55 protein-coding genes (2 of these 55 running past the window's edge) are annotated in these 57,259 nt (G+C 65.1%); 36 read left to right on the top strand and 19 right to left on the bottom strand.

Features of this window, described 5'->3' with window-relative positions; translation table 11 throughout:
• The 7 genes in view from WDO72_06415 to WDO72_06385 are tightly spaced (at most 57 nt apart) and all read left to right on the top strand, a layout consistent with a single transcriptional unit that may run on beyond the window.
• On the top strand, positions 1-736 hold the 3' portion of the coding sequence (locus WDO72_06415; protein MEJ0085295.1) for a glycoside hydrolase family 2 TIM barrel-domain containing protein. It extends 566 nt beyond the left edge of the window; 736 of the gene's 1,302 nt are visible here — the last part of the coding sequence; its start codon lies beyond the left edge, outside the window; its stop codon occupies positions 734-736.
• A 57-nt stretch (positions 737-793) separates the two neighbouring features.
• Entirely contained in the window at positions 794-3,163 is a 2,370-nt protein-coding gene (locus WDO72_06410) for a TonB-dependent receptor (protein MEJ0085294.1), read from the top strand.
• Positions 3,160-4,455 carry an extracellular solute-binding protein gene (locus tag WDO72_06405; GenBank protein ID MEJ0085293.1) on the top strand — a complete coding sequence of 432 codons (1,296 nt, stop codon included), beginning with the start codon at positions 3,160-3,162 and terminating at the stop codon, positions 4,453-4,455. The genes WDO72_06410 and WDO72_06405 overlap by 4 nt, the downstream gene beginning before the upstream one ends.
• Before the next feature lie 5 nt (positions 4,456-4,460).
• Entirely contained in the window at positions 4,461-5,375 is a 915-nt protein-coding gene (locus WDO72_06400; protein ID MEJ0085292.1) for a sugar ABC transporter permease, read from the top strand.
• On the top strand, positions 5,368-6,198 hold the full coding sequence (locus tag WDO72_06395) for a carbohydrate ABC transporter permease (protein ID MEJ0085291.1): 831 nt from the start codon (positions 5,368-5,370) through the stop codon (positions 6,196-6,198). Before WDO72_06400 ends, WDO72_06395 begins: the two co-directional genes overlap by 8 nt.
• A 2-nt stretch (positions 6,199-6,200) precedes the next feature.
• Positions 6,201-7,292 carry an ABC transporter ATP-binding protein gene (locus tag WDO72_06390; GenBank protein ID MEJ0085290.1) on the top strand — a complete coding sequence of 364 codons (1,092 nt, stop codon included), beginning with the start codon at positions 6,201-6,203 and terminating at the stop codon, positions 7,290-7,292.
• Positions 7,289-8,791, top strand: coding sequence for a M81 family metallopeptidase (locus tag WDO72_06385; GenBank protein ID MEJ0085289.1), 1,503 nt, complete (start codon positions 7,289-7,291; stop codon positions 8,789-8,791). The genes WDO72_06390 and WDO72_06385 overlap by 4 nt, the downstream gene beginning before the upstream one ends.
• Here the strand turns inward: WDO72_06385 and WDO72_06380 are convergent.
• From WDO72_06380 to WDO72_06335, 10 genes are all read right to left on the bottom strand, one after another.
• On the bottom strand, positions 8,760-9,275 hold the full coding sequence (locus WDO72_06380; protein ID MEJ0085288.1) for an SRPBCC family protein: 516 nt from the start codon (positions 9,273-9,275) through the stop codon (positions 8,760-8,762). The genes WDO72_06385 and WDO72_06380 overlap by 32 nt on opposite strands.
• Complete coding sequence (locus WDO72_06375; protein ID MEJ0085287.1) at positions 9,253-9,618, bottom strand: metalloregulator ArsR/SmtB family transcription factor; 366 nt, start codon at positions 9,616-9,618, stop codon at positions 9,253-9,255. Before WDO72_06375 ends, WDO72_06380 begins: the two co-directional genes overlap by 23 nt.
• A 91-nt stretch (positions 9,619-9,709) precedes the next feature.
• Entirely contained in the window at positions 9,710-11,614 is a 1,905-nt protein-coding gene (locus WDO72_06370; protein MEJ0085286.1) for a Mur ligase family protein, read from the bottom strand.
• 2 nt (positions 11,615-11,616) lie between these two features.
• Complete coding sequence (gene cphA / locus WDO72_06365; GenBank protein MEJ0085285.1) at positions 11,617-14,409, bottom strand: cyanophycin synthetase; 2,793 nt, start codon at positions 14,407-14,409, stop codon at positions 11,617-11,619.
• A gap of 44 nt (positions 14,410-14,453) precedes the next feature.
• Complete coding sequence (locus WDO72_06360; protein MEJ0085284.1) at positions 14,454-15,293, bottom strand: cyanophycinase; 840 nt, start codon at positions 15,291-15,293, stop codon at positions 14,454-14,456.
• Between the two features lie 41 nt (positions 15,294-15,334).
• Positions 15,335-16,504 carry a beta-aspartyl-peptidase gene (iadA, locus tag WDO72_06355; GenBank protein ID MEJ0085283.1) on the bottom strand — a complete coding sequence of 390 codons (1,170 nt, stop codon included), beginning with the start codon at positions 16,502-16,504 and terminating at the stop codon, positions 15,335-15,337.
• A 53-nt stretch (positions 16,505-16,557) separates the two neighbouring features.
• Entirely contained in the window at positions 16,558-17,871 is a 1,314-nt protein-coding gene (locus WDO72_06350) for a Crp/Fnr family transcriptional regulator (GenBank protein MEJ0085282.1), read from the bottom strand.
• Complete coding sequence (locus WDO72_06345) at positions 17,868-18,197, bottom strand: circadian clock KaiB family protein (GenBank protein MEJ0085281.1); 330 nt, start codon at positions 18,195-18,197, stop codon at positions 17,868-17,870. Before WDO72_06345 ends, WDO72_06350 begins: the two co-directional genes overlap by 4 nt.
• Entirely contained in the window at positions 18,187-20,007 is a 1,821-nt protein-coding gene (gene kaiC / locus WDO72_06340; GenBank protein MEJ0085280.1) for a circadian clock protein KaiC, read from the bottom strand. The genes WDO72_06345 and kaiC overlap by 11 nt, the downstream gene beginning before the upstream one ends.
• Before the next feature lie 140 nt (positions 20,008-20,147).
• Positions 20,148-20,876 carry a Crp/Fnr family transcriptional regulator gene (locus WDO72_06335; GenBank protein ID MEJ0085279.1) on the bottom strand — a complete coding sequence of 243 codons (729 nt, stop codon included), beginning with the start codon at positions 20,874-20,876 and terminating at the stop codon, positions 20,148-20,150.
• Between the two features lie 267 nt (positions 20,877-21,143).
• Between WDO72_06335 and WDO72_06330 the strand changes: the two genes are divergently transcribed.
• Positions 21,144-21,911 carry a HAMP domain-containing sensor histidine kinase gene (locus WDO72_06330; GenBank protein MEJ0085278.1) on the top strand — a complete coding sequence of 256 codons (768 nt, stop codon included), beginning with the start codon at positions 21,144-21,146 and terminating at the stop codon, positions 21,909-21,911.
• Here the strand turns inward: WDO72_06330 and WDO72_06325 are convergent.
• Complete coding sequence (locus WDO72_06325) at positions 21,850-22,584, bottom strand: Crp/Fnr family transcriptional regulator (protein ID MEJ0085277.1); 735 nt, start codon at positions 22,582-22,584, stop codon at positions 21,850-21,852. The genes WDO72_06330 and WDO72_06325 overlap by 62 nt on opposite strands.
• A gap of 197 nt (positions 22,585-22,781) precedes the next feature.
• Between WDO72_06325 and WDO72_06320 the strand changes: the two genes are divergently transcribed.
• From WDO72_06320 to WDO72_06295, 6 genes are all read left to right on the top strand, one after another.
• On the top strand, positions 22,782-23,612 hold the full coding sequence (locus tag WDO72_06320; protein ID MEJ0085276.1) for a HAMP domain-containing sensor histidine kinase: 831 nt from the start codon (positions 22,782-22,784) through the stop codon (positions 23,610-23,612).
• Positions 23,613-23,875: 263 nt separating this feature from the next.
• A complete protein-coding gene (locus WDO72_06315) occupies positions 23,876-25,834 on the top strand; it encodes an ice-binding family protein (GenBank protein MEJ0085275.1) in 1,959 nt (652 codons plus the stop codon).
• Between the two features lie 36 nt (positions 25,835-25,870).
• Positions 25,871-27,349, top strand: a complete 1,479-nt coding sequence (locus tag WDO72_06310; GenBank protein ID MEJ0085274.1) for an OmpA family protein — start codon at positions 25,871-25,873, stop codon at positions 27,347-27,349.
• Between the two features lie 206 nt (positions 27,350-27,555).
• Positions 27,556-29,184, top strand: coding sequence for a PAS domain S-box protein (locus WDO72_06305; protein MEJ0085273.1), 1,629 nt, complete (start codon positions 27,556-27,558; stop codon positions 29,182-29,184).
• Positions 29,185-29,210: 26 nt separating this feature from the next.
• Positions 29,211-29,633 (top strand): response regulator, encoded by a 423-nt coding sequence (locus WDO72_06300; GenBank protein ID MEJ0085272.1) that lies wholly within the window; start codon positions 29,211-29,213, stop codon positions 29,631-29,633.
• Positions 29,634-29,714: 81 nt separating this feature from the next.
• Positions 29,715-30,413 carry a response regulator gene (locus WDO72_06295; protein MEJ0085271.1) on the top strand — a complete coding sequence of 233 codons (699 nt, stop codon included), beginning with the start codon at positions 29,715-29,717 and terminating at the stop codon, positions 30,411-30,413.
• 229 nt (positions 30,414-30,642) lie between these two features.
• Here the strand turns inward: WDO72_06295 and WDO72_06290 are convergent, their stop codons facing one another.
• The 3 genes from WDO72_06290 to WDO72_06280 are packed head-to-tail and all read right to left on the bottom strand — an operon-like array spanning position 30,643 to position 32,016.
• A complete protein-coding gene (locus tag WDO72_06290) occupies positions 30,643-31,023 on the bottom strand; it encodes a hypothetical protein (protein MEJ0085270.1) in 381 nt (126 codons plus the stop codon).
• Positions 31,023-31,346 (bottom strand): heavy-metal-associated domain-containing protein, encoded by a 324-nt coding sequence (locus WDO72_06285; GenBank protein MEJ0085269.1) that lies wholly within the window; start codon positions 31,344-31,346, stop codon positions 31,023-31,025. The genes WDO72_06290 and WDO72_06285 overlap by 1 nt, the downstream gene beginning before the upstream one ends.
• Positions 31,347-31,362: 16 nt before the next feature.
• Entirely contained in the window at positions 31,363-32,016 is a 654-nt protein-coding gene (locus WDO72_06280; protein ID MEJ0085268.1) for a hypothetical protein, read from the bottom strand.
• Between WDO72_06280 and WDO72_06275 the strand changes: the two genes are divergently transcribed.
• Positions 32,015-32,407 carry a hypothetical protein gene (locus WDO72_06275; protein ID MEJ0085267.1) on the top strand — a complete coding sequence of 131 codons (393 nt, stop codon included), beginning with the start codon at positions 32,015-32,017 and terminating at the stop codon, positions 32,405-32,407. The genes WDO72_06280 and WDO72_06275 overlap by 2 nt on opposite strands.
• Before the next feature lie 84 nt (positions 32,408-32,491).
• On the opposite strand, the gene WDO72_06270 is transcribed toward WDO72_06275, so the two are convergent.
• Complete coding sequence (locus tag WDO72_06270) at positions 32,492-33,382, bottom strand: LysR family transcriptional regulator (GenBank protein ID MEJ0085266.1); 891 nt, start codon at positions 33,380-33,382, stop codon at positions 32,492-32,494.
• Between the two features lie 102 nt (positions 33,383-33,484).
• Here WDO72_06270 and WDO72_06265 point away from each other — a divergent pair, with 102 nt between their 5' ends.
• The 3 genes from WDO72_06265 (at position 33,485) to WDO72_06255 (ending at position 35,519) form a co-directional block, all read left to right on the top strand.
• Entirely contained in the window at positions 33,485-34,372 is an 888-nt protein-coding gene (locus WDO72_06265) for a pirin family protein (GenBank protein ID MEJ0085265.1), read from the top strand.
• 70 nt (positions 34,373-34,442) lie between these two features.
• Entirely contained in the window at positions 34,443-34,847 is a 405-nt protein-coding gene (locus tag WDO72_06260; protein ID MEJ0085264.1) for a DoxX family protein, read from the top strand.
• A gap of 21 nt (positions 34,848-34,868) precedes the next feature.
• A complete protein-coding gene (locus tag WDO72_06255; protein ID MEJ0085263.1) occupies positions 34,869-35,519 on the top strand; it encodes a hydrolase in 651 nt (216 codons plus the stop codon).
• A gap of 117 nt (positions 35,520-35,636) precedes the next feature.
• Here the strand turns inward: WDO72_06255 and WDO72_06250 are convergent, their stop codons facing one another.
• Positions 35,637-36,386, bottom strand: coding sequence for an alpha/beta hydrolase (locus WDO72_06250; GenBank protein MEJ0085262.1), 750 nt, complete (start codon positions 36,384-36,386; stop codon positions 35,637-35,639).
• 486 nt (positions 36,387-36,872) lie between these two features.
• Between WDO72_06250 and WDO72_06245 the strand changes: the two genes are divergently transcribed.
• Complete coding sequence (locus WDO72_06245) at positions 36,873-37,424, top strand: DNA starvation/stationary phase protection protein (GenBank protein MEJ0085261.1); 552 nt, start codon at positions 36,873-36,875, stop codon at positions 37,422-37,424.
• A 68-nt stretch (positions 37,425-37,492) separates the two neighbouring features.
• Here WDO72_06245 and WDO72_06240 read toward each other — a convergent pair whose 3' ends face one another.
• A complete protein-coding gene (locus WDO72_06240; GenBank protein ID MEJ0085260.1) occupies positions 37,493-38,317 on the bottom strand; it encodes an alpha/beta hydrolase in 825 nt (274 codons plus the stop codon).
• A 366-nt stretch (positions 38,318-38,683) separates the two neighbouring features.
• Here WDO72_06240 and WDO72_06235 point away from each other — a divergent pair, with 366 nt between their 5' ends.
• The 12 genes from WDO72_06235 (at position 38,684) to WDO72_06180 (ending at position 48,730) form a co-directional block, all read left to right on the top strand.
• Positions 38,684-39,421, top strand: coding sequence for a hypothetical protein (locus tag WDO72_06235; protein MEJ0085259.1), 738 nt, complete (start codon positions 38,684-38,686; stop codon positions 39,419-39,421).
• A gap of 93 nt (positions 39,422-39,514) precedes the next feature.
• On the top strand, positions 39,515-40,222 hold the full coding sequence (locus WDO72_06230; GenBank protein ID MEJ0085258.1) for a DUF6515 family protein: 708 nt from the start codon (positions 39,515-39,517) through the stop codon (positions 40,220-40,222).
• Positions 40,223-40,556: 334 nt separating this feature from the next.
• Positions 40,557-41,324, top strand: a complete 768-nt coding sequence (locus WDO72_06225; GenBank protein ID MEJ0085257.1) for an alpha/beta hydrolase — start codon at positions 40,557-40,559, stop codon at positions 41,322-41,324.
• Complete coding sequence (gene mdcA / locus WDO72_06220) at positions 41,321-42,973, top strand: malonate decarboxylase subunit alpha (protein MEJ0085256.1); 1,653 nt, start codon at positions 41,321-41,323, stop codon at positions 42,971-42,973. The genes WDO72_06225 and mdcA overlap by 4 nt, the downstream gene beginning before the upstream one ends.
• A gap of 12 nt (positions 42,974-42,985) precedes the next feature.
• Complete coding sequence (gene mdcC / locus WDO72_06215) at positions 42,986-43,300, top strand: malonate decarboxylase acyl carrier protein (protein MEJ0085255.1); 315 nt, start codon at positions 42,986-42,988, stop codon at positions 43,298-43,300.
• The gene (locus WDO72_06210; GenBank protein MEJ0085254.1) at positions 43,297-44,217 is read left to right on the top strand and encodes a biotin-independent malonate decarboxylase subunit beta; all 921 of its coding nucleotides are present in this window, start codon (positions 43,297-43,299) and stop codon (positions 44,215-44,217) included. The genes mdcC and WDO72_06210 overlap by 4 nt, the downstream gene beginning before the upstream one ends.
• Before the next feature lie 21 nt (positions 44,218-44,238).
• Entirely contained in the window at positions 44,239-44,961 is a 723-nt protein-coding gene (locus WDO72_06205) for a biotin-independent malonate decarboxylase subunit gamma (GenBank protein MEJ0085253.1), read from the top strand.
• The gene (gene mdcG, locus WDO72_06200; protein ID MEJ0085252.1) at positions 44,936-45,613 is read left to right on the top strand and encodes a malonate decarboxylase holo-[acyl-carrier-protein] synthase; all 678 of its coding nucleotides are present in this window, start codon (positions 44,936-44,938) and stop codon (positions 45,611-45,613) included. The genes WDO72_06205 and mdcG overlap by 26 nt, the downstream gene beginning before the upstream one ends.
• Positions 45,610-46,494, top strand: a complete 885-nt coding sequence (gene mdcB, locus WDO72_06195; GenBank protein ID MEJ0085251.1) for a triphosphoribosyl-dephospho-CoA synthase MdcB — start codon at positions 45,610-45,612, stop codon at positions 46,492-46,494. The genes mdcG and mdcB overlap by 4 nt, the downstream gene beginning before the upstream one ends.
• On the top strand, positions 46,491-47,438 hold the full coding sequence (locus tag WDO72_06190; protein ID MEJ0085250.1) for an AEC family transporter: 948 nt from the start codon (positions 46,491-46,493) through the stop codon (positions 47,436-47,438). The genes mdcB and WDO72_06190 overlap by 4 nt, the downstream gene beginning before the upstream one ends.
• Before the next feature lie 9 nt (positions 47,439-47,447).
• On the top strand, positions 47,448-48,386 hold the full coding sequence (locus tag WDO72_06185; GenBank protein ID MEJ0085249.1) for an acyltransferase domain-containing protein: 939 nt from the start codon (positions 47,448-47,450) through the stop codon (positions 48,384-48,386).
• Between the two features lie 182 nt (positions 48,387-48,568).
• Positions 48,569-48,730, top strand: a complete 162-nt coding sequence (locus WDO72_06180) for a hypothetical protein (protein MEJ0085248.1) — start codon at positions 48,569-48,571, stop codon at positions 48,728-48,730.
• 37 nt (positions 48,731-48,767) lie between these two features.
• Here WDO72_06180 and WDO72_06175 read toward each other — a convergent pair whose 3' ends face one another.
• Both WDO72_06175 and WDO72_06170 read right to left on the bottom strand, forming a co-directional pair.
• Positions 48,768-49,157, bottom strand: a complete 390-nt coding sequence (locus tag WDO72_06175) for a UrcA family protein (GenBank protein ID MEJ0085247.1) — start codon at positions 49,155-49,157, stop codon at positions 48,768-48,770.
• A gap of 22 nt (positions 49,158-49,179) precedes the next feature.
• Positions 49,180-49,776 carry a hypothetical protein gene (locus tag WDO72_06170; GenBank protein MEJ0085246.1) on the bottom strand — a complete coding sequence of 199 codons (597 nt, stop codon included), beginning with the start codon at positions 49,774-49,776 and terminating at the stop codon, positions 49,180-49,182.
• Between the two features lie 177 nt (positions 49,777-49,953).
• On the opposite strand from WDO72_06170, the gene WDO72_06165 reads away from it, so the two are divergent.
• The 5 genes from WDO72_06165 to mprF form a co-directional block, all read left to right on the top strand.
• Complete coding sequence (locus WDO72_06165; GenBank protein MEJ0085245.1) at positions 49,954-51,159, top strand: efflux RND transporter periplasmic adaptor subunit; 1,206 nt, start codon at positions 49,954-49,956, stop codon at positions 51,157-51,159.
• Positions 51,160-51,163: 4 nt separating this feature from the next.
• Complete coding sequence (locus WDO72_06160; protein ID MEJ0085244.1) at positions 51,164-54,316, top strand: efflux RND transporter permease subunit; 3,153 nt, start codon at positions 51,164-51,166, stop codon at positions 54,314-54,316.
• Positions 54,316-55,770 (top strand): efflux transporter outer membrane subunit, encoded by a 1,455-nt coding sequence (locus tag WDO72_06155; protein ID MEJ0085243.1) that lies wholly within the window; start codon positions 54,316-54,318, stop codon positions 55,768-55,770. Before WDO72_06160 ends, WDO72_06155 begins: the two co-directional genes overlap by 1 nt.
• A gap of 126 nt (positions 55,771-55,896) precedes the next feature.
• Positions 55,897-56,370: a hypothetical protein gene (locus WDO72_06150; GenBank protein MEJ0085242.1), complete on the top strand. Its 474-nt coding sequence runs from the start codon at positions 55,897-55,899 to the stop codon at positions 56,368-56,370.
• 28 nt (positions 56,371-56,398) lie between these two features.
• Positions 56,399-57,259, top strand: partial view of a bifunctional lysylphosphatidylglycerol flippase/synthetase MprF gene (gene mprF, locus WDO72_06145; protein MEJ0085241.1) — the 5' portion only. It continues 1,767 nt past the right edge of the window; only the first 861 of its 2,628 coding nucleotides appear in the window; it begins with the start codon at positions 56,399-56,401; its stop codon lies off the right edge, out of view.

The raw sequence follows: 57,259 nt of genomic DNA, 5'->3' as shown, positions 1-57,259 counted from the left end.
CTTCTGTCCCAGCATCGATGCGCTGGGCGTGAACTCGTACAGCTCCGTGTTTTCGTTGCCCGATCGCTTGAAAACTTGGGGCTGGACGAAGCCTTATGTCCTCACTGAATTCGGGCCGCCCGGTCCCTGGGGCCAGGTGCCGGTCACCGATTGGGGCGCGCCACTCGAACCCACCAGCACCGAGAAGGCGGAGTTCTATGCGCGCGCGTATCGCGAGGCGGTTGCGCCGCAGAAAAACTCACTCGGATCGTATGTGTACTTCTGGGGTATCGAGCCCGCCATCGTCGTGACGCACACCTGGTACGAGATGTTTCTCCCGGGCGGCGGCAACGAACGGCTCGGCGCGGTCGAGGCGATGACGCAAGCCTGGACGGCAAAGTCTCCGGCGAATCTCGCGCCGCGGCTGCTGGCGCTGCACTCGAGCGTCGCGCAGTCCACCGTCAGTCCCGACTCCTTGCAGTCCGCCTTCGTGGAAGCCCGCGATCCGGATGGCGATGAATTGCGCGCGCGCTGGGAAGTGCGCGCCGAGTCGAAGTCGCTGACAGGCGCCCCGCCCGCGGTGATACCCGACAGCATTCGTGACGGCGATGCGCAGGCGGTGACTTTCACGGCGCCGCGCGATCCCGGTGCGTATCGGCTGTTCGTGTATCTCTACGATGGCCATGGCAACGCCGCCACGGCGAACTTCCCGTTTCGTGTTTCACACAGTGAAACAGCGCGTGCTGGCAATCCATGAAACGTTCATCAACACTGAATTGGAGAACGTCGCGTTGCACTTCAGGGGTAGATCACAATGACAAAAGATACTCAGCGTCGAGCTCGGAATTCGGGAGCGCTGATCACCGCGTTCATGCTCGCCGCCACGCTCGCGCTGCCACGTGTGTACGCGGCCGATGACGCCCAAGGGCTGGACGAAATCGTCGTCACCGCGCAGAAGCGCAACGAACTCGCGAGCAAGGTGCCGATCAGCATCAGCGCCTACGACACCGCGACCATGGATCGCATGGGCGTGCGCGACCTCAAGGACATCATCGCCGCGACGCCCGGAGTCGAGTACAGCCTCGACACGGGCGCCCGGAAGATAGTCACCATCCGCGGCATGTTCTCGCGCGCGGGCTCCGCTTCCGCCGGCGTTTATATCGACGACATTCCGATCCAGCTGCGTATCGGAATCCTCGATCTCGTCGGCATCGGGCCGCCGAAGATTTTCGACATCGACCGGGTCGAGGTGCTGCGCGGTCCGCAGGGAACACTGTTCGGTGCCGGCGCGCAAAGTGGCGCCGTGCGTTTTGTCAGCGCGCAGCCCAGCCTCACGGAGAGCAGCGGCTATTCACGCGCCGACGTCGGCTCCACCGACGGCGGCGATCTGGGCTACGAAGCTGGCGTGTCGCTCGGCGGTCCGATCGTCGAGAACAAGGCGGGCTACCGCTTCAGCGCCTGGTATCGACGCGATGGCGGCTACATCGATCACGACAGCATCGTGCCGGGCGGCGCCAAGGAGAAGGATGCCAACCGCTCCGACAGCGTCGTGCTGCGCGGCGCGATGACATTCGCGCCGAACGAGTCGCTGCGCATCACGCCGTCCGTCATCTATCAGAAGGTCAAGATCGAGGACAGCGGCTTCTTCGATCCGAGCGGCTCGCGTCCGGGTGCCGGAGACTTCCGCAACCTGAATGCGCTGCTCACGCCGGTGGACGACAAGTTCTTCCTGCCTTCGCTCAAGATCGAGGCGGACCTCGGCGCCACCACATTGACCTCGCTGACCGGTTACATGCAGCGCGACGATGTCTACCAGCTCGATTTCACCCACTTCTGGCTCTGGCCGTGGTTCGAGGACGGGCTGCCGCCCATCGACGTGCCGCTAACTACCGAGTTCCTGCAACCGGTGGCGTACGAAAACCGGCAGCGAGTCTTCACGCAGGAAATCCGCCTGCAGTCCAATGATCCGGAGGCGAAGCTGCGGTGGACCGCCGGTGTCTACTACTCGCAGCTGAAGCAGGACGTGTACGAAGCCACGCCCAGCCCCGGGCTCGATGCCTCGCTCCAGCAGTATTGGGGATGCGGCCTCATCGACTGCCTGGGCGGGCCGTTGTTCGAAGATATCTACACCTTCGCGCGCTGGAACAACATGCGCGACCGGCAGCTCGCCGGCTTCGGCCAGATCGACTATCAACTGACCGACAAGTTCTCCGTGGTTGCCGGCGCGCGGTACTCGAAGTTGAAGAGCAGCTTCACCGACCGGCTCGAAGGCCAGGTCTCCTTCGTCGGTCCGCCCAGCAGCAGTGACGGAGAGCAGGAAGAATCCGTGTGGACGCCGAAGATCGGCATCAACTTCGAAGCGGATGACAACAACCTGTTCTACGCGAGTGCTTCCAAGGGCCATCGCATGGGCGGCGGCAATGCGGGCCAGATCCCGACGCCGGACTGCCTCGAGGCGCTCGATGAGCTGGGCGCGAATGGTACGCCGAGCTCGTACAAGTCGGATGTCATGTGGATGTATGAGGTCGGCTCCAAGAACCGGCTGTTCAACAACCGTCTCGCCATCGACGCGAGCATCTATCACGGCGACTGGTCCGGGGTTCAGCAGTACATCTATGTGCCCGCCTGCGTGTCCGGCTTCGTCGCCAATATCGGCGGCGCGAAGACCGAGGGCTTCGACCTGCTGGTCAATGCCAGCCTGACGAAAAATCTGCACCTCGGCCTGAACGTCGGCTACACCAATGCCGAGTCCACCAAGACCACGACGGGGCAGAACCCGGCCGTGCCCTTCATCTACAAGGGCGACCAGCTCTATATCTACAGCTACAAGTGGCTGTACGCCGCCTCGCTGGAATACGCATTCAAGATGGGCGAGAACGATGCGTATGTGCGGCTCGACGATCAGTACCACCCGAAGAACAACGGGCCCTACACCAACCTCGATCACCCGGGCGATATCGGTCAAACCACGGTCTTCCAGCCGAATCCGGGCTATAACATGCTCAACTTCCGGGCGGGACTCGGCATCGGTGGCATGGAGTGGTCCATTTACGTGAACAACGTCGGCAACGTCCATCCGTTCATGTATGACCTGTCGGCGCTGGGCGTCGGCGGCTCCGCGGTGGGATCCACTTTCACGGTGCGGCCGCGGACCATCGGCGCGGGCTGGATATACCGCTGGTGAGGGCAGGCCGTGCGTGGGTAGTTAGCCTGATCGTGGCGTTCGCTCTGGGAACGCCTCAGGCCAACGCGCGGCGCGCCTTCGATGGAATCACGCTCATTCACATGGTGCAGGCAGGCGCGGTAGACAGGCTTGCCGGGTACCGGCGTTTCGCACGGGAGTTCAAGGCCGAAACCGGCGGCGAGGTGCTGTTCGTCGAGACACCCTGGGAGCAGATGCAGGACCAGATGATGAGCGACTTCATCGGGCGCTCCGGCAGCTACGATGTATTCGATGTGGATGAGGCCTGGGACGGCAACATCCGCGCGTATCTGGAAGATCTGAATCCGTACATCCGCGGATCGCATTTCGATATCGGCGACTACCAGGGGCTCAACGGGCTGCTGGGGTTCAACCCCGCGACGGGCAGGCGCCATGGCATACCGCTGACCGGCCGCTCCATGGTGCTGTTTTATCGCGCCGACGCGCTGGAGAAGGCAGGCATCGCGCCGCCCCGCACATGGGAAGAGTTGATCGCAGCGGCCCGCGCCGTGAGCGCGGCGAGATTCCATGGATTCGTCGCGGCCGGCGTCAACGTGCAGCTTTCGAAATATTTCTTTGCCGCATTCAAGGAGCGCGCGGGGCAATCGCTGTTCACCGCGACCGGTGAGCCGCGGTTTGGCGGTTCCGAGGGGGCACAGGCGCTCGCACTCGTCGGCAAACTCTTCGATTACGCACCGGCCGGCGTGTTCGCCATGGATATCGCCGAGGCGGACCAGGTATTCCTGAATGGCGAAGCCGCCTTTCTGCTCGAGTGGCCTGACTACATCCAGCGCAATCTGGACGACCCGCGAAAGTCGCGCATCGCCGGCAAGTGGGCGGCGATGAAACCACCGGGTCCTGGTGGCTACGTGGGGTGGCACCTGGCCATGTCGGCGGGGTCGCGCAACAAACAAGCCGCCTGGGCGTGGATCGAGCGCATCACGCGTCGCGAGAGCGCCAGGGAGTTGATGCTCGAGCACGGGATCTATTCGACCCGTACCTCGGTGCTCGGCGATCCCACCGTCGCGGCGCAATTCCCAGGCATCGACGCCGTGAGCTCGGCCGCGGCCGCTTCGTTTCATCCGGGGTTTCTCGGCCACCCGAAAGGAATCCAGTGGTTCGTGCAGGCGGGGGCCATCTGGTCGAGCGCACTGACGAAGCAGGTCACGCCGGAACAGGCCGTGTCATCGGCGGCTGAGCTCTGGACGCGCCTGTTCAAGTCGCTGCCCGGCCCGCCACACTACGATTATTCGGACGTCGACGCCGGGTCATGAGCCGCATGGGGACATCGCCGTCCGCCTACCGCGACGATCGATTCACGGCGTACCTTTTTCTTTCGCCCTGCATCGTCGCGCTCTGCGTCGCCTATCTGTTTCCGCTGCTGTACTCGGCGTACATCAGTCTGTGCAGCTGGGACATCCGCACGCCGGATGCCGCCGTCGAGCTCCAGGGACTGGACAACTACGCGACCGTGCTCGCCGATGCCGAGTTCTGGTCTTCCGTCGGACGCTCGCTGGTTTTCACGTTCGTCGCTCTGCCTGCCGAACTGGTGTTGGGAACGCTGGTGGCACTGCTGCTGACGAACGAACGATTGAGCGGGCGCCTGTCCGGGATATCGCGAGTCGTGTTGCTCATTCCCTTGATGGTGCCGCCGGTGGTCACGGGAATTCTGTGGCGTCTGCTCTTCAACGTGCAGTACGGACCGGTGAATGCGTTGCTCGGGTTTTTCGGCCTCAATCCGCAGCCGTGGATTTCCTCGCCCGAGACTTCCATGGCGTCGGTGCTGGTCGTGGAGATCATGACGAATACTTCGGTCGTCGCCATGATCCTGATCGGCGGGTTGCTGTCGCTGCCGCAGGAGCCGCTTCGCGCGGCGCAAGTCGATGGCGCCTCGCCGCTGCGTTTGCTGGTGCAGATCAAGCTGCCGATGCTGGCGCACCTCTATCTGATCATCGGCATGATCCGCCTGATGGACCTGCTCAAGACCTTCGATTTCATCTACGCGATGACCTTCGGCGGCCCGGGCGCCAGCACGCAGACGCTGAATCTCTTCATCGTCCGGCTCGGGAGCCGGTTCCTCGAGTATCCGCAGGCGGCGGCGGCGTCCTGGATCTTCCTGCTCCTGATGCTGCCGCCGTCGATCTGGCTGCTGCTCAAGGCCGTTCCGCGCGGCAAGTCCTATCTGCATGATTAGGGCGCTGCGCACGCCCCTGCCGTATCTCGGCCTCGTGCTGCTCCTGCTGCTGCTCGTGTTCCCTATCTACTGGCTGATCCTGAGCTCGCTGAAGCACCAGGGAGACTTCTTCACGTCACCCGCGGTTTTCCTGCCTTCGGAGCTGACGCTGGACCACTACCGCGCGGTGGTCACCGATCCTTTCAATCGTCACTACCTCTTCAACACGGCGGTCGTCGCGATAGCGAGCACGATACTGGCGACGGTAATCGGCATGGCGACCGCCTACGTACTCGCCCGCATCCGGCTGCCGTTCCGGTTGAACCGCGTGCTGCTGGTCTGGATCCTGGTCAATCGGCTGTTTCCGCCGGTGAGCTTTGCGATTCCCTACTACCTGCTCATCCGCGAGCTCGGTCTGATCGATACGCGATTCGCCCTGGTGCTCTCGAATACGGCGGCCGCCATTCCCTTCGTGGTGTGGACGATGCTGGCCTATTTCCAGGATCTGCCGAAGGAGATCGAGCGCGCCGCGATGGTGGATGGCTGCACGCTGCTGCAGCGCTTCGTGCGCATCGTCATGCCGATGTCCGTGACCAGCATGGTCATCACCGGAATCTTCGTCTTCATCTACGCATGGAACGAGCTGCTGTATGCGCTCACGCTGACCGTGCTGAAGGCGCGCACGGTGCCCGTCGCGATTGCGGGCTACGTGGGCGACAACGCGCTCGCCTGGGGCCAGATGAGCGCATTCGGTGTCATTTCATTCCTGCCCGTCATGATTGCCGTGCTGCTGGTGCAGCGGCACATCGTGCGCGGGCTGACTTTCGGCGCGGTAAAGGCGTAAACATGGCAGGCATCCGCCTCGAAGCAATCAGCAAGACATTCGGCGCGCAGCAGGTCATCGAGACCGTTTCGCTGACCGTCGCGCCGCATGAATTCGTCACGCTGCTGGGGCCGAGCGGATGCGGCAAGAGCACACTCCTTAATATAGTGGCGGGGCTCGAGCGGCCCTCCTCGGGCCGGGTGTTCATCGGCGATCGCGATGTCACGGACCTGCACGTGCGCGAGCGCAACATCGCCATGGTGTTCCAGAGTTATGCGTTGTATCCGCACATGACCGTGGCCCAGAACCTGGCATTTCCGCTGCGCGTGCGGGGCGGATATTCGCGCGCGGAAATCGACCGGCGCGTGCGGGACGTGGCGGAGACCATCGAGCTCGGACAGCTCCTGCAGCGCAAGCCCGCCGAGTTGTCCGGCGGGCAGCGGCAACGCGTTGCGATCGGGCGGTCGATCATCCGTTCGCCCTCGGTCTGCCTGCTGGACGAACCGCTCTCCAACATCGACGCGGCCTTGCGCGTGAAGATGCGCGCGGAGCTGAAGCTGCTGTTCGCAAGACTGGGCACTACCATCCTCTTCGTCACGCACGACCAGGTCGAAGCGATGACGCTCAGCGACCGCATCGTCGTATTGCAGGACGGCAAGGTCCAGCAACAGGGCGCGCCGCTCGAGATCTACCGGCATCCGGCCAATGCCTTCGTGGCGCGCTTCATCGGCAGTCCGCAGATGAACCTCTTCGCGGGCGAGATCGGCCCGGGGCCGGCGGTGCGCGCCGGGTCCCTGGTGCTGCCGCTGTCGCACGTGCCCGGCGTGCGTTCCCCGCCGGCGACAGGCGCGGTGCAGCTCGGCCTGCGGCCCGAAGAAATCCAGCTGAAACCGTTCCAGAACTCCATCGCCGTACCCGCGACGGTGGAACTCGTGGAGCATCTCGGGCACGGCGCCATCGTTCACTACGCGCTCGAGCACTCGCAGAAGCTGGTGGGCCTCGAATCGCGGGATACCAGCGTCGGCGCCGGTTGGCGCGGGAACGTGCACGTCAACCTCGAAGGCATCAAACTATTCGACGCGCAGACCGGCGCGTCGCTGCTCGACCGCGCATGAGTCCCCGGATCGCGGTGGGCCTGCTAATGCAGGAGTCCAACTCGTTCTCCCCGTTGGCGACGACGGTGGAAACCTTCGAGCAATATTTCTTCCGGCGCGGCGACGAGGTGTTTTCGGCGCAGTTCGCGCCCATGCGCAACGAAATCCACGGATTCCTGTCCGTGCTGGAAGAGGCGGGCGCAACGCCGGTGCCACTGATCGCCGCGGGAGCCTACGCCGGAGGATCGCTCACCCGGGATGCCTTCGAATCACTCGTTGCGGAGCTGGAAGGCAGGCTCCGATCGGTCCTGCCGGTGGACGGATTGCTGCTGGCGTTGCATGGCGCGCTGATGGTCGAAGGCAGCCTGATCGGTGGCGACGCCGAGATCATTTCGCGGCTGCGTCGAATTCTGCCGCCGCAGGTGCCCATCGGCATCACGTTCGATCTGCATGCACACATCACCGCGCAGATGCTGCAGCCGAATTGCTTCCACATCGGTTATCGGAACTATCCGCACACGGATATCTACGAAACGGGGCAACGCGCCGCGCGCCTCATGCTCGATGTGCTGGCTGGAAAACGCCGGCCGGTGATGGCGCTGGCGAAGTGCCCGATGGTCGTGAGTGCCGCGTGCGCCCGCACCAGCGATGGCGCGTTGACGAGTGTGGTTGCGGCCGCCCGCCAGGCGGAGAGCGAAGGCAAGGTTTTGCACGCGTCGCTTTTTCCCGTGCAGCCGTGGATCGACGTGCCGGACTTGGGCTTCGCAGCGCTGGTCTGCACGGACGGCGACCGGGCGGCGGCGGATCTCGTCGCCAACGATCTGGCGCAGCGGGCCTGGAACCTGCGGGCGATGTTCGATCCGGACCTGACTACTCTCGAGGAGGCGATCCGGATCGGCCTAACTTCCGACGGCCTGACAGTCGTCAGCGACTCCGGCGACACGCCGAGCGGCGGAGCTGCCGCGGACAGCGCCGCGGTGTTGCGCGCGCTGCTGGCGGCAGGCGCGGATCGCGGCGAACGTCTGGTATATCTGACTCTGTGCGATGCGCCCGCCGCACTGGGCGCTCACGCGGCCGGCGTGGGTGCCAGGATCACGCTCGGACTCGGGCACAGGCACTCCACGCGCGATGGCACACCGGTCACGATTACCGCGACCGTCGAACACGTGTCGGACGGTGACTATCTAATGCAGGACCAGCCCATGCAAATCAGCATGGGCAAAACCGCGGTGCTCGCGCTCGGCGCGATCCGGATTCTGGTGCGCAGCCTGCCGTCCTTCGAATGGGATGTGGCGATGTACCTGTCGCAGGGCCTGGAGCTGGCGGCCGCGAGCCTGGTGTTCGTGAAGTCGCCGGGCGGATTCCGTCATTCGTATGGTCCGTGGGCCGCGCGCATCCTCGTTGCCGATACGCCGGGGCCCACGACGGCCAACATGAAAAAGATTCCCTTCACCCGGGTCACGCGGCCGCTGTATCCGCTGGATGACTTCACGACTTTCCCGCGCTCGCGCCCAGAGTAACCAGCAGCTCGTCCAGCTGCCCGAACGTTTCTCCCATCGCATCCGTCGCGCCGGTGCCGGCGGCGTCGAGAGCTTCCTTCGAGGGATAAAGCTCGCTCATGACCAGCAACGTCTTCCCGTCTTTTTCCGCGAAGGTCACCGTCGTGACGGAACCCTCGTCACTTTCCTCGTTGGTCCAGACCAGGCGCGATTGCGGCACTACTTCCTTGTAGGTGCCGAAAAACGCCGCCTGTGAGTCCCCGTGTGCGAACACCAGACGGTATTTGCCCCCGACACGAACATCCATTTCGCAGGAAAGCAGCGACATTCCCATCGACTTCGGCACCCACCACTGCCTGAACAGCTTGGGTGTGGTCCACGCCTCGAATACGAGGCGCGCCGGGCCGTTGAAGGTTCGCGTGACGACCATCTCACGGTCGGACTTCCGTTCCACTTTCGTGTGGTTCTTCATGGTGGCGGGCTCACTTTCGCTTTTTGCGTCCATCTACCTTCTCCTGCCGTTTCAGTTCCTCGACTACCCGGTCCAGCTCGTCGAAGCGGGCGGCCCAGAGCTGGTGATATCTCTCGATCCATGCCGCTTCTTCCTCGAGCCGGCACGCGCCGAGCTTGCAGGTCCGCACGCGCCCGACCTTCTCCGTGGTGACGAGCCCCGCCTGCTCCAGGACGCCGACATGTTTCTTCATGCCCGTGAGGGTCATGTGGAATTTGTCGGCAAGGTCCGTGATGGAAGCGTCCGCGCGGCCTAGTTGTTCCAGAACGCCGCGTCGCGTGGCGTCCGAAAGTGCGGCGAACGAGGCGTTGAAGTGAGCCGGGCTATACTGAACCATGTAGTTCAGTATACGCGGGAAAGAGCGATATGCAAGGGGCGGCCGAGCGCGCGCCGGATCCGCGGACAATCAATCCGTCATCGCCGCCTGGTCAATCGCCAGCGGCGTGCGTTTGCGCGACGAGCGCGATGGCTTCAGCACGAACCAGGCGTTCGTGCACGGGCATCACCAGCACGTCGCCTGCCTGCGCCCACTCGAGCATGCGCCTGACCGCGCCGATCTCGCTCGAACACATCTCCAACGCCGCGTCGGCCACACCAGCCTGCAGCAGCGCCGCCCTGATGAGCGCCGGAGTTTCACCGGGCGCGCGCCCGCGCAGGAAGGCCTCGATCTCCTTGATCACGACGAAATCGGGCTGGAAGCGCGCGGCCATCGCCGCGAGTCGCTCGATGTCGGCGTCTTCACGGTTGCCGGCCTGGCCTAACAACACCGCGAGTCGTCCGGTTCGCGGCAGCCGGGCTGCAACGCTCAGCAGGCCACTCAACCCCTCGGGGTTGTGCGCGTAGTCGATGAGCACCTGCGCCCCTCGATAGTCGTAGCGCATGAGCCGGCCCGGATTGTCTGCGGGATCAGCGCCGAATCGGGCCAGCACCGCGGCGACCGTCGCGGACGGCACACCGAGCTCCAACGCCGCCAGCGCGGCGCCCGCAATGTTGGACACGTTGTATTCAGCGCTGCCCCCGACCGTCAGTGGCATCGCGGCGATCGCACCCAGATCCTGTTCAGCCATGTTTCTGCTGACGATGAGCCGGCCGTCGCGGACGCCGCTGGTCGCGCCTCTGCGCGCGCGGTGTGCGCGCAGGGTCGGGTGGTGATAGTCGCGCGAGAACCACCCGATCGGACAATCGAGCTCCTCGGCGCGGGTCAGCAAGATGGGATCGTCGGCATTGAGCACGAGCAGTCCGTCGTCGTCGACCACGCTTGCCACGACCAGTTTGACGTCGGCGAGGCCCGCCAGATCGTGGACGCCGTACTCGCCGAAGTGGTCGGAACTGATGTTCGTGATGACCGCGACCGGCGCGCGCTCCGCTGCAAGCCCGCGTCGCAGAATGCCGCCGCGCGCGGTTTCGAGGATGGCAGCTTGTACGCGCGGATCGCGCATTACCGTGCGCGTTCCCACGGGGCCGGAGTAATCTCCGCTCTCGATTGGTTCGCCCTCAATGAACAGTCCATCCGTGCAGTTGTACCCGTCGCGCCAGCCGTGCGCGCGGATGCAGGCGGCTAACAACCTCACGGTCGTCGTCTTGCCGTTGGAGCCCGTGACAATGGCCGCCGGCACATCGTGCAGACCCGCCCACGCCACTTCGCTCACTTCCGGCAGCGCATCGACTGGCCACGTTCGGCCGCCGGCACCGGATCCCAGGGTGAGGTAGTCGTCATCCAGGATATGCAGCAGACCGCGCTCATCGGCTGCGGCCACGAGATTGCGCAGTCGCGGCGCGGACTCGATCTTCGACAGCGTCATGAAACGACTGAACGCCGCCGGCTCGTCCAGCGCGGGCAACGCGACAGCGAACGTCACTGGCATCGGCGGTCGTGTTCCAGGTTCGGCAGATTCGCCGGCGCTTGCGGCCGCGGCCCGCGCGGCCGCGATGAGAGCGCCTTCGAGCTGGTTCCACCGCCCGGGATCGGCCTCGAAGAGCGCTGCACAGAAAGCCCATTCGTTGATTTCAGTCGCGGTAAAAAGCTGGTCCACGGGCGCCGCGAGCGCCAAGGCAGTGCCGGCCGCGTGCCGCCGGACCGCGATCGATCTCGCGCGTTCCGCAGCTCGCGGGCGCAGCGGTGATGCGCGCGTGTCCGGTGTAGTTAGAACTTTCGGTGCACGCCCGGGCCATTGCAACCACGACCGGGCACGCTCAACGCGGCTGCGCCAGCCTGCCAGCAGCGCGTCGTCGACGGCTACACCCAATGTCTCGAGCACGGCTCCGGGCGAATCGAAGAACAGGTTACTGCCCGTCAGGCGCCGCGAGTCCTCGAAAGGCAGGTCGACTGACACGTTCAGTCGTCGACTTCCGGCGCGACGCGGATGCCACGTTCGTCGCGCAACAGCCCTTCGAGACTCGAGAACGGAGCTGCTTCTACAGGCGACGCGGCGAGAATCGGAGGAGGCGAGGCCGCGACGCGGACCGGCACCTCGGGAGCGCCCGCGGGACGAAACTTCGTGATCTGCTTCCACGAGCGCGTGAGTGCGTCGGCGAATACCAGCAGCAGGTCCCCGGGTTGCGCCATCTTGAGCGCCGAGTCGATCGCTTCCTGTTCGTCCGGAATGATCGACACGGCATCCTGGGCCACGCCCGCCGCCAGCAGCGCGCCCGCCATGATCTTCGGCACCTCATCGCTCGCGCGCTTGCGAAGATTGTCGTCGCGGCGACAGATGTAACGATCGAACCGTCCGGCCACCGCCTTTGCGATCGCGTGCAAGTCTTCGTCGCGACGGTCGCCGGGACCGGCCAGCACCACGATGCGCCGGCCGGTGACATCGAGCCGCTGCGCCAGCTCCGCCATGGTTCCCACCGCGTGCGCGTTGTGACCGTAGTCGAGCAGCACCTTGAACGGATGTTCGTTGAACACGTTCATGCGGCCCGGCGCCTGGAAGAAAGTCGTGTCGAATGTGCGCAGGCCCTGGCGAATCGCGTCTAGTTTGATGCCGAACGAGAACGCCATCGCGGCGGCAAACATGGCGTTCTGCACGTTGTGCACCGCGCGGCCTTCGAGCGTCGCGGGTATCAGGTGAGTCCACAACAGCGGAATGTGACTGCCCTTGTCGTAGAGCGTGATCATCTGCCCGTTGACGCCCGCCTCGAGCGCGCACGCGCGTCCGCCGGCGCGAATGTGTTCGCGCACCAGGCCGTGCTGCGGATTCATCGTCACGTAGCAGATGCTCTTCGCTTCGGTGTGACCGGACATCTTCAATACCAGCGGATCGTCCGCATTGAGCACGGCGCAGTCGGTCGCCACTTCGATCACGACGCGCTTGATCTCGGCGAGCTGCTCGAGAGTGTCGATGCCCTGCAGACCCAGGTGATCCGACGCGATGTTCAGCACCGCACCGACGTTGACTTCCTGCACGCCCATGCCCGCCCGCAGCAGCCCGCCGCGCGCCGTTTCCAGCACCGCGATGTCGATCTGCGGATCCGCGAGCACCATCTGCGCGGACACTGGCCCCGTCATGTCTCCCTGCACCGTGCGTTGCCCGTCGATGTAGACACCGTCGGTGGTAGTGAGGCCGGGCGTGTAGCCCGCCATCTTGGTCACGTGCGCCAGCATGCGCGCCGTGGTGGTTTTGCCGTTGGTGCCGGTGACCGCCGCGATCGGCACGCGCGCCGGCGCGCCGGGCGGGAACAACATGTCGATCACCGGCGCGGCGACATCGCGCGGTGTTCCTTCACTCGGCGCCACGTGCATGCGGAACCCGGGTGCGGCGTTGACTTCGCAGATGCCGCCGCCGATGGCGCGGTAACTCTCGGCAATGTCTTTCGACAGGAAGTCGACGCCGCCGATATCGAGCCCGATGGCCTTGATCGCACGCACCGCCATGTCGCGATTGTCGGGATGGATGATGTCGGTCACGTCGGTGGCCGTGCCGCCGGTAGATAGATTCGCCGTCGACCGCAGATACACCACCTGTCCGGAAGCCGGTACCGACTGCGCCGTGAGTTCGACCCGCGCCAACATCTTCTCGGCCTGGGCATCGAGCTCGAGGCGCGTCAACACTTTTTCGTGGCCGACGCCGCGGCGCGGATCCTGATTCACGATGTCGATGAGCTGTGCGACGGTATGTTCGCCGTCGCCGGTCACATGCCCAGGCGTGCGACGCGTCGCGGCCACCAGCTCGCCGTTGACGACCAGCAGCCGGTGATCGTCACCTTCGAGGAAAGTCTCCACGATCACCGATCGTGAATGCTCTTTCGCGACGTTGAAGCCAAGCGTCACTTCTTCGTCCGTAGTCAGGCGGATCGAGATGCCGCGCCCGTGGTTGCCGTTGTAGGGCTTGGTCACCACCGGAAAGCCGATGCGCCCGGCGGCGCGCACTGCCTGGCCCTCGGTCTGCACGAGTTCCTGCTGCGGCACCGGCAACCCGAGCGAGGCGAGAATCTTGTTGGTCTCTTCCTTGTCGCTCGCGAGCTCCACGGCAATGTGTGGCGTACGGCCCGAGACGGTGGCCTGTATGCGTTGCTGATACTTGCCGTGGCCGAGCTGTACCAGCGACTGATTGTTGAGCCGCAGCCACGGAATGCCGCGTGCTTCCGCGGCCTTCACCAGCGACGCGGTCGACGGCCCCAGTGCGCGACGCTGCGCAAAGCGGATGAAGTCATCACGCGCCTCCGGCCAGTTCCAGCCCTCGGGAACCGAGCCCTTGGGCTTGAGCGAATCCGGCAGCAACGAGCACAACAGCCGTACACCGAGCTCGCCCGCGGCAACGCCTTCGTCGCGTTGCGCGTATTCGTAAACGACGGTGTAGACACCAGGCTTGCCGGCGCCGCGGGTCTTGCCGAACGTGACCGCTTCACCGGCGACGTTCTGCAGCTCGATCGCCACGTGCTCGAGCACGTGGCCGACCCAGGTGCCTTCATCTTCGCGCATGCGCCGGAGGAAACCGCCGGGCACTCGATATGAGCAACCGTGCTGGGCCAGCCCTGGCAAGGCCGCCGCGAGCCCGTCTATGAATTCGAGCCCGAGCCGGGACGTTGGCCACGCTTCGAGTTCACCCAGGTCCAGCTCCAGACGGATGACTGGAAAATGCGCGTACTGCGAGGGGCCCACATAGACCCAGCGATTGAGGATTTGCATTTCGGAGCGACGCTCTCTGGTGGAGTCGTTGGTCCGACGATGCCTTATTGCTTCGTGGGTCGCAAATGATCGGCCGACGCGACGCGGGTGTGCAGGTTGAAGGTGGCGCCGGCGACGAGAATGTGGACCTGGAGCCCCAGCATGCAGACGGGTTGTCCTTCCGAGACGCTGTCCATCGATGAAAAGGTCGTCTCCTTGGCGTCCACGATCGTCACGCCCCCGCTGCCTTCGACTTCGAGGGTCTCGTCGGGGCCGATGAAAACGGCGGTATCTTCATCGAGACCGATGCCGACCGCGAAGGGGTTGTACGCCAGCGCGGTGATCAGGCGCCCGAGGCGGTCCCGCTGCCGGAAATGCTGATCGATCACGAACCGGTTCGTGAGCCCGAGACCTGGAGCCAGTCGCACGCTGCCGGAGATGACGGACGAGCCTTCGTCGCCGAACGCGATCATGTGCTCGCTCAGGATGCTGGCGCCGGCACTGGTCCCACCGACCGTGGCGCCCGCGGCGTTGCGCCTGCGGATCATCGTGGCGACGGGTGTGCCACCGAGCAGGGTAGTCAGCCGCAGCTGGTTGCCGCCGGTGAAGAAGATGCCACTCGCTTCCTCGAGCCTGCTCAGGCGATTCGGTTCCTGGCAATCGCGCCGGGTATCGAAGTCCATCACGGAGACGCGTGCCGCCCCGAGCTCGCGAAACAATTTTTCGTAGCGCGGCCCGGTCTCATTCAGACGGCTTGCCGTCGGGATGACCACGATGTCGGCCGCGGCGCCGCCGGACACCGCGACGAAACGCGCGAGGACGCGGCGATCGTTTTCCTTGTTCTCGGCTCCGCCGATGGGAACGATCCAGCCGCGGGTTCCGCCTTCAAGGACTTTGCTTGGCATCCGGTCGTGTGCTCCTCGACGCCGAGTCTAGCGCGAAAGAGTCATTCAAACGTGCCGCGCAGGACCGGAGCGCCGTCACGCACGTGGATTTCGCCGCGCACGAGCACGGTGTGGGCCGCGCCATTCGCGTCGAGCAGGAGAAGATCGGCATCCTGCCCGACCGCGATTCTTCCCTTGCGCGCGAGCCGCAGCAGCTTCGCGGGGTTTGACGTAACGGCGGGCAGAACCGCTTCGAGCGCCAGGCCGCGCGCCAGCGCTTCGCGCACCGTGGCGAGCAAAGCGCCGGCGGAACCCACGTCCATATGAGTCACGTGGCCATCCGCGTCGAAGCAGGGGAGGCAGCCACCGGCGTCGGAGCTGATGGTGACCCGGTCGGGTGGCGCGCCAGAAGCCAGGTACCGTTCGAGCGCTTCGGCAGCCGGCCAGGCATCTTCGTCTGCCGCGACGGGGAATGCCGTGATGTCCACGGTCGATCCGCGCCGTGCGAGTTCGACCGCTTCGTCGAACAATGCCCGCCGTCGGTTCACGTGCGTTGGATTGAAGACTCGGGCCGGCAGCTCACTCTTCTCTAATGCTTCCCGCACCAACGCCAGACCGCGAGGTCCGTCGCCCAGGTGCAGGTGAAGGATTCCCGCCTTTCCGGTCATGACTCCGGCGACGTGGCATTCGGAGGCGATGCGCAGCAGTTCGTCGCAGGTCGGTTGGCTCGAACGATGATCGCTGATCGCCACTTCGCCGATGCCGATCAACGCCTCGACGAAAACGAGGTCGCCGCGCACGCTGCCAGTGAGTGTGGCAGGCGGTACGTGATATCCGCCTGCGTATCCAAAAGCGTTGAGGCCTTCCTCACGCAGCGCATAGAGCGTCGCGAGCAGTTCAGCGGGACCGCGTGCGACATCGTCGGTGCCGAGCAGCCCAACTACCGTGGTGATTCCCGCCGTGGTGAAACGCGAGAGCGGCACCGGCGGAACACGAGTGCGAAATCCCGCCTCGCCCCCGCCGCCTGTCGCATGCACGTGCCCGTCGATGAGGCCAGGCGTCGTTCGCAGACCGGCTGCATCGATGATCGTGGACAGTTCGCGCAGCGGAACGGGGAGATCGAGCGACTCGTTGCCCATCCAGAGAATTCGACTGCCGCCGATGAGCAGGTGCTGCGTTCCGAGCGGTTCGGGCGCGTAGACATTGGCGTTTCTGATCAGGACGAGAGTCACTGCGCGACAGCGTGCGGCGCGTCCGTCGGGCCGTCAAGTCAGTTGCGCGCGCCTCATTCCATGAGCTGCAAGTGCCGGTAACACGAACAACATGCCGCTTCCAACTCCTGACGGTCGAGGATGGTGATGTTGCCGCGCCGATATCGAATGATCCCGCGACGCTGCAGGGCAATTGCCGCGACCGTCACTCCTTCGCGGCGCACGCCCAACATGTCGGCGATGAGGCCATGCGTCAGATGAAATGCCGCGGAGCCCATGTGTTCGGCGGTCATCAGCAGCCAGCGCGCCAGGCGCGCTTCCAGGATATGGAAACTATTGCAGGCCGCCGTCTGGCTGATCTGGATCATCAGCCTGTCGGTGAACCGCAGCAGCACACGTTGCAATGTTTGACTGCGGCGAGACTCGCGCAGAAAACACTCCGCGCTCATCCGCATGGCAGTACCGGCGCCCAGCACCATGGCACGCACCGATGACTTGGTGGCGCCCAACGCGAGGCGCGCGCCAACCATTCCTTCGCGGCCGACCAGTCCGACTTCGAGTGCGCGGTGCCCTTCGACCAAGGTCAGCAGCGACACCAGACACGTGCCCGGGAAGTAGACCTCGCGCATGCGTTCGCCCGGTTCGAAGAGCACATCTCCATATGCGATCGTGACCGGCTCGAGATCCTTTTCCAGTCGTGCATAGTCGCTCGCGGGCAACGCCGCCAGCAGGCGGTTTTCCGCCGCAGCGTGCGCGATCCTGGCGACATGGCGCGGTTTCGCCGAAATGGCTCCACTGATCTTCCCGGCCTGCTGGCCTTCGCTGTGCCATTCGCGACTCAGCAGCAGGTTCATCGGACCCGGCGCGGACGTTGCTGCCAGGGTCAGCGTAAATTCACTGTCCCCGCGGGGCGAGGGACAGACATATCGGACGCTCAACGGCTGACGCAGGCCAGCAATCACATTGCGCAGTCCCGCGGCCACGGCATCCGCGTGGATGCGCTCGCCTTCGGGTGCGTCGCGGCAGGCAGCGAAGATGTTTTCGCCCGCCCGTACATCGAGGCCAGCGCGCGCATGTGCCGCACCGGAGACACGCCACGCCTTGTTAGCCATCACGACCACACCGCTTGCGTCGAGGACGCACACTTCGCCGGGCAACGCGTCGAATGCACTGAGTGCGATGCGGCTGGAATCGTGCAGCGCATTTTGCGCTTCGGGCAGCAGCAGGGCACAGCCGCTGTCGCGATCCATGACCGCGTCGATCTCGCCCGCGTCGAATGCTTCGAGTTCGGCAGCGCCCGAGACCAACCGGCGAAGCCAGGCTCTGAATGCAGCCTCGGTCCTGTCTGGCGCCAGCGGCGGGTCGGTGGCTGCCGCAGCGTCGATCATGTCGCCAGCTTCAGGTTCACGCCCAGCGCGGCCAGGACGCTGCCGGTATCGCTGAGATTGCCGATGACATTGGCGCCGGGTTTCGGCGACAACTTCGCGAGACTGGGGGTCACCAGGATGCCATCGTCGAGCGCGCGCCGCGGATGCTCGCAGACGTCGACAATCTCGAGTTTGTAGGTGTCTTTCAAATGTCGCCGGCAGATCGCTTCGAGGTTCGCGATGGCCTTGAGGGAGTTAGGCGCCCGGCCGGCGATGTACAGCCGCATCACCACGACCGTTGTCATGGCCTCTTTGGCCGGGCTCTTCTTTTTCTTCTTACTGGCCACGACGTGCCCGCTTCTGATCGTTGCCGTTTCCGCGGGTCTTTGCCGCGAAGCGTGTCGCCCGACGTTCGGGAGTCGCCGCACTGTCGGCGATGTTCGCGCCGCGCAGTCTGCGCACCTCGGTCTGCCGCTCGCCGGACGAAACGTGCCGCGCCGCATCGTCGCGTGAGTAGAGGGCGAGAGCTGCACGGTGCCTCTCGAGATCGAGTTGCAGGGCGGTGATGCGCGCGGCGGTATCCGCCTCGGCAAACTGCAGCTCGCGGCGCTTTTGCGCAGATTCAGCTTCCCGAATCAGCATGCGGGACTCCTCCTCGACTTCCTTTTCCCACCGCAGCGTGCCCATCAGTACTTCGCCGCCCGAGGAATACACATCCGCCAGCGCGAGGCCGGTATCAGTCAGGATCAGCTCGCGCACCTGGTTCGAATGCCGGGTGCCACGAGACTTGACGATGGTGAGTGCGCGATTGCGTTCACCGCCGCGCACCAGGTACGACAACTGGATCCAGTTGTCGGCGACCGTGGAGATCTGCAGCTCGGTGGACTCCGCCTTCGGGTCGTCGCCGTCGACGAGCGCGGTGATCACCGTCGTGACGTGGCGGTCACGCAGCGTGTAGATGAGCCGGTTGCCGATGGCGCGCGCGGAGCTCAGCGCTCCCGTCCTGGAAAGGGCCGACAACGGATCGATGACCACGCAGCGCGGCCGATGCCCGGCTATCTGCGCAGCGATGCGGAGCAAGTGTTCTTCGGGGTTCACGGTGTCGGTGCGGCCTGAATACATTTGCAACAAGCCGGACTTCAGGTGCATATCGAGATCGATGCCCACCGACTTGAGATTGCGCCGGACCCGCTCGCCGCCCTCGTCGAAGCTCACGAACAACGTTCGCTCGCCGCGCCGGCAGGCGCTTTCGGCGAACAGCCCCGCGAGCGTGGTTTTCGAGGTGCCGGGTGCGCCGGTGATCAGCGTGCTGCTGCCGCGGAACAAGCCGCCACCCAGCATTTGATCGAGTCCCACGAACCCCGTCGACGCACGCTCGGTGGAGACTTCCTGCGGAACGTCGGTGGCTCCGGGTGAAGCCACTTCCATGCCGTGCGGACCGAAGCTCAGCGGAAATTCGCCGGGCGCGAAAGCCGAGCCGCGATACTTGGAGATCTCGAGGCGGCGCACCGGAATGCCCTGTTCCATGCGGCGGTCGAATCGCACGACGCAGTCCACCATGAACTGCATGAAACCGTAGTCGGTTGCGTCGGTGCTCGCGCCCTCGCCGCCGATCTTCGACGTGATGATGGCGGTCAGCTCGCGGCGTGTCAGCCAGTCACGCAAGCGGTAGATTTCGCGCATCCTGGCGCGCGGCGTGCGCAGCAGCGACAGCAGTACGTCGATGCCATCGAACACCACGCACTGCGCGCCGATTTCCAGCTGTTTTGCCTCGAGCATGGCTAGCATGCCGCCGAGATCGAAGTCGCCGGTCGCCACGAAGGCAGGCGAGAGTTGGGCGTTCATGAAGAACAGTCGCTTGCGCGCCAGAGCGGGCAGGCCCCAGTCGAAGGTCGCGGCATTCGCGAAAATCGCGGCGATGTTTTCTTCGAACGCGACGAAGATACCGGCCTGCTGGTGTTTTCTGGCGGCGCCAACCAGCGTCTGCAGCGCGAATACGCTCTTCCCCGTGCCCGGGCCACCCATGATCAGAGTGGTGCGCCTGCTTGGCAGTCCCCCCAGACTGATCTCGTCGAACCCATCGATGCCCGTGGGGGCTTTCGGCAGCACCTGTCCGATTCCGCTCTTTGCTGCCGTCACACGATGCTTGCGCGCCATGGCGAGAGGCTGCGCAAATCGCGGGGGCGCTTCTGTACGGTAGCGCTCATACGGCCTCAAACCAGAGCGTTGCGAGAGCGAGTTGCACTGGGGGAGCGCTGATATTCCGCTTGAGGCGGTCGAGACGGAGCCGCGGTCGACTATTTGCGCGGATCAAGGGCTTTGCCGCCTTTCCCGCGGAGGGTGCGCGCGTAGATCTTCTTGTCGATCTCGTAACACGCGCAGGCGGCCGTCTCGAGCCCGGGTACATCGATGACCGTGATGTTGCCGCGGCGGTAGCGGATGAGCTTCCGCTGTTGCAGTGCAATGGCAGCGCTCGTCACGCCCACGCGGCGTACGCCTAGCATGTAGGCAAGAAACTCATGCGTGATATGAAATTGATCGGCGTGCGCGCGGTCGCGAGTCATCAGCAGCCACCGTGCCAGACGTGCCTCGACCGGGTGGAACATTGCACAGGTCGCCGTCTGCATGAGTTGCGCGACGAATACGTACAGGTAGCGGCTGAACCTGGCACGCAGGCCTGCATTTGCCTCCATTTCACTCTGGAAGGTCGCGGCATCGAGGCGCCACGCGCGACCCGCACCCTGCACCAGCGCGCGAAGCGGTGACACGTTCACGCCGAGCAGCAGTGGCACGCCCAACATTCCCTCGTTTCCGACCAGACCGATTTCGAGCTGCGCGCGTCCTTCGCCAGGCGCGATCAGCGATACAAAACTGTCGATGGGGAAATAGACGTGACGAATGCGTTCGCCGGGTTCGATCAAGGTTTCGGAAAACGTGAGGTCGACCGGCGCCTGATCGCCGATGAGCCGCAGTCGGTCTGCGGCCGGCAGCCCCGCGAGCAACGAGTTGTCGCTGGGTGTACGCAAGTTGGTCGCCAAGAAGATTCCATCTTTGACACCGGGATGATCGGCGCGGACACCTTGCTGCCAAGCTGCGGGCGATTCCGTTCGTTGGCGCACCGACCCGCCGCTTCATCGGCGTATCCTGACTGGCGAGGGTCGCCTGACGGTGATCTTCGTCACCGATGGAGTCACGAGCATCGCCGCAGGTTATGTGCGGCAACGCACGGAGGGCGCGGAAGAACGACGGCACGCTTCGGCGACCGGAACATCGGTCACGGAATGAGAACGCTCATGGGACCCGCTGAAGTCGAAGCCGACTGCGCCCTAAGCCAGCTCATCGCCATCGCTGCGCACGAACTCCGCTACCCGCTCGTACCCATTCGCCGTGCGGCTGCGTTGCTCGAGCACGACCTTGTCGATGCCGCCACGATTCGGCGCGCGGCCGGGATCATCGAGCGACAGGCGAACGGCATGAATCGCCTGATCGGCGACTTGATCGAAGTCTCCCGCATGCAGCGGGGTGTCATGGAGATGCGCTGTATACGCGCTCCGCTGTCCGATCTACTGGAGTGCGCGGCCGAATCGGCGGAGCCGCTGGCCAGCGAGCGCGGTCATACGGTGTCGGTCAGCACTCCGCAGGAGCCTGTCTACCTGCAGATGGATGTGCTGCGCCTCAGTCAGGCCTTGCTGAACATCATCGCGAATGCGACCAAGTACACCGACAGACGGGGCCACATAGCTGTGCGCGCACACCGCGAGGGCACGCAAGCCATCGTCATCGTGACCGACACTGGCATCGGTATTCCGCCGCAGGATCTGGAGACGATCTTCGGGTTGTTCGCCAAATCGTCACAAGGAAGGCGCATCGACCAGGGGCCGGGAATCGGCCTGTATCTCGCGCGTCAATTCATCGAGGCGCATGGCGGCACGGTGACAGCCGCGAGTGCCGGAATCGGGTGCGGCAGCGAATTTACCGTCCGGTTGCCGTGCGAAGCGTCTACTGCACCATCACCCTCGACGGACGTTGAGGCGCTTCGAGACGATCCGATTCCCGTTTGACCACCGCATAACACTCACAGGAGAGGCGCTCGAGGTGCGCGCGGTCGAGCACGGTGATCTTTCCGCGTGCGTAACGGATGACACCGAGCTTCTGCAGCTTGCCAGCCGCCTCGGTGACGCCTTCGCGTCGCACGCCCAACATGTTGGCGATGAGTTCCTGCGTCATGTCGAGCCGATTGCCCGACAGCCGATCGAGCGACAGCAGCAGCCAGCGACACAATTGCTGATCCAGCGAGTGATGACGATTGCACACCGCGGTTTGTGACATCTGCGTAATCAAGGATTGCGTGTAACGCAGCAGGATGTGGAGCAGCTCACCGTGGCGGCTGAACTCCTGCTTCAGCCGGTTTCCCGTAAGGCGGTACGCGTAGCCGCCGCTCTGCACGATGGCGCGGCTCGGCGTCGTCTCACCGCCCATGAAAAGCGACACACCGATGACGCCCTCGTTGCCGACCACCGCAATTTCCGCGGAAGCGCCGTCTTGCATGACATAGAGCAGCGAAACGATTGAATTCGTCGGGAAATAGATATGGCGAAGCGCGACTCCCGACTCGTAAACCACCTTGCCGAGAGGCAAGGGGACGAGCTTCAGGTGCGGGAACAGCCGCTCGCGCTCGAGTTGCGGCAAGGCATCGAGAACGTGATTTTGCCGGGGATCCTGCGCGGAGTTCATTGTTAGGAGTGTAGGCGCTATTCATGCACCTATGTTCGGTATCGCTCAGATCCGTTCAACGCTGATCGCCTGTGTGCGGAGACGCACGGAAGGAGCCGCTTACAGGCGTGTAGGTTTCGACCGATGGCCGCGAAAGGCAAATGCGATGACGGGCGCGGAGTCGATACGGAGCGTTACGCGAAACATTGGAGATGAGCATGTCACTCTTGATCAGCACACTTCTCGGCTCATCCGATGAAGTGACGTCACCGTTCGATGGCGGCGTGGTCGTGCACGCACAGAGAATCACGGTTCCGTCGCCCCCCGCCAAGACGCGCGCCAACGAAATCGCGATCATTTCGCACGAGCTGCGCAACTCACTCGGGGTCGTGCGCAACGCAGCCAGGTTGCTGCGATTGCAGGTGGGCGCCGACGGCGTCGAGCGCGCCCGGGTACTCATCGAGCGTCACGTGGGGCAGATGAGTCGCCACATCGAAGATCTACTCGAGACGGCGCCGCTTGGCGGGCGGAAAGAAGCACTTCGCCTGGCCTACGTGGACCTGCGGACCGTCCTTCGCAATGCCGTCGACGCCATAACGCCCGACCTCGAGCGGCGCAGCCATCGCCTGGCCGTCGAACTTCCCGAGAATGCTCTTTGGGTGCACGCCGACGCCGCGCGCCTGGAGCAAGTGTTCTCGAACCTGCTGATCAACGCCGCGAAATACACACCCGACGGGGGCGAAATATCGCTCGGGATGGAATGCCTGGAAAGACATGCCAGCGTTCGCATCCGCGACTCGGGCATTGGCATCGCACCGGCAGAGCTCTCACGCATCTTCGAATTGTTCGTGCAGGTGGACGCAACGGCGCCGCTCGCCGAAAGCGGACGCGGTATCGGACTGGCGGTGGTGCGCGACCTCGTGGAGATGCATGGCGGTTCCGTCGATGTCGCGAGCGCGGGATTGACCTTCGGCAGCGAATTCACCGTGCTGCTCCCGGCGCTCTGGAAGTTACCCGCTGAAGAAGCGCCGCGGACGAGCGCGCAATAGCAGGACAGGTCCGACACACCGCCAGGTTCGTTTGCGTACGGACAGGTTTTGGTGGATGAGGGGCCCCGCGCGGTGCCGCCCGCGCATCATCGTGGCTAGCTAACAACTGCGAGTAGCAAGGAGTGGCTGGTGTGCGCCATGTGTACGGTAACGCACAGCACTCGCCTGCGAACGGGCGGAACATGCGCCGCATACGTTCGCGCGGCAACCCGATCACCGGAATGTTGGCGTGCACCAATTTTTTCCGATGTAAAGGGACATACATGAACGATTTCAAAACTCTTTCGCGCGGCATGATGTGGTGCGCGACAGCGCTGCTAACCACTCTCGCAGCGGGATGCTCCGGGGACTCCATTCTCGGTGCCGATGGCCGCGTCGGCGCCGCGCCGACTCCACCTGTCGTCACGGCCGTATCACCCGCCAACAATGCCATCGCGGTGCCGGTCAACAGCACCGTCGCAGTGACCTTCGACAAACCAATGGCCGCCGGGTCGACGTTTGTCGTGACCTGCGCCGCGCCTTGCGTCAATCCCGTCGGATCCGTCGCGCTCAACGCCGGCGGCACGGTAGCCACGTTCACGCCCGCGACCGCCTTCGCTCCGCTCACGCTCTATACGGTGACGGCCACTGCGCCCATGAGCGCCGCCGGCCTTGCGCTGGCAATACCCTTCAGCTCTAGCTTTGTCACGGCGGGTGTCGCCGCGGACACCAATCGACCGCGTGTGTCGAGCACCGCGCCGGCGACCACCACGCCCGGCCCGACGCCGGGGGCCGTCACCAACGCATCGGTGGCAGCCGTATTCACCAAGGACATGAATGAGGCTTCGATCGAAGCGCTCGCGCCGGCCACCTTTGCTGTCACCTGCGCCAGTCCCTGCGTTTCTCCCACTGGTACGGTGAGTTACTCGGCCGGCAGCCGGACCGCGGTCTTTGTGCCGTCCGCCCCGCTGAGCGCCGCGACGACTTACACCGCCACCATCACGACAGCGGCGACCGACCTGGCGGGCAATGCGCTGGCGGGTAATCAGGCGGCCTTGCCCGCCGCAAGCTCTTATATATGGACCTTCACCACCGCGGCAGCGGCCGCTCCCGGCAATGTGACGGTGCTATCTACTGCGCCGCTGGCAGCCGCCACCGGGGTGTGTCCGAACGCGACCGTGAACGCGACTTTCAACGTGCCCTCCGGCTTGCGCCTGGATCCGCTGACCGTCACCGCAACGACATTCACACTCACGGGTCCGGCTCCGGGCCTCGCACCGGTCACCGCGGCCACCGTGAGTCTCGATGCCGCCACGGGTCGCGTGGCAACGTTCACTCCCGCCGCGCCACTGCTGCTCAACACGACCTACTCGGCCAGAGTCGTCGGTGGTGCAAGCGGTGTGAAGGATCTCGCGATTCCGGCCAATCAGCTGGCAGCCGACGCCACGTGGACGTTCACCACCGCCGCGGCGGCCTGCGCTACGCCCGCGGCGATACCGCTCATCACGGCGGCGCCCTTTGGCACGTTCGGTGGCAGCGCCGGCATGACCAATTCCGGGATCATGACGGTGATCAACGGCGACATCGGCACCATCGCGACGAGCTCCTCGTCGATCACCGGTTTCCACGATACGGGCGGCGACATATATACCGAGTCCATCGGCGCGAATGTCGGTGCGGTGAACGGGACTATCTACACCTGCACCAACTCCACGACGGGACCGACATCCGCGGCGCCGAATGCCGTCAAGTGCGCCGTTGCCACGCAGGCGCGGCTCGACGCGCAGGCCGCGTACCTGCAATTGGCCGGCCTGCCGCCGGGTGCCAATCCTGGCGCCAATCTCGCCGCGCTCACGTTGGCTCCGGGTGTTTACACCTCGCCCTCCGGCTCGTTCCTGATTCAGGGCGGCGATCTCACGCTCGATGCGCAGGGCGATGCGAATGCGGTGTTTGTGTTCCAGATGGCGCAGGCACTCACCGTGGGTGGCCCCGGAGTGGCGGCCCCGCAGAGCATCATCCTTGCCGGCGGTGCGCAGGCGAAAAACGTGTTCTGGCAGGTCGGCAGCTTCGCGACCATCAACGCCGCCGGCGGCGGAACGATGGTCGGCACGATCATCAGCCAGGCGGGTGCTTCGTTCTCGACGGTGGGAAACGTCAACCTCGTCACGCTGAACGGCAGGGCGTTGTCGCTGGGCGCCTCGGTCACGGTGGTCAACACCGTCATCAACGTGCCGGCCCCGTAAGTGCGTCGCCCCCAACAGAATCACACGGACACAGACATGAAATCATCTAACAGCTTTACGATGCTGGCATTCGCGGCACTCGCGATGCTTGCGGGTCCGCTTGCCATCGCCGCCGAATCCGGCTGGTACATCGGTGGCAACGGCGGACGCAGCGAAACCGACGTGGACGAGGATCGCATCGCCGCGGACCTGCTGGAGCAGGGCTTCACCACCAACTTCATGGATGACAACGAACGTGACACCGGCTTCAAGGTGTTTGGCGGCTACCAGTTCAACAAGTACTGGGCCATGGAGAGCGGTTACTACGATCTGGGTGACTTCGGCTTCACTTCGTTCACCGCGCCGCCGGGCACGCTGCATGGCGTGTTAGGAGTCAGAGGATTGAATCTCGACGCCGTGTTGTCGCTGCCCTTCACCGAAAAGTTCTCGGCCTTCGGCCGCGCGGGCGTGGCGTTCTCGGAGGTTGAAGGCGCCTTCGAATCCACCGGCCTGGTCACCGTGCTCGAACCCGATAGCGAGAAGCGCGCTGCCAACTACAAATTCGGCGTGGGACTGCAGTACGACTTCACGCGGCGCTTCGGTATGCGCCTGGAAGCGGAGCGTTATCGTATCGACGACTCGGTCGGCAACCGGGGCGACGTCGATCTGTTCTCCGCCGGCGTGTTATTGAGATTTGGCGGCGCTTCGCCGCCCCCGGTCGTGCAGGCGCCTCTTCCTCCTCCTCCGCCTGAAGTCGCAAAACCGGTGGTCGTCGCGCCGGCACCCGTGCCGCCGCCCATCACGACCGAGCGTTATTGCAGCCTTCTCGAGTTCCAGTTCGAGATCAACCAGCACCAGGTCCGGCGCGAGGAAAAGGAAAAGCTCGCGGTCATCGGCAAATTCCTCGTGAAATATCCGAACACCCAGGCGGAGATCGAAGGCCACACCGACAGCGTTGGAACGGACGAGAAGAACCAGATCCTGTCGCAGCGGCGCGCGGACGCCGTGGTGGCCTATCTGGAGCAGAACTTCGACATTCGCGGCTCGCGATTGTCCGCGGTGGGTTACGGCGAGTCGCGACCCATCGCCGACAACGCCACCGAAGAGGGCAAACGCGCGAACCGTCGTATCAGCGCCATTGTCGATTGCGCGACCGATGTCGAGGGGCTTTCGGTGCGTCCCGCGCGCACGACGATGGCCTTGGCGATGGAGTTCGATGCGAAGGACGCGAGCGTCCGTCCGGAGTATCGCGACGAGCTGCGTGACCTAGCCGACTTCCTCAAGGCGAATCCGCGCGTCACGGCCACGGTGGAAGGGCATACGGGCAATCTGCAGGCGACTCCCGAGCGTGCGCTCGAGATCTCCCAGGAGCGCGCCCAGAACGTCGTGAACTATCTGGTGGAAAACTTCGGCGTCGAGCGATCGCGCCTGTCGGCGCAGGGCTTCGGCCAGACGCGTCGTTCTGCCTACAACACGACCGCGGAAGGCCGGCAGGAAAACCGCCGGGTCAACGTCATCATCAACTATCCGAGATGACACCCAGCCGGAATACCGCGCGGCCAGCGCGCGGTATTCCGCCGTGTGCTCCGGAGAAGATTTATAGACCTCGGTGAGATCGGTGCGCATACTGCCGCGGACTGAGAGGAGTCGGGCGGCTGGACGTGGGAAGGTAGCCGAACCCGCCAACCAAGTGGCGCATTGTCCAGCGGAGCCTGCGGTGTCGCTTCCAAAGAGGTCGCGCCGTGAATTCACTCTCTTCAGAAATCGCCATTCCATCCGACGTGCTGCGCAACTGGCAGCGCATCGTCGATCTGCTGGCAAACATCATGCGCGTTCCTTCCGCGGTGGTGACCAAACTAGAACCGCCTTACTACAGCTATTACAGGACCATCGTCTCCAGCGACTCGGAAGGGAATCCCTTTCCAATCGATCAGTCCTTCTCCATGGATATCGGGACCTTCTGCGAGACGGTGATAAAAAACTGCGAACCGTTGCTGGTCGTCGACGCTCTGGAAGACGATCAGTGGAAATCGGCTCCAGAGATTCAGGTGGGCATGGTCTCTTACCTGGGATTTCCCGTTGTCTGGCCGGATGGACGAATTTTCGGAACGATCTGCGTCCTCGACGACCGCGCGAATCTCTACAGCGTCCCGTACCAGGAGCTGCTGTCGCATTGCCGCGATGTGCTGCAAGGGGACCTGCAGACCCTGGCGCGCCTGGGCAACGAGCTCGAGGACCAAAGGGCACAGCTCAGCGAGCTGTTCGCGCGGGTTCCCGAGGCGGTCGTCATGATCGATCGCGAATCCAGGATCACGCGCGTCAATCCGGAATTCACCAAGATTTTTGGGTACACGGCAGACGAAGCGATCGGTAGGAAAATCACCGCGCTGATCACGCCGGAGGAACTTCAGAAAGAGGCTGAAGGCTTTACCTATCGGATGGCGCAGATGGGAGAAGTGTTCACCGTGGAGACGGTGCGCAGGCACAAGAATGGCGCGCGTGTTCCCGTTTTCCTCACTTGCGTGCCGGTGTCGTCCAATGAAAGTGGGAACGCCGGCTACGTCATCTATCGCGACATTTCAGAGACGCAGCGCCTGCGGGACGAGCAGCGGCGAAATCACGAGATTCGCCTGGAGCTCGCAGACGCACTCCGCACCGCGACGCTGGGGCAGCTGTCCGCGTCGATTGCACACGAGATCAACCAGCCGCTGACCGGCATCATTACGAACTGCGGCACCTGCCTGCGAATGCTGACGGGTGATCCGCCCGATGTGGACGGCGCCCTGGAAGCCGTGCGGCGCACGATGCGGGACGGCAATCGCACCGCTGACGTCATCGCGCGGCTCCGTGCTCTCTTCAACAAGCAAGAGCCCGCGCTCGAATGGGTAGATCTCAATGACGCGACGCGCGAAGTGATCGGTCTGTCACGCGATGAGATCCAGAATAGCCGCGTGACGGTGCGCACTGAATTCGCAGACGATCTGCCGGACGTCAGGGCCGATCGTGTTCAGTTACAGCAGGTCGTCCTGAACCTGCTCCGCAACGCTCTGGACGCGATGCACACCGTGGAAGATCGCCCGAGAGACTTGCTGATCAGAACCGAGCGGCAGGAAGCCGATTGCGTGCAATTGAGTGTCAAGGATTCTGGAGTCGGTTTCGATCCTCAAACCATGGCCAAACTATTCGAACCTTTCTACAGCACGAAGAACGACGGGATGGGAGTTGGACTTTCGGTGAGCCGCTCCATTGTCGAGAACCATCAGGGGAACCTTCAGGCGGTTCTGAACGAGGGTCCGGGAGCCACATTTCTATTCTCTGTTCCATGTCGGCCTCGTACCGATACACCCGGTACTTTGGTGTCGGGGCGGTGACGAGTTGAGCGGCGCATGATGGGCTCATGGCGACGCACGTAGATTGGCCTGACAAACCCCAAGAAGCGTCGACGCCGCCACTGGTGGCGATCGTCGATGACGACGAGTCGGTACGCGAATCGCTTCCCGATCTGTTGCGGGGACTCGGATTTGCTGCAAAGGCGTTCGCGTCGGCTGATGCGTTTCTGTCGTTCACCGAAATGTCCCGCACACAGTGCCTGCTGCTGGACATTTGCATGCCCGGCATGTCGGGTCCGGAGCTGCAGCTGGAGCTTGCTGCGCGAGGCGTTCGGCTGCCGATCATTTTCATCACCGCCCAGGCTGATGTCTCCGTCCGCGAGAGGCTCATGCAACAAGGAGCCTCGGCGTGCCTGTTCAAGCCGTTCAGCGAGCTCGAGCTCAGGACGGCGATCGATGCCGCTTTGCGGCAAGTCCGGGATTCGAGTTGAAGCCCTTGCTGAATATTCACTGAGAGCGTAGGACACATGAACCCAATGATCGCCCTTGCCCCAGGTCCGAGGATCACGTCGATGTCTGTTGCGAAGCAGATTGCCCAATCCGAAATCACGCCCATCGTGTACGTGGTTGACGACGATGTTTCGGTGCGCGAATCGCTCGAGGCGCTGATTGCCGAGGCTGGGTACCGGCCTGAAGTGTTCGCCTCCGCGGAAGCCTTCCTTGCACATCCCCGGCAGCGGCGGACCGGTTGCCTGGTGCTCGATGTGAGTCTGCCTCACCTGAACGGTCTCGAGCTGCAACAGCGTCTAGAAACACAGGACCCGTTGCCGATCATCTTCATCACCGGCCACGGCGATATCCCGATGACGGTGCGCGCCATGAAAGCCGGCGCGGTCGAGTTTCTCACCAAACCGTACGGGCCCGAGGTCATCCTGGGAGCCATCGCGAATGCCGTCGAGCGCAGTCGCGCCAGCTTGCACGAACGCGTCGCCTTGCAGGGGCTGCGTGATCGCTACGACTCACTCACGCCGCGTGAGCGGCAAGTCATGGCGCTTGTCGTGCGCGGGCTGCTGAACAAACAAGTGGGCGGCGATCTCGGGATCAGCGAGATCACGGTTAAGGCGCACCGCGGGGCGATGATGAGGAAGATTGGCGCGCGATCGTTGCCGGAGCTCGTGAATATGGCCGATCGGTTGGGGCTTCCCAGCGCGGGCAAGGGTTTGGAAAGCAAAGAGCGCATGCCATCGATGCGCAGCGACCGGAAAATCTAGCTTTACTCCCGTGCCGCCACTGTCGGAGGTGATGCGCCCGCGGGTAAAAACTCACAATAACTTCACGCGCTGCTCACCGCTCAAGCCCTACATTGTTAGGCAGGCGGTCAAACAGCGAGTCAGATATGAGCGACATCAATCCATTCTTTTCTGTCACGTGCATCGTATTCGCCGTATACCTGCTGATGGCGTTGCTGGGCTCCCGCGAGCGTAATGAGGCGGCGCGGAGTCAGGCGCGCAGGGCGGGCAAGACAAACGCAAAACCGGCGCCGATGACGAAACACACCACCGCAAACAGGTAGATCACCGCACTCAGCCGCCGCAGGCGCGTGCAACTACGCGCCGCGGCGGGCTCGATCGGGCACGGCAGCGCTCGTGCCCGCCAGATCATGATTCCGCTCACTACCAGCAGGGCGCCCGCACCGCCGAAGACCAGCCCCTTGTGTTCGGACAGCCAGACCAGCTGCGGAAATGTGGAGACGAGCCCGACGAGCGCGGCGCCCGCTCCGATCGAGACGAGCACCGCAGGGAGCACGCAGCACAGCAGTGTCCCGCTCGTCGCGAGCAACGTGCCGAATGCAACGCCGACATTTGTCTTGTGCGTGTCCATCACTTCGCCTTCAGCGAATCGCGTATCTCGGGAATGGATCGCCGCGTTCTCGAGATCTCCTTCACGTCGTATCCGGCATCGGTCAGCGCTTTGATGAGCTCGGCGTCGGTGATGTCGGCGCCTTCCTTCGTGCCGATTGCGACCAGCTTGTTCTCGAGGCTCACGACGACGTCAGCCGTGGCGGGGTTCTTGCGAAGTGTTTTCTCGATGCCCTGGGCGCAGAACCCGCACACCAGCCCATACACTTTCATCTCGATGGTGCCGGCGTTCGCGGCGAAGCTCAGCAGCGACAACGCGGCCGCCAGGTAGATAGAGTTCTTCATGATGTATCTCCGAAAGTCAGAAGTTGATCATCGCCATGGCCTGCAGCTTGCCGTCGGTGGTGGCACCAGCTTCGACCCACGCACCCTTCTTGAACAGGCGCAGCAGCAGTGCCCACTCGGTGCCGTCGTGTATCTCGCCGGTGTAGTGGCGGCCCTGCACCACAAACCACGTCGCGATCGTGTCGACGTCGTGTTTGTAGGGAGCAATTCCGAGCTGCAGCGTGTCGATGCGGTGCGAGAACGCGGACGACTGGAAGAGATCCGTCTTCAATGAGCTGTAGACGCGGCGCGTTTCATAGTCGAACTGCGCGCCGGCGTTCCAGGTAAATGCCCGGTTGTCAGATTCGCTTGAATACGCGTTGCCGGCGCCACCCCAGGTGAACACATTCGCCTGGGCGGCCTCGAGATTCCATCGTTTGACCAGGTAATTGACCCGCGCGTAGGTGATCTCGCGCCTCTCGTCCGTCAGATCGCTGTTCAGCTCGGTGTATCCGAGACCAAGGGACCAGAAGTATTTCGGCGCGTAGAAGATCTGCGCCTCGGTCATCGTGCCCGCGCCGTACTCCGCCATGATGGTGGTGCCGTGCGCAAAGGCGATGGGCTTTGAAATCGCAACGGGTGCGATCGCGGCGAGGCACAGGCCTGCCGCTGAATATCGAATGAGGTTCATGAGAACCCTCCAGGAGATCGACACTGATTCGAGCGCGCGGAGAAAACTCCGCGGGCGCGTTACTTCGTCAGTCGATCAGTCGATTGGAGGTGGTTTGAGCGGCGGGTCGGCCGCCACGGCGCGCGGCAACAGCAACATTGTCGGCATCGGAACAGAAGCGGCGGCTACTTGCAGCGGGACGAAGATCGAGATCGGCGCAACGGAGCCGGTGCAGGAGCTGAGGCATTCCGCCGTGCTCGTCTGCCCATCCGGGCAGCAGGGGCAGTGCGTCGAGTCATCGGCCTGCGGCATCGAATCCGCGCAGGGCATTTCCGCGATGGAGCCGCTGCCGCCGGCCAAGGCGGCCACGACAGGCGCCGACAGTAATACCTGCCCCGATACGAGTATATAAATGAGTGTCCGGAACAGGCGGCGCGTCACGACGTGAACCATAAGCCGGTCCATGCCGGAGCGCCAGATTTTCCGGGCGATGGGCCTACCCCTGGGCCCTGAGTTGCTCAATGAACGCCCGCCCCGCCGGGCCAGGCGGTGAGTCTTTCCGAAACACCGCCTTCATCGGCATTACCGCATTTCGCAGCACGTCTTCGATGCGGATCCTGACCAACGAGCCCGCGTCGAGGTCTGCGTTCACCATGTGCAGCGGCATGTGTCCCCAGCCGAGACCGGCACGCAGGAACGCGTGTTTGGCCCCGAGATCCGCCAGTCGCCAGGTGAGCGGCGACAACACGGCGTAGTCGCGGCCCTCGGTCAGCGCCGTCCGGTCGGTCAGGACCAGCTGCACGTGCCTTTCGATCACCGACCTGGCGATGGTGCCGCGCCGCGCCGCCAGCGGGTGCGATGGACTAACCACTGTCGCGAAGGGGATGTCGCGCAACGGCTCGGCATGCAGCTCATCCGGCACGATGGGCAACGAGCCGATGACGCCGATGCTGCAGCTGCGCTCCAGTACCGGTTTGACCACTCCTCCCAGCGCTTCCACATACAGCCGCAGCGATGTGTGCGGATATTTTTCGCGGCTGAAACTCGCGGCCCGGGTCACGGCCTCCATGGGATACATCACATCGATGGCGACCGAGAGCTCCGGCTCGAGACCTTCGCGCATGGCCCGCGCTCTCGCCTTGAATCCATCGATCGTGTCGGCAATCGACCGCGCATCGACCAGCAGGCTGCGCCCTTCCTCGGTGAGCCGCGGATAACGCGCCGAGCGATCGAACAGTTTTACTCCGAGCTGCGCTTCGAGATTGGCGAGTGTCTGGCTCACCACCGATTGCGCACGCCGCAGCTTGCGGCCGGCGGCTGAAAAACTGCCTTCCTCGGCTGCCGCGACGAAGGTCCGCATCTGATCCAGGGTGACGCCGTCGAGCATGATGTATCGCCTTTGCCGATGGATTTAATCGAAATATATAGGCTTCCGGGATGGCAGGCGAGTCTCTATGTTCCCGTTACGTAACTGCATCCGGAGATAGCCATGAGCCAGACAGCAATCCTCGAACGCCGCCAGACGCTGGCGACAGAATTCGTCACCGAGCCGGCGCTCGCCGCACCCGTGCGCCCGATCGTGCTGCTGAGCCGCGGCCGGAAACACGGCTCGATCACGCGGCTCGTGAGCCCATCCGACGTCGGCGAGTTGATCAAGCCGTTCGTATTCCTGGATCACGCGGAAGCGAAGTACACCGGAAGGCTGCTGTTTGGCATCCATCCGCATTCGGGAATCGCGACCTTGACCGTGGTTCTCCAGGGTGGGCTCGCCTATGAAGACACGACGGGAAAAAGCGGGCAGGTGGCCGAAGGCGGCCTCGAATGGATGAAGGCGGGCAACGGCGTCTGGCATGACGGCGGTCCGGTCGAAGGCACGCCGTTGCGTGTCTTCCAGTTGTGGGTTGCGCTGCCCGCCGCGGAGGAGAACACGCCGCCCGAGAGCCAGTACGTTGCCGCGGAGGCGGTCGAACATGACGGCCCCGCGCGCGTGGTGCTCGGGCAATACGGCAGCGCGCGCAGCTTGATCCGCGCGCCGCACGGGATCAACTACCTGCATGTCCGCCTCGAGGACGGGCAGCGCTGGCGCTACCAGCCGCCCCGCGGCCACGACGTCGCCTGGCTGGCGGTAGATAGAGGAAGCCTGCTGGCATCCGAAGTCGTCGGCGCCGGGCAGCTGGCCGTGTTCGCGCAGGGCGAAGATTTCATCGAAGTGACGGCGCAGGGGCCGACGTCGTTCGTTCTCGGAAGCGCGATCAAACATCCCCATCCGCTGGTGCTGGGTTACTACTCGGTACACACCAACGAGCAGGCGCTCATACGGGGCGAGGCTGAAATCTCGCGCATCGGCCAGCTGCTTCGCGCGCAGGGCCGGATCTGAACCTTTTTTTCATTCAATCAATCGCAGGAGTTTTGTGATGAATACCGCAACCAACGTTCGACCCGTGGCAATGCCCACCAACACTTTCCAGGACCTCACCGAACTTGGTGGCCGGGTTCTTCTGGCCTCGCTTTTTCTCATATCCGGCGTGGGCAAGATCTCGGGATACGCCGCTACCGCAGGCTACATGGCGGCGGTTGGCGTGCCGGCCGGTTTGCTGCCCCTGGTGATCGCGACCGAAGTGCTCGGTGGGGCCGCGATCATCGCCGGATGGAAGACACGAACCGTCGCGTTCCTGCTGGCGGGCTTCACGCTGTTGAGCGGATTCCTGTTCCACAACAATTTTGCAAACCAGATCGAGATGATCATGTTCTTGAAGAACCTGTCGATCACCGGCGGCTTGTTGTTGCTGGTCGCTCGCGGGGCGGGCCGCATCAGCCTGGACGGCCGCGCCTCCGCGCGCGCCGCCAACTAACTACCAACAGGAGGATTACTTATGACCGCCAAGACAGGCCTCGGAGCGCTGCTGCGCCCGGAAGACAGCGTTCTCGTGTTGATCGACCATCAACCCTACCAGTTCGCCAACCTGCACAGCCACGAGCCGACGATGATCGTCAACAATGTCATCGGCCTCGCCAAGGCAGCGAAGGTGTTCGACATCCCTACCATCCTCACCACGGTCGTCGAGGAGCGCGGGGGCTATCTGATCAAGGGTCTGCAGGACGTGTATCCGGAGCAGAAACCCATCAATCGCACCTTCATCAATACGTGGGAAGACAGGCGCGTGGTCGACGCGGTGAAGAAGACGGGCCGCAAGCAACTGGTGCTGGCCGCGCTCTGGACGGAGATCTGCCTCGCCATGCCGGCGATCCACGCGCTCGGCGAAGGTTTTGACGTGTTCATCGTCACCGACGCGTCCGGCGGCGTTTCCGCCGAAGCCCACGATATGGCGGTCCGCCGCATGGTTGCCGCCGGCGCAGTGCCGGTCACCTGGATGGCGGCAGTGGGCGAGTGGCAGCGCGACTGGGCTCGCGAAAAAACCGCGATCGAACTCGCCGGGGTGCTCGCGGAGCACGGTGGTGGCAGCGGTGTGGCCTTTGCCTGGGAAGTCCAGCTGCTCGGGGCACGCGCGGGCGTCGGAGTCTGACACCAACCCGCGCGATGCAGTCTCGAGGTCGACTTCCGGCATGCCGCCGGAGGTCGACCTCGAACATCGTGACCTCAACGTATTGTCGTGCGCGACCTCGGGTGGCAGCCGCGCCGTTCAGCGCGTCGCGGCGGTGGCATTCTCGATCAGCTTCACCAGTGCTTCGGCGTGCATGATCATGACGACGTGCGACGCGCCCTTGATCTCGACGGTCTCCCGCGCACCCGCTCGCTTCGCCATGAACGCGTGCGCGGCCGGCGGAATATTCTTGTCCAGGCTTCCGTACAGGAACCAGGACGGAATCGTCTTCCACGCCACGGCGACGGCGGGCTCATTGAGCGCGGCTTCGATGATGGGGCGTTGCGCCACGGCCATCAGTTTTGCTTCGGCTTCCGGAACGTCGGCGGCGAACTGCGCGTGGAACTTGTTCTGCAGGATGTACAGGTCCTTGCTGCCATCCGGCAGGATCACCGCCGGTGCGAGCGCCGAACCCAGGGTGCCGCCCGGAAATTTTCCGGATAACGAGCCGGCAGTCTCGCCGGTCTCCGGTGCAATCGCGGCTACATAAATCAGCGCTTTGACATTCTGCTTGCCGGCCGCCGCTTCCGTGATGACGTTGCCGCCATATGAATGGCCCACGAGGATGACCGGGCGTTTCACCGAGTCGAGCACGCTCGCCAGATCGCTGGCGTCGCTCTTGACGCCGCGCAGCGGATTGGCGAATGCGAGCACCGGGTATCCCTTCGCGAGCAGGTGCGTGACCGCATGGTTCCAGCTGGTCGAGTCGGCGAACGCACCGTGCACCAGCACGACGGTCGGCTTGCTGTCGGCCGCCTCTTTTGCCTGCAGCAGCGGTGCCGCGACCATCAGGGCGAGGGCGGCACAGACGAACCTGAGCGCGCCTGCAACGGTCGACGGCGGGCGTGGGGAACCAAGAGGTAACACGGACGATTTCATTTCATTCTCCTCGAGTAGTTTGTGGGTGGATGGCTGCGGCGGGCGTCGCGTGAAGATGCGGCGAAGCATATTCAGCGAGCGCGGCGCGCCGATATCACCGGTTTGTATGCATCGCGGGGACCGCGCGTTTCCTTCACGCGGCTGCCCGCTCCGCACGCGCACGGCTCAGCGGTTCGGGCGCGTGCTGCCGATGATGAGTCCGATGTTCAACATGTGGGTTCCTCGCCGGGCTTGAAGACCATGCTGGACGCGAACGTAGTCGCGGCCGCGAGGAACGCGCCATCACACGTTCCCATAACACGCCGGCGTGGCGGCACGCATAACGGAAACATGTAATGGGCCGGCCACGCGCCAAAAACTATTTTATGCGGTCCAACTACCCACCCCGGTGTCTTCATGGCTAACAAGATCTCGACGGGTGCCCCCGAAAAGGGGCCCATCATCCAGGCGTTCGGGGCGCTGACGGCGTCCCGCATCGGGCTGTCCGTGCCGGTGCGCCTGAAATCCGTGGCCGCGCTCAACCGCCTGCTCGCGCACACCATGGCGCTGCGCGACCTGTACAAGAAGGCGCACTGGCAGACGAGCGGCCCTTCTTTCTACGAACTGCACCTGCTGTTCGACAAGCACCACGGCGAGCAGGTGGACATCATGGATGCGCTCGCTGAGCGAGTGCAGACGCTCGGGGGCGTGACGCTGGCGCTGGCGCACGACGTGGTCGAAACCACGCGCATCGCCCGCGCGCCGCGCGGCCGGGAACGGCCGCTCCATCAATTGCAGCGTCTGCTCGATGCCCATGAAATCGTGCTCGAGGATGCGCGTCCGTTGGCGCACGAAGCCGCCGACCGCGGCGACGATGGCACCAACGACCTGCTGGTGAGCCAGGTGGTGCGCGTCAACGAGCTGCAAAGCTGGTTCGTGGCGCAACACCTGGCGGCGCGGCAGAGATGAAAAAAGGGCGGTTGCCGTGTACGCGCAACCGCCCTTCCGACTACTGCCGGCTTGAGCCGGCGGCGTTTTCACGCGCCGCGAATGAAGCCGAGCAACTCCTTGTTGACCGTGTCCTTGAGCGTCGTGCACATGCCGTGGGGCGCGCCCGTGATCACCTTGAGCGTGGCGTTCTTGATGATCTTCGCCGACAGCAGCGCCGAGTCGGCGATCGGGACGATCTGGTCGTCGTCGCCGTGCAGGATCAGCGTCGGCACTTCGAACTTCTTGAGGTCCTCGGTGCAGTCCGTCTCCGAGAACGCCTTGATGCAGAAATAGGCCGCCGGGAATCCCGCCTGCTGCCCCTGCCGCCAGAACGAATCGCGCACGCCCTGGGATATTTTCGCTCCGGGCCGGTTGTAGCCGTAGAACGGCATGCTCAGGTCGTACCAGAACTGCGAGCGATCGGCGAGCACGTTGGCGCGCAACGCGTCGAAGGTTTCGATCGGCAGGCCACCGGGATTTTTCGCCGACTTCACCATGACGGGAGGAATCGCGCCGATGAGCACTGCCTTGGCGACGCGCGAGTTTCCATGGCGTCCGATGTAACGCGCGACCTCGCCGCCGCCGGTGGAATGTCCGACCATCACGGCATTCTTGAGATCGAGGTGCACGAACAACTCCGCGAGATCGTCGGCGTACGTATCGAGGTCGTTGCCATGCCAGGGCTGGCTGGAGCGGCCATGGCCGCGCCGATCGTGCGCGATGCAGCGGAATCCATTCGATGCGAGGAAGAACATCTGGTCCTCGAATGCATCGCCAGTCAGCGGCCAGCCGTGGCTGAACACGACCGGCTGTCCCTTGCCCCAGTCGCGGTAGTAGATCTCGGTGCCGTCTTTGACCTTGAGGGTGCTCATCTTCATTGCTCCTTCGAAATGTTTGGAGGTGGCCTCGGCCGCGCCACCGGTCGCGGCATGCGCTCGCGTCAGTGCAACGAGTGCCGCCGCCGTTGCGGCGCCGATCAACAACGCGCGCCGCGTGTCGTCGATCGGCTCGGGCGGGGTGGGACGTACTGCATCGTCGCGCATGACGAGCGTCACAATGTCGGCGTTCAGGCCCATGATTGGTTCTCGCGTGGAGGATTGCCCGTTCATCAGACAATGCGGCCGCGCGCGTGCCAACTACATATTTCTGTTAGGACGGCCGATCGCGCGATAGCCGGAACTCGTTATGGTCACGGCACGAGCGTGACGCTAAGTTCGAGCGTAGAAGGAGAATTGGCCATGAACGAACTACTCACACGGATCATCGAAGCACACGGCGGCATGGAACGCTGGAATTCGCACGACAAGGTCGAGGCGACCATCGTGACGGGCGGCGGACTGTTTGCCCTCAAGGGCATCCCACAGGACCCGGTGCCGCGGCGCATGGCGGTGTGGCTGCACGAGCAACGTTCGTCGGTAGCGCCTTTCGGCGCCGCCGATCAGCGCTCCATGTTCACGCCCGGGCGGGTCGCGATCGAAAAGCTGGATGGCAGCGTGGTCGCCGAGCGTCATGCGCCGACAGATTCGTTCGCCGGGCATCAGATGAACACCGCGTGGGACCCGCTGCAGCGCGCGTATTTCAATGGCGAGGCCTTGTGGACCTACCTGACCACGCCATTCCTGCTCGGCATGCCGGGTGTAGGCCTCGAGGAAATCGCACCGTGGCGCGAAGGAGCGGAAATCTGGCGCGTGCTGCGCGCGTATTTTCCAGGATCGATACAGACGCACAGTGGTGTGCAGGATTTCTTCTTCGGCGAGGACCTGCAGCTGCGGCGGCACGATTACGCCGTGAACATCGCGGGTGGTTTCGCCGCCGCGCAGTTGACCTCGGACTATCTGCGCGTCGGCGGCTTCGCGCTGCCGACCCGGCGCCGCGCCTATGTGCGCGGTCCGGACCGCAAGCCGATCCACGACCTGCTCATGGTGTCGATCGATTTCAGCGACGTCGTTTTCAGCGCGCTCCGCCCGCCTGGCTGAGTTTCAGCGGTAACCGGCGCGCGGCGGAGTGCAATCGGCGGGAAGTTCGACGCGCGCAGTCTGCGGGAATCTCCGTCAGTCGAGGTAATACAAATGAAGTCGAACTCCATCACGGCCCGCAACCTCTGCGCGCCGCCCGTATCACTGCGCGTGCTGGCACTACTGGTCGCTGCAGCCCTGGCGGCGGTGTCGGTGTCGCATGCAGAGGAACATGCCCGGGAGTCGAAGCGCAGCGGCATGCGCTTCGACAACCGCTACTCGCACAATCAGTACTACCACGACCGCGGCTATTCGGTGCGTGGGATTCCTCGTGGAGCGTATGAGATCAATCACGGCGGCCAGCACTACTGGTTCGGCGGCGGGCAGTGGTATCGCTCGCGCGGCGGCCTGTCGATCGTGATCGGCGCGCCGATCGGCGCGTTTGTGCCGGTGCTGCCACCGCTCTATTCGACCGTCTGGTGGAGTGGACGGCCTTACTACTACGCCGACGACACTTACTACACGTGGGATGGGGACGTGAACAAGTACGAGGTCGTGCAGGCGCCCGCGGGCATCGACCAGGGCGGCAGCACCGCGGCCGCTTCGACGGACTCCGTGTTCGTGTACCCGAAAAACGGCCAGACGCCCGAGGAACTCGCGCGTGACCGTTTCGATTGCCACCAGTTCGCGCTCCAGCAGACGGGCTTCGACCCGACCGCGTCGGGCGGTGGCGTGCCGGCCAGCGAGCTCGCCACCAGGAAGGCTGACTATCTGCGCGCACAAGCCGCCTGCCTCGACGGCCGCGGCTACAGCGTTCGTTAGGGAGCCGTCCGAAAAAACGGCCCCTCCTCATTGCACTCGATTCAGGGAGGGGGAGGGGCGAGTGCAGTTTGGTGGAGGAGGGGCCGATTCAGGGGTTTTCGGGATCTGTCAGCGCAATCAAGTGAAGCCCTAGCTTCCGCGGTACCGGTAGAAACACGATGTCGAATCCGCGGCCGGCCGTTTCAGTTGAAACGGCCGCGCGCCGCGTCGCCCTGGTTACAGCGGTCACGCCGCCGATGTCGCCCGATACGCACGAATTGTAGTGCGAAACAATCACAGCAAACTCCGATTGCAATCTTTGCCGCCCATCCAGAAAGGAGTGACGGACATGAAGATGCTCGAGAAGTTTTGCGCCGCGATCATCGCGCTCGGCCTGGGCGCGGCAGCGGCAACGGCGACTGCGGCGCCGCTCAAGAACATCGTGCTGGTGCACGGCGCGTGGGTCGACGCCTCCGGCTGGCAGCCGGTGTACGACATCCTCGTGCGCGAGGGCTTTCACGTCACGATGGTTCAGGAACCGGAGACTTCGTTCGCCGACGACGTGACCGCGGCGAAACGGGTGCTCGATCTGCAGGACGGACCGACACTGCTGGTGGGGCACAGCTACGGCGGCTCGATCATCAGCGAAGCCGGCGTGCACCCGAATGTAGTTGGACTGGTGTACGTCGCCGCACACGCGCCGGATGTCGGTGAGAACGAATCGGAGCTCGGCAAGAAAACGCCGAGTGTCCTCGGCAAGACCGCGGGCGCCATCAAGAAAACCCCCGATGGTTATACCTATCTGGATTACACCGAGTTCCCGAAATTGTTCGCGCCCGATCTGCCGCGTGAACGCGCGGAATTTGCCGCGCGCTCGCAGGTGCTGGCCCAGGCCTCGGTGTTCAGCACGCCGTTGACCGCGGCTGCCTGGAAGGCCAAGCCGAGCTGGGGAATCGTCGCCGAGAGCGATCAGATCATCAATCCGGACCTCGAGCGCTGGTACTACCAGCGCGCCAAGAGTCATGTCACCGAGATCAAGGGCGCGAGCCACGCGGTGTTCGAATCGCACCCGAAGGAAGTGGCGGCCGTCATCACGCAGGCTGCGCGGCAGTTGCAGAGGTGACGGCGACGGGCTGGCAATGCGGCCGCGACGCGCGCAATGCCCGCGTCGCGGCCGGAGCGAGGTTCGCCCGAGGCAAGATCGTCGAGGCGCGTGACGCCACCCGTCTGCTCGAAGCGGTGCTACGGTCGGGCGACCGGGTGTGCATCGAGGGCGACAACCAGAAGCAGGCGGATTGGCTCGCCGCCGCTTTGCTGGCCGTCGATCGCACCCGGGTGAATGACCTGCACATGGTGCAGTCCGGAGTCGTGTTGCCCGCGCACCTCGATCTGTTCGAGCGCGACATCGCGAAGAAGCTCGACTTCGCGTATTCCGGCCCGCAGTCGGCGCGCATCGCGACGATGTTGTTTGGCGGGAAGATAGAGCTCGGCGCGGTGCATACCTATCTCGAGTTGTTTGCCCGTTACTTCATCGACCTCACGCCCGACGTCGCGCTGATCGCGGCGGTCAGCGCGGACCGCGACGGCAATCTCTACACCGGCCCGAACACCGAGGACACGCCCACGGTGGTCGAGGCCACCGCCTTCAAGGACGGTGTCGTGATCGCGCAGGTGAACGAGATCGTGGACAAGGTGCCGCGCGTCGACATTCCCGGCGACCGCGTGCACTTCGTGGTCAAGGCGCAGAAGCCCTTCTTCGTCGAGCCGCTATTCACGCGCGACCCCGCCGCCATCACCGAGACGCAGATCCTGACCGCGATGCTGGCGATCAAGGGCATCTACGCGCCCTATGGTGTGCGCCGGCTGAATCACGGCATCGGCTTCAGCACCGCCGCGATCGAGCTGCTGTTGCCGACGTTCGGCGAGAAGCTCGGGTTGAAAGGCAAGGTAGCCAGCCATTTCGCGTTGAATCCGCATCCGGCGCTGATCCCCGCGATCGAATCCGGCTGGGTGGAACAGATCCATTCGTTCGGTTCCGAAGTGGGGATGGAGGATTACATCCGCGCGCGGCCCGATGTGTATTTCACGGGCGCCGATGGTTCGCTGCGTTCCAACCGCGCCTTGTGCCAGACAGCCGGTCTCTACGCCTGCGACATGTTCATCGGTTCGACGCTGCAGATCGATCTGGCGGGAAATTCTTCCACCGTCACCACGTCGCGCGTGTCCGGTTTCGGCGGTGCTCCCAACATGGGCGCCGACGCGCGCGGGCGCCGCCATCCGAGCGCGCCGTGGCTCATGGCCGGCCGCGAAGCCGACCCCGACAGCCCGGCGCCGTTGCGCCGCGGCCGGAAACTCGTGGTGCAGATCGGCGAGACCTTCGGTGAAAACAACGTGCCGCAGTTCGTCGAGAAGCTCGACGCGCTGGCGCTGGCCGACAAGCTGAAGCTCGATCTCGCGCCGGTGATGATTTACGGCGATGACGTCACGCACATCGTCACGGAAGAGGGCATCGCCAATCTACTGCTGTGCCGCAGCGCCAGCGAACGCGAACACGCGATCCGCGGCGTGGCGGGTTACACCGATGTCGGTCGCGCGCGCGATGCGCGGCTGGTCCGGGAGCTGCGCGAACGCGGAGTGATCCGCCGGCCCGAGGACCTCGGGATCAATCCGCTCGATGCCGACCGCAGCCTGCTCGCCGCGCGTTCCATCAAGGACCTGGTGCGCTGGTCCGGTGGTTTGTACGCGCCGCCTTCGAAATTCCGCAACTGGTAGGAGAAGCGCGCCATGGAAGTCCTGAACTTTCGCTACACCACGTTGCAGCGCGCGCCCGGCGCCACGCAGCTGGCCATCGTCGGCGTCGTCGCGTCCGGCAATCTCGAAGTACTCGCGGAACGCGTACTCGGCGATACCGAGTGCCAGCTGGAGATCAAGACCGCGGCGGAGGGTTTTGGCGAGGTCTGGAAAGCGGTGACCGCCGATTTCGCCGAACGTCATTCGCCCGGCGGACTCAAGTTCTCGATCAACGACGGCGGCGCACGCCCGGATGCCGTGTGGCTGCGTCTCGCGCAGGCGCTGCGCACGCTGCAGGAGGCTCCATGAATGCCGTACGCACGCCCGACACGAACGTGAGCTGGTATGAGGCGAGCGCGCGCAACCGGATCCGGCTGCTGCTCGATGCCGGCAGTTTCACCGAGTTCATCGGACCGGCGCTGCGCGAGGTCAGCCCGCATCTGCGGCTGTTCGATCTTCCCGAGCAGTTCGACGACGGCATCGTCGTCGGTCGCGGCAGCTTCGATGGCGCACCGGTGCTCATCGCGGCGCAGGAAGGCCGCTTCATGGGTGGCGCGTTCGGCGAGGTTCACGGCGCCAAGCTCACGGGCCTGCTGCGCGCGGCGCGCGATTTGAAATCGATCCCGGTGTTCATCCTGTTCGATACCGGCGGCGTGCGCCTGCAGGAGGCCAACGCGGGTGAGCTCGCCATCGCCGAAATCATGCGGGCGATCGTCGAAGCGCGCACCGCGGGCGTGAAGGTCCTCGGGCTCATCGGCGGCCGCGCGGGCTGTTACGGCGGCGGCGGGCTCATCTCTGCCTGTTGTTCGGCGCTCGCCGTCTCGGAGCAGGGGCGCATCGCGGTGTCGGGACCCGAGGTCATCGAAACCAATCGCGGCGTCGAGGAGTTCGACTCGCACGATCGCGCGCTGGTGTGGCGCACGATGGGCGGCAAACACCGCCGTCTGCTCGGCAGCGCCGAGCGGTTCACCGACGACACCGTCGAAGGTTTTCGCGACGCCGCACGCAAGCTGCTGCATTCGGCAGCCGTGTTCGGCATCGATGCGCTGCACGCCGAGCAGGCGCGGCTCGAAGACCGGCTGCAACGATTCGGCGCCTGCGGCGACGCCGTGGACATCTGGGCCGCGGAAGGCATTCCGCAGGCCCACCTGGTTCCCTCCCTGCCACCCGAACAGTTCATCGCGCTCGCCGACACCGTGCGGCCGGCGCTGCCCGATGCGCGCTGAGTCGCGCGCGGAGATCTCATCGTGAAACTCGACCACATTCTCGCCTCGCTGTTTCCCGGCGGGCACGACGTGCAGAACGATCGCGGCATGTTGTCGGGATCGGGTGCGCTGCGATCCGGCGGCCGCGCGCTCGTCATCGGTGTCGCGGATCGCACGGCGGTCGGCGTCGACGACGCCATCCGGCTGTCACGGTTTTTGCTCGCCGCTCTTGCCGGCGACCGCGAGCGCGGCCCGATCCTCGTGATCGTCGACAGCGACAGCCAGCGCATGAGCAAGCGCGACGAACTCCTCGGGTTGAACGAATTCCTCGCGCATCTGGCGAAATCGCTGATCTACGCCGACCTGCACGGCCGCCCCACCATCGGCATCCTTTACGGCCACACGGCGGCCGGCGCTTTTCTCGCCACCGCGCTCGCCACCCGCGTGCTGGTGGGATTGCCGGGTGCGGACCCGGTGGTGATGGATCTGCCGTCCATGGCGCGCGTGACCAAACTACCGTTGGCCGTCCTGCAGGAGAAAGCCAGGTCGACCTCGGTGTTCGCCCCCGGCCTGCAAAACCTGGCGGCCACCGGTGCGGTGCACTTCACGTGGGATGAAACGGTGCCGCTGGTGGATCAGCTGGACGCGCTGCTCGGAAATATTCCCGACGAGAGCGACCGGCGCGATGCGCTCGGCCAGGAGCGCGGCGGCCGCGCGAAAGCGGCGGTCATCGCGGAGCGTGTGCGTGAGCTCGCCATCTCTTAAACGCCCGCGGCGCCACGACCTGGTGTTCGTCAGCCGCGCCGGCTGGCACGCGGCGCTCGCCGCGCGCAGCGACCTTTCGCTGGATTCCCTGGTGGCGCTCTGGGTAGATAGGGGATGGCCGCTGATCGGCAGGCGCGGCGTGCCCGGCGACCTGCACGGAGTGCCGCTCGGTTTGCCGCTGCCGCCGTCGGCCGGCAAACGCCGCCTCGCATTCGTCGTGCAGCCGGAAGATGTGGTCTCGACGGCGATGCCGCCGGCGCTGCGGGTAGTGAGCCGCGCGGCGCCACCGCTGTGGTGGGCGACATTGAACCGCCTCGAGGCGCTGGCCGCGCGGCATGCCGTGGAGGTCCGCGTGTGCGGCAGCCTCGCCTGGCAGGCGCTCACCGGAATGGACTACGTGACCGAACGCTCCGACATCGACCTGCTGCTGCACGTGCGCCGCGATACGGATGTGTACCGCCTCACCGCCGACCTCGCGAGCATCGAGACGGCCGCACCCATGCGTCTCGATGGCGAATTGATCCGCGACGACGGCGCCGCGGTGAACTGGCGGGAGTTGCACGAGGGCGCGCACGAAGTCCTCGTGAAGACCGTCCGCGGTGTCGCCTTGCTTGCGCCACGTCTGTTTTTGCCCGGGAGTCCGCCGCCATGACCACTGCTCTCGTCGCCATCCCGCAGCCCGCGCGCACCGGGAAACGCGCAGCGTGCACGTCTCCGCTCGAGGCGATCGCCAGGAGCGCCGTGTATTGCCTGCTGCTCGAGCTGGAAACCTGGCCGAAGCCGGGTCTCGTGAGCCACGTCGATTCCGGCAGCCACGACGACATGGATGCCGGAACGTTTCGCCGCAGCGCCGCGGCCATCGCGCCGTACCTGCGCGAGCTGGTGGATGCCGGCGCGTGCGGCAGCGGCATGACGCGTCTGCGCATGATCGGCATCGATGCGGAAGCGGCCATGTTCGCGGCGACCGCGGGTGTCAACACGCATCGCGGCGCCATCTTCGGACTGGGGCTGCTGTGCGCGGCGGCCGGCGCGCGCACTGCGGGACATGTCGATCCCGGATTGTCGCTGGGGGCGGTGGTCGCAACACTGTGGGGTGGCGCGATTCTCGATGGCCCGGTGCTGCTGCATAGTCATGGCAGCAAGGCGCGGCGGCGGTTTGGCGCCGGCGGCGCCCGCAGGGAGGCAGCGAGCGGATTTCCCAGCGTCTTCGGTATTGGCTTGCCGGCGCTGCGCGAGAGCGCGCGCGCCCAGCCCGATGATGCCGAGGCAGCACGTGTGGCCACGTGTTTTGCGCTGATCGCGGCGCTCGAAGATACCAACCTGCTGTATCGCGCCGGGCTGCCGGGCCTCAGGTTTGCGCGCCGCGCGGCGCGCACTTTCCTCGATGCCGGCGGTGTTGCCACACCCGACTGGCGCGACAACGCACGCGCAGTGCACGAAAGTTTCGTTGCGCGCGGCTTGAGTCCGGGCGGCGCCGCCGATCTGCTCACCTGCACGTTGTTCGTGGACGCGCACGAAGGGCCGCACCGATGACCCAGGCCATCCTGCTGGCCCTCGCGCCGGTGTTCTTCGTGCTGGCGCTCGGATTCGCGGCCGGAAAGTTGCGCGTCGTGAACAACCGGCAGATAGATAGTCTCAACGCGCTGGTCATGGATTTCGCACTGCCGGCCTCGCTGTTCGTCGCCACCGCGTCGGCCTCGCGCGCGCAGATGCTGGCGCAGGCACCGCTGTTCGCCCTCTATGGCGGCGTGATGTTGTTGATCTGGCTGACCTCGTACAGTTTCCGGACCCGCGTCGCGAAAGCGTCCCCGGCGGATGCGTCGCTGCAGGCGCTCACGATCTCCTTTCCGAATCTCGCGGGCGTCGGATTGCCGATCGTCGCGGCGGTACTCGGCCCGGGCGGCGCCGTGCCGATCGCCATGGCGCTCGCGGCCGGCTCGATCCTCATTACACCGCTGAGCCTGATCGTGGTCGAAATGAGCGGCGCGAACACCGCGCCGGCCGCCACGCCGGTATCGCGCATACTCAAGGCGTTCCGGCGTGCGTTGACCAAGCCGGTCGTGCTCGCGCCCGCGCTGGGTATCCTGCTCTCGCTGCTGGACTGGAAGTTAGGCGCCGTCCCCGCAGCGTGCCTCACATTGATCGGACATGCCGCCGCCGGTGTCGCGCTGTTCCTGACCGGTCTCATTCTCTCCGCGCAGGCGTTCCGCCTCGATGGAAAAGTGGTGCTCGCCACCGCCATGGCGGATGTCGTTCGTCCGCTGCTGACGGCGGCGATCGTATTCGCGCTGCCCGTGCCGCCGGAAATGGCGAAGACCGCCATCCTGTTGGGTGCGCTGCCGTCGGGATTCTTCGGCATCCTGTTCGCGGTGAACTACCAGCTCGACTCCGCGACACCGGGATCGATGGTACTCGCGAGCACCGTGTTCAGCGTCGTCACGCTGGTCTTGACGATCGCACTCCTGTTCCCGCACTGAGGCGCGGCGATGGCCCTCGCGATCCTGTGCTCGGGCCAGGGACGGCAACATCGCGGGATGTTCGCGCTGACCGGCAGCGCGCCGCAGGCCGAGTGTCTGTTCACCCATGCGGCCACCCTGCTCGGCGGGCGCGATCCGCGCGAGCTCGTCGAAACGAACGACGCCGGCACGCTGCACGGCAATCGCGTCGCGCAGATCCTGTGCACGCTGCAGGCGCTGGCCGCGGCGGCCGCGTTGCGGGACGCGTTCCCGCAGGAGATCGTGGTGGCCGGCTACAGCGTGGGGGAAGTGGCGTCCTGGGGCGTCGCGGGTTTTCTCGGCGCGATGGAAACACTCGATCTGGCCGCGCGCCGCGCCGAGCTCATGAGCGCGGCCGCGGCGCCGGGCGAGGGCATGGTGTTCGTGCGCGGCCTGCCGCGCGCGCAGGTCGAGAAGTTAGGCGCGCAGTTCGGCGCCGCCATCGCGATCGTGAATCCGGGCGAGGCGTTCGTCGTCGGCGGGGGCGGCGAGGCGGTCGACGCCTTCGCGCGGGCGGCCCGGGCGATGACCGGTACCAAGGTGGTTCGCCTGCCGGTGGAGGTGGCCTCGCATACGCCGCGGCTTGCCGCGGCGTCGCCACAGTTTCGTGACGTCCTGCGGCAGGTTCGCATCGCCGCGGTGCCGGCCGGCACGCGGCTGCTGAGCGGCATCGATGGCGCGCCCGTCCTCGACGCCGAAACGGGTTTCGACAAACTCGCGGCGCAGATCTCGCACAGCGTGCAATGGGCGGCCTGCCTGCAAGGCTGCATCGAGGCCGGCGCGAGTGCCTTCTTCGAGCTCGGCCCGGGGCCAGCGCTGTCGCAGATGGCCGCGGGCGCGTGTCGCGACGTTCCGTGCCGCAGCCTCGAAGATTTCCGGACGTTACGCGGGGCGCGGCAGTGGCTTGCGCAGCGCCGCGATTCCATCTGAAACCGCGCGCCAGCCCGCGGAAATCATCCTGCAGCCGCGCGGCCGCATCGTATTCCCACGCGAGTGATCACGTGAGGAGAAGGGTAATGGTCGAAATCCATGGTGAGAAACCCCGCTACCAGGCGGGTCGCGGAGCAGCGGCGGGCGTGTCTCGGCGCGGCGGAAGCGGCCGCTGGGTTCACATGTGGTCGCGCAACGCGGTGGCTATCTACAACACGCATTCAACGGCCGCGATGGCGAAGGACTGCATCGCGCGGGAATTGCGGGGCCGCGATGCCGAGCAGCGCTGGAAGAACTACCTCGCGCTGCTTTCACAAGCTTCTGCGGTTGCCTCTTGCAAGTGATTGCGGCGGGTTGACCCGCCGCATTCCCGGCTTCCGGTCAACTGCCCGCGCCGCCTTTCCTGGCGACCGCGACTGCCACCTTGATCTCCTCGAGCGGCGCCTTGATGGCCTTTCTGATGCAGGTCTCGTCGTCTTCGACGTCGTCCGGATCGGCCGCGCTGCAGACCCGGCGCGCGGTCTCGCGCACTCGATCCTGCAGCCGCGTGACCGCCGAATTGGTCGTGAGCGAAGCGGGATCGAACGAGACACGCGCCGTCACCGAGATCTCCTCGATCGGCACGAGATCGGCGTTTTTCCCGATGATCTTCACCACGGGCGAGGAAATGACGACGCCCGCCTGATCGGCGGAGCCGGCATGGACGCCGTAGCTGGTGAGCGTGAGGGCGCCGCAGGCGAGTGCGGAGCGAAAGCAGGTGGACACAGTCATCTTCATTCTCCTTGATTCGGAATTACGGACACCCCGGCGGTTCGTCTGCCGGGTCCAGGTTCGGCAGGCACAACGCGCTGCCGGCCTGTTCTTCGATCTCTATGTCGGAGCGGACCGGATCGCCGGGCTCGAGCGGCAGCAGGATTTTCCAACCCTGCACGGGATGGCGCACCGCCCACTCGAGCGAGCCGAAACCCTCGCGGGAGATGTGCACGTCCGGGTCTTCGTCCCGCGGCGTTTCCCCGGGCTTGGTGGCATCGCCAAACACGAACACCGACTGCATGTCTCCGCTGTCGAGATCGACCGAGACGATGCGGCCGTCCCTGCGCATCGTGTCGATCACGGCATCGCACTGTTCGCGCGGGCCCGGGCCGGTCAGATCGAGGATGATCGCGAAGCCGTCGTACCTTCGCACCCACGTGAGCAGATAGGCCGGGTTGTTGCCGAGCAGCGAGCTCAGGAATTCCGGGTCGCGCGGATTTGGGATGTCCGGCGTGAGCTCCACCACGAGGCGTGAAATACAGGGCGGCGGTGAAGCCGCGGACGCGGGCGTGCCGATGAATACCGCGGCCAGCAGCGCGGCGCCGAACAGACCCCTGCGAAAGTGTGAGTGCCGCAACTCGATTCTCCTGAAAATTCGTCCGCAGGCAGGGTCGGCGAGCCCGATGTCGGCAACGTTTCGCCGCGCCGCCGCGTTCGTAACACCTGCAACACCGCCGGAAATGTCCGCGCGACGCTGCGTTGCTCAAATTTCCCGAACGACCGCGTATCGCGGCTGCAGCGGCGGGTACCCGATATGAACATGCAGAAGAGCGGCGAAACGCGTTGCCTGGCAGGCGCGGCGGCGGTCGCAGTGCTGGCCACGCTCGGCATCGGCGGCTGCGGCCCGAAGGGGCCGGCCGGCGCGCCCGCCGCGCCGCAGGTGAGTGTGGTCGCCGCGCGCCGCACGCCTGTGCCCGTCACCACGGAGCTGCCGGGCCGCACCTCGGCCTATCTAGTGGCGCAGGTGCGCGCGCGTGTCGACGGCATCGTCCAGCAACGCCAGTTCCAGGAAGGCGGCATCGTGCGCGTCAACCAGCGGCTGTACAAGATCGACCCGGCGCCGTTTCAGGCCGCGTTGCAGAGCGCGCAGGCGGCGCTGGCGCGCGCGCGCGCGAACCTCGAATCGACGCGCGCCCAGGCTGAACGCGACGAGGTGCTGGTGGCTGCGAACGCCATCAGCCGGCAGAAGTACATCAACGATCTGGCGGCGCAGGCGCAGGCCGCCGCCGACGTGGAGGCCGCGGTCGCGGCCGTGAAGGTGGCCGGCATCAATCTCGGTTACACCGACGTGATCGCGCCCATCACCGGACGTATCGGTCCCGCGCTCGTCACCCAGGGCGCCTATGTGCAGGCCGGCACCGCGACGTTGATGGCCACCGTGCAACAGATCGACCCCGTCTATGTCGATCTCACCCAGGCCAGCGTCGCGGGGCTGCGGCTACGGCAGCAGGTAGCTAGTGGCGGCATCAAGCTGAACGGCCCCGACCAGACGCGGGTGCGGCTGGTGCTCGAGGACGGCTCCACTTACGCGCAGACCGGCACCCTCGAGTTCACCGATATCAGCGTCGACCAGGGCACCGGATCGGTCGAAGTGCGCGCCATTTTCGCCAACCCCGACCAGGTGCTGCTGCCCGGCATGTTCGTGCGTGCCGTCATCGATCAGGGCACGAACGATCGCGCGATACTCATTCCGCAGGTGGGCGTCACGCACGATCGCACCGGCCGGGCGACCGTGTTGATCGTCGGCGCGGACAACAAGGTCGCGCAACGGATAGTGAAGGCGACGCGCACGCAAGGCGAAGACTGGGTGGTGGAAGGCGGGCTCGACGAGGGCGATCGCGTGATCGTCTCGGGTACGCAACGCGTGCAGCCGGGCGTGCTCGTGCAGGCGACCACGGTGAATACCAACGCGCCGCCGCCGCAGCTCGCGCAGGACACCGACGGCAAGCGGGCACCGTAGCGCCATGGCCCGCTTCTTCATCGACCGCCCCATCTTCGCCATCGTCATCGCCATCCTGATCATGCTGGCGGGCGGGCTGGCGATCACGACTCTGCCGATCGAGCAATACCCCACCATCGCGCCACCCTCGATCCAGATTTCGTCTACCTACCCGGGCGCCTCGGCAGAAACGGTGGAGAACACCGTCGCCCAGGTGATCGAGCAGCAGATGAACGGCCTCGACAACCTGCTGTACCTCGGCACCGTGAGCGACAACTCCGGCACCGCCACCACCACGCTCACGTTCGCGCCGGGCACCAACCCGGATATCGCGCAGGTGCAGGTGCAGAACAAGCTGCAGCTGGCGGTACCGCTGCTGCCAGCGCAGGTACAGCAATCCGGCATCCGCGTGACCAAGTCGAGTTCCTCGTACCTGCTCATCGCGGCGTTCGTGTCCTCCGACCCGCACGTGACCAAGTTCGACATCGCCGACTACGTGGTGTCGCATATCCAGGACCCGGTGAGCCGCATCGACGGCGTCGGCAATTTCAATGTCTTCGGCACGCAGTACGCGATGCGCATCTGGCTCGACGCCAACAAGCTCAACAGCTACTCGCTCATGCCGGTGGACGTCACCAACGCCATCCAGGCCCAGAACGTGCAGATCTCGGGCGGGCAGCTCGGCGGCACGCCGGCGCCGGCCTCGCAACGCCTGACGGCTTCCATCACCGAGGCGACGTTGTTGCGCACGCCGGAACAGTTCGGCGCGATCCTGCTCAAGGTGATGCCCGACGGCTCGCAGGTGCGTGTGCGCGACGTGGCCAGCGTCGCGCTCGGGCCGGAAAACTACAACGTTGACAACAAGTACAACGGCCAGCCCACGGCGGCCATCGGTCTGCAGCTCGCCACCGGCTCGAATGCACTCGAGACCGCCGACGCCATCCGCGCGAAAATCGCCGAGCTGTCGAAGTATTTTCCGCCGGGCCTGAGCGTGGTCTATCCCTACGACGTCACGCCGTTCGTGCGCGTGTCGATCGAGGAAGTGGTCAAGACGCTGTTCGAGGGCGTGGTGCTGGTATTCCTCGTGATGTACCTGTTCCTGCAGAACCTCCGCGCCACGCTCATTCCCACCATCGCCGTGCCGGTGGTGTTGCTCGGAGCGTTCGGCGTGATGGCCGCGGCCGGCTTCACCATCAACACGCTCACGATGTTCGGGCTGGTGCTGGCCATCGGACTGCTGGTCGACGATGCCATCGTCGTGGTGGAGAACGTGGAGCGCCTCATCGCCGAGGAACACTTGTCGCCACGCGATGCCACGCGCAAGGCGATGGAACAGATCACCGGAGCGCTGGTGGGCGTGGCCCTGGTGCTGTCGGCGGTATTCGTCCCGGTGGCGTTTTCGCCGGGCTCGGTCGGTGCTATCTACCGCCAGTTCTCGCTGACCATCGTGTCGGCCATGGCCTTGTCGGTGTTCGTGGCGCTCAGCATCACGCCGGCGTTATGCACGCTGCTGCTGCGTCCCGGGCACGGGCAGCCGTCGCGCGGTTTCTTCGGCTGGTTCAACCGGACATTCGAAAACGCGCGCGGCGGTTATGTGCGCGGAGTGCGCGGCGTCATCGCGCGGCCGCGCCGCAGCCTGCTGCTGTACGCGGTGTTGATCGGCGTGGTCGCGCTGTTGTTCGCGCGGCTGCCGACCTCGTTCCTGCCCGACGAGGACCAGGGATTTCTCTATGTCCAGGTACAGGGCCCGCCCGGCGGAACGCTGGGGCGCACCAGTGTCGTGCTCGACGACGTGAGCAACTACCTGTTGAAGCAGGAGTCCGGGATCGTGGACGCGGTGCTGCAGGTCAATGGTTTCAACTTCGCGGGCCGCGGCCAGAACCAGGGCCTGCTGTTCGTGCATTTCAAGGACTGGTCGGTGCGCACCAGCCGCGACCTGAGCGTGCAGGCGCTCATCGGGCGCGTCGCGGCGCGTTACGCCAACTACCGCGAGGCCGTCGTTATCCCGATCAATCCGCCGCCGATCGCCGCGCTCGGCACGGCCGCGGGTTTCGACATGGAGCTCGAGGATCGCGGTGGTGTCGGCCACGACGCGCTCATGCGCGCGCGCGATCAATTGCTGGCGAGCGCGCGCGCCGACCCGAGCCTTACGCTGGTGCGGCCCAACGGCCTCGATGACAACCCCACGTTCACGATCGACGTGGATCGCGAGAAGGCGAGTGCGCTCGGCGTGATGCCGAGCGACGTGGATCAGTCGTTCTCGATTTCCTGGGGTTCGCGCTACGTCAACAATTTCCTCGACACCGACAGCCGCATCAAGAAGGTGTACGTGCAGGCCGACCAGCCGTTCCGGATGGACCCCGACGACCTGCGCTGGCACTACATCCGCAATGCCGCGGGCGAAATGGTGCCGATCACCGCTTTCGCGACCGGCAAATGGACCTTTGGATCGCCGCAGCTGCAACGCTACAACGGCGTCTCGTCGGTCGAGATCCAGGGCCAGCCCGCGGCGGGCCTGAGCACCGGCGATGCGCTGGCCGCCATGGCGCGGCACGCCGCGCAGCTGCCGGCCGGCATCGGTTTCGAATGGACCGGGATCTCGCTGCAGGAAGTGCTGTCCGGATCGCAGGCGCCGCTCTTCTATGCCATCTCGATACTGGTCGTGTTCCTGACGCTCGCGGCCCTGTACGAGAGCTGGTCGATACCGGTGGCGGTGATCATGGTGGTGCCGCTCGGCGTGTTGGGTGCACTGGCGGCCGCGCTCGCCTTCGGCATGGAGAACGACGTCTACTTCCAGGTGGGCCTGCTAACTACCATCGGCCTCTCGGCCAAGAACGCCATCCTGATCGTCGAGTTCGCGCGCAATCTCACCCGCGAGCAGGGCCGGAGCATGATCGATGCCGCGATCGACGCGGCCAAACTGCGCCTGCGGCCCATCGTGATGACGTCCATGGCCTTCATCCTTGGCGTGTTGCCGCTGGCGCTGGCCACCGGCGCGGGTTCCGCGAGCCGCAATGCCATCGGCACCGGCGTGATCGGCGGCATGTTGAGCGCCACGTTCCTCGCCACGTTCCTGATCCCGATGTTCTTCGTCGTCGTCGGGCGAACCTTCGGCGCGGGGCGAGCGGCCGGCGCTCCTCCCGCCGCGCTGCCCGCCGCCACTGCGGCATCCACGTGATGAGCGCGCGCAAGTACGGAAAATTCGCCGCGCTCGTCCTGCCGTGGCTGCTGTTGTCCGCGTGCACGCTCGCGCCACGGTACGTACGGCCGGAACCGGCGGTGGCGGATAACTACCCGCAGGGCGTCGCCTATGGCACGGACACCGGGTCGCAGACCGCGGCGGCCGACCTCGGCTGGCGCGATTTCCTCGGCGATGAGCGTCTGCAGCAGCTGGTCGAGATCGCATTGCGCAACAACCGCGACCTGCGCGTGGCCGTGCTCAACGTGCAGGAATTGCGCGCGCAGCTGCGGATCCAGACCGCCCCGCTCTTGCCCGACGTCGCGGTGTTTGCGGACCGCTCGCGTTCGCGCACCCCCGCCGAGCTGTCGAAGACCGGCGCTGTCGAGGAATTGGGCTCCTATACCGTGGGCGCATCGCTCGGCTGGGAAATCGACTTCTTCGGCAAGCTGCGCAGCCTGCGCGCCGCGGCCCTGCAGCAGTACCTGGCGTCGGTGCAGGGCCGCAAAGCGGCGCAGATGTTGCTCGTCTCGCAAGTCGCGAATCAATACCTCACGGTGCTGGCCTGTGATGAGCTGCTCGAGGAGACCGACCGCACCGCCGTCGCCGCGCGCGCCTCGTTCGATATCGTGAAGCTGCAATTCGAGGTCGGCACCGGATCCGAGCTCGACCTGCGCCAGGCGGAAACCGTGGTCGAACAGGCCAACGCGAATCACGCCGCGCAGCTGCGCGCGCGCGCCCAGGCCGGGAACGGGCTGGTGCTGCTGCTCGGACAACCTCTACCTACTGACCTGCAGTCCGGCCGGCGGCTCGCGGAGCAGAGCATGCTCGAGGACTTGCCCGCCGGCTTGCCCTCGGACCTGCTCATCCGCCGGCCGGACGTGCAGCAGTCCGAAGCGCTGCTGCGTTCCGCCAACGCCGACATCGGCGCGGCGCGCGCCGCTTTCTTTCCCAGCATCGACCTGACCGGCACCGCGGGCAGCGCGAGCACCCGGTTGAGTGGCTTGTTCGAGGCCGGATCGCAGGCCTGGAGCTTCGCGCCCGCGCTGACCCTGCCGCTTTTCGCGGGCGGCGCCAACATCGGAAATCTCGACGCCGCCCACGTGCGGCGGGAAATCGCGGTCGCGCAGTATCAGAAAACCGTACAGACCGCATTCCAGGAAGTGGCCGACGGGCTCGCGGCGCGCGGCACTTTCAACCAGCAGATCGCCTCGCTGGTGCGTTTCACGGCCGCGCAGCAGCGGCGCCTCGAGCTCGCGCAGCTGCTGTACATAAACGGCGAGTCTAGCTACCTCGACGTGCTCACGGCGCAAACCGCCCTGTACGACGCGCGCCTGGCGCTGGTCGGCGCGCGCCTGCAGCGCCTGCAGAATCTCGTCGACCTGTACCGCGCGCTCGGCGGCGGCTGGCTCGCGCGCAGCGGCGAGCCGCCGCCGCGCGCCGATACACGCTGAGCATTGCAACCGGCGTTTCGCCTGAAACGCGCGCCGCCCGCGTGGAAATCGCGGCGCATTCCGCGCGCTCCAGCATTCCCGCCCAGCCAGCGGCAATTCCGCCGCGGCATTGCATTGGAGCGAAACATGAATGGCAGATACCTGGAGGCCGGAGTCCTCGTGCTCGCGGCGCTGCTCGGCAGCGGCTGCACGACCATGGGAACGGGAACGGGTGAGACGCGGGGCGGCGGGCCCGGCGTGCGTTTCAACTGGACCGCCGAGAGCGCCGTGAAGGGACAGATCACCGCCACCTTCTCGAATGGCAAGAGTTATTCGGGCAGCCTCTTTCAGATCACCACCGACTCGCGGGTCGACGATTTCGCGCCGCTGTGGATCGGCTGGGGCCGGAACTGGGGCGGCTGGCAGTACTGGGACGGCGGTCCGCAATTCATCACTCACTACAGCGGCCGCGTGGTCGCCAACCTGAGCGATCCGGATGGCAACCGCATGCGCTGCAACTTCCGCCTGATCGATGCCTCGCGTGGCATGAGCGGCGGCGGGCAGGGCAAGTGTCAGCTGGGCGACGGGCACACCATCGACGCGGATTTCCCGCAGGCTTGAGCCCCGCTGTCTCCACCGGCGCGGGACCATGAGTGGGCCATCGACGATCAGCGCGCAGCCTCACTCAGTCCCCGCCGGCGTGGATGCTTCGCGGCCGTGGTTGCCGGCGCTGCTGCGCGCGCGCTGGCTCGCGGCCGTGTTCGCCGCGGCATTGCTGGCGGTGGCGCTGTATATCCTGCACCGGGAGCTGAGCGCCGCGCACCTGGCCAGCGCCTTGCAGAGCGCGCGCAATATTCCGGCGCGCACCTTGTTCACGGCGCTGGCCTTCACGGCCGCCAGCTACCTGGTGCTCTCGCTGTACGACTTCCTTTCATTGCGTTATCTGCGCAAACGCGTGGGCCGCGCGCGCACCCTGCTCACCGCCTTCGTGGCGTACGCGTTTTCGCACAACCTGAGTTTCGCGGCGGTCACCGGTGGCGCCGTGCGATACCGGCTGTACGGCAAGCGCGGGCTGACGCTCGGCGACGTCGCGCTGCTCACCGCGTTCAGCTCGCTGACGCTCGGCACCGGCTTCGTGCTGATCGCCGGATTGTCGCTGCTCATCGCGCCGGCGCAGGTCGCCGCGGTGCTTTCGGTGGACCCGGACTTCGTGCGCGTCGCGGGATGCGCGGCATTGTTGGCCGTCGGCGCGTACGTGGTGCTGGCCGCCGATCGCGAGCGCCTGCTGAAGCTTGGAAAGTGGACGCTGCGCACGCCGGGCCCGTGGCTCGCGCCGCTGCAACCGGCGATCGGCGTGCTCGACCTCGCGCTCGCGAGCGCGGTCCTGTGGACCTTGATACCCGCCGAAGCCAATCTCGATTTCGTCACCTTCGCCGGGGTCTACGTGCTGGCCTGTATGGCCGGCATCCTGAGTTATGTTCCGGGCGGGGTGGGCGTGTTCGAGTCCGTC

This window comes from Pseudomonadota bacterium, assembly GCA_037200975.1.
Lineage (GTDB): Bacteria > Pseudomonadota > Gammaproteobacteria > Steroidobacterales > Steroidobacteraceae > CADEED01.
Note: the sequence above shows the minus strand (reverse complement) of the source record. Positions and strands in the feature narration are given on the sequence as shown.

Excerpts from the sequence above, each read along its gene's own strand:
- WDO72_06410 (MEJ0085294.1), top strand. The coding sequence starts at position 794 with ATGACAAAAGATACTCAGCGTCGAGCTCGGAATTCGGGAGCGCTGATC.
- WDO72_06400 (MEJ0085292.1), top strand. The coding sequence starts at position 4,461 with ATGGGGACATCGCCGTCCGCCTACCGCGACGATCGATTCACGGCGTAC.
- WDO72_06395 (MEJ0085291.1), top strand. The coding sequence starts at position 5,368 with ATGATTAGGGCGCTGCGCACGCCCCTGCCGTATCTCGGCCTCGTGCTG.
- WDO72_06390 (MEJ0085290.1), top strand. The coding sequence starts at position 6,201 with ATGGCAGGCATCCGCCTCGAAGCAATCAGCAAGACATTCGGCGCGCAG.
- WDO72_06385 (MEJ0085289.1), top strand. The coding sequence starts at position 7,289 with ATGAGTCCCCGGATCGCGGTGGGCCTGCTAATGCAGGAGTCCAACTCG.
- WDO72_06380 (MEJ0085288.1), bottom strand. The coding sequence starts at position 9,275 with ATGGACGCAAAAAGCGAAAGTGAGCCCGCCACCATGAAGAACCACACG.
- WDO72_06375 (MEJ0085287.1), bottom strand. The coding sequence starts at position 9,618 with ATGGTTCAGTATAGCCCGGCTCACTTCAACGCCTCGTTCGCCGCACTT.
- cphA (MEJ0085285.1), bottom strand. The coding sequence starts at position 14,409 with ATGCAAATCCTCAATCGCTGGGTCTATGTGGGCCCCTCGCAGTACGCG.
- WDO72_06360 (MEJ0085284.1), bottom strand. The coding sequence starts at position 15,293 with ATGCCAAGCAAAGTCCTTGAAGGCGGAACCCGCGGCTGGATCGTTCCC.
- WDO72_06350 (MEJ0085282.1), bottom strand. The coding sequence starts at position 17,871 with ATGATCGACGCTGCGGCAGCCACCGACCCGCCGCTGGCGCCAGACAGG.
- kaiC (MEJ0085280.1), bottom strand. The coding sequence starts at position 20,007 with ATGGCGCGCAAGCATCGTGTGACGGCAGCAAAGAGCGGAATCGGACAG.
- WDO72_06330 (MEJ0085278.1), top strand. The coding sequence starts at position 21,144 with ATGGGACCCGCTGAAGTCGAAGCCGACTGCGCCCTAAGCCAGCTCATC.
- WDO72_06325 (MEJ0085277.1), bottom strand. The coding sequence starts at position 22,584 with ATGAACTCCGCGCAGGATCCCCGGCAAAATCACGTTCTCGATGCCTTG.
- WDO72_06320 (MEJ0085276.1), top strand. The coding sequence starts at position 22,782 with ATGTCACTCTTGATCAGCACACTTCTCGGCTCATCCGATGAAGTGACG.
- WDO72_06315 (MEJ0085275.1), top strand. The coding sequence starts at position 23,876 with ATGAACGATTTCAAAACTCTTTCGCGCGGCATGATGTGGTGCGCGACA.
- WDO72_06310 (MEJ0085274.1), top strand. The coding sequence starts at position 25,871 with ATGAAATCATCTAACAGCTTTACGATGCTGGCATTCGCGGCACTCGCG.
- WDO72_06300 (MEJ0085272.1), top strand. The coding sequence starts at position 29,211 with ATGGCGACGCACGTAGATTGGCCTGACAAACCCCAAGAAGCGTCGACG.
- WDO72_06295 (MEJ0085271.1), top strand. The coding sequence starts at position 29,715 with ATGTCTGTTGCGAAGCAGATTGCCCAATCCGAAATCACGCCCATCGTG.
- WDO72_06290 (MEJ0085270.1), bottom strand. The coding sequence starts at position 31,023 with ATGGACACGCACAAGACAAATGTCGGCGTTGCATTCGGCACGTTGCTC.
- WDO72_06285 (MEJ0085269.1), bottom strand. The coding sequence starts at position 31,346 with ATGAAGAACTCTATCTACCTGGCGGCCGCGTTGTCGCTGCTGAGCTTC.
- WDO72_06275 (MEJ0085267.1), top strand. The coding sequence starts at position 32,015 with ATGAGAACCCTCCAGGAGATCGACACTGATTCGAGCGCGCGGAGAAAA.
- WDO72_06280 (MEJ0085268.1), bottom strand. The coding sequence starts at position 32,016 with ATGAACCTCATTCGATATTCAGCGGCAGGCCTGTGCCTCGCCGCGATC.
- WDO72_06270 (MEJ0085266.1), bottom strand. The coding sequence starts at position 33,382 with ATGCTCGACGGCGTCACCCTGGATCAGATGCGGACCTTCGTCGCGGCA.
- WDO72_06265 (MEJ0085265.1), top strand. The coding sequence starts at position 33,485 with ATGAGCCAGACAGCAATCCTCGAACGCCGCCAGACGCTGGCGACAGAA.
- WDO72_06260 (MEJ0085264.1), top strand. The coding sequence starts at position 34,443 with ATGCCCACCAACACTTTCCAGGACCTCACCGAACTTGGTGGCCGGGTT.
- WDO72_06255 (MEJ0085263.1), top strand. The coding sequence starts at position 34,869 with ATGACCGCCAAGACAGGCCTCGGAGCGCTGCTGCGCCCGGAAGACAGC.
- WDO72_06250 (MEJ0085262.1), bottom strand. The coding sequence starts at position 36,386 with ATGGTCGCGGCACCGCTGCTGCAGGCAAAAGAGGCGGCCGACAGCAAG.
- WDO72_06245 (MEJ0085261.1), top strand. The coding sequence starts at position 36,873 with ATGGCTAACAAGATCTCGACGGGTGCCCCCGAAAAGGGGCCCATCATC.
- WDO72_06240 (MEJ0085260.1), bottom strand. The coding sequence starts at position 38,317 with ATGAGCACCCTCAAGGTCAAAGACGGCACCGAGATCTACTACCGCGAC.
- WDO72_06235 (MEJ0085259.1), top strand. The coding sequence starts at position 38,684 with ATGAACGAACTACTCACACGGATCATCGAAGCACACGGCGGCATGGAA.
- WDO72_06230 (MEJ0085258.1), top strand. The coding sequence starts at position 39,515 with ATGAAGTCGAACTCCATCACGGCCCGCAACCTCTGCGCGCCGCCCGTA.
- WDO72_06225 (MEJ0085257.1), top strand. The coding sequence starts at position 40,557 with ATGCTCGAGAAGTTTTGCGCCGCGATCATCGCGCTCGGCCTGGGCGCG.
- mdcC (MEJ0085255.1), top strand. The coding sequence starts at position 42,986 with ATGGAAGTCCTGAACTTTCGCTACACCACGTTGCAGCGCGCGCCCGGC.
- WDO72_06210 (MEJ0085254.1), top strand. The coding sequence starts at position 43,297 with ATGAATGCCGTACGCACGCCCGACACGAACGTGAGCTGGTATGAGGCG.
- mdcB (MEJ0085251.1), top strand. The coding sequence starts at position 45,610 with ATGACCACTGCTCTCGTCGCCATCCCGCAGCCCGCGCGCACCGGGAAA.
- WDO72_06190 (MEJ0085250.1), top strand. The coding sequence starts at position 46,491 with ATGACCCAGGCCATCCTGCTGGCCCTCGCGCCGGTGTTCTTCGTGCTG.
- WDO72_06185 (MEJ0085249.1), top strand. The coding sequence starts at position 47,448 with ATGGCCCTCGCGATCCTGTGCTCGGGCCAGGGACGGCAACATCGCGGG.
- WDO72_06180 (MEJ0085248.1), top strand. The coding sequence starts at position 48,569 with ATGTGGTCGCGCAACGCGGTGGCTATCTACAACACGCATTCAACGGCC.
- WDO72_06175 (MEJ0085247.1), bottom strand. The coding sequence starts at position 49,157 with ATGACTGTGTCCACCTGCTTTCGCTCCGCACTCGCCTGCGGCGCCCTC.
- WDO72_06165 (MEJ0085245.1), top strand. The coding sequence starts at position 49,954 with ATGAACATGCAGAAGAGCGGCGAAACGCGTTGCCTGGCAGGCGCGGCG.
- WDO72_06160 (MEJ0085244.1), top strand. The coding sequence starts at position 51,164 with ATGGCCCGCTTCTTCATCGACCGCCCCATCTTCGCCATCGTCATCGCC.
- WDO72_06155 (MEJ0085243.1), top strand. The coding sequence starts at position 54,316 with ATGAGCGCGCGCAAGTACGGAAAATTCGCCGCGCTCGTCCTGCCGTGG.
- WDO72_06150 (MEJ0085242.1), top strand. The coding sequence starts at position 55,897 with ATGAATGGCAGATACCTGGAGGCCGGAGTCCTCGTGCTCGCGGCGCTG.